Origin of the sequence: Sphingobacterium sp. UBA1897, assembly GCF_002337775.1 — a bacterium.
Taxonomy (GTDB): Bacteria; Bacteroidota; Bacteroidia; order Sphingobacteriales; family Sphingobacteriaceae; genus Sphingobacterium; species Sphingobacterium siyangense.
Map to the genome: position 1 here is coordinate 343,448 of NZ_DDGR01000018.1, position 49,909 is coordinate 393,356.

Sequence of the window (49,909 nt, forward strand, 5' to 3'; positions counted from 1 at the left end):
TCTAGAAATAGCCATGCGTGTAGGGTACAATGAGCTGTCTTCTTTTAGCAATATTTTTACGCGTGTAACGGGTATCCGTCCATCGATATATATGGCGAAGATTAATGAATATAAACAGTAATGTTTTTATTTAGGCCAAAAGTTCCTGCAGATCTTCCTGTGATAGTGACTTGATGAAGCTTTCTTCTGTCGTGATCAGGCTTTGTGCAATCGACTTCTTTTTATTCTGTAAAGCTAATATCTTTTCTTCGACGGTATCTTTACTGATAAATTTATAGATAAACACGTTGCGCGTTTGACCGATGCGGTGTGAACGGTCTACAGCCTGTTGTTCCACAGCTGGATTCCACCACGGATCCAGAATAAAAACATAGTCAGCTTCAATCAGATTGAGTCCCACCCCACCTGCTTTTATCGATATAAGGAATAACTTGGTATCGTTGTTTTTACGAAATTGGCTGACGGCTTCATCCCGATTCTTTGTGCCGCCATCCAGGTAGGCATAATTTGTTCCTTTATGATCGAAATACTGACGGAAAATATTGAGCTGTTTTACGAATTGGGAGAAAATCAGCACTTTGTTGCCTCTTCGCATGACCATCTCAAGCGTTTCAATGACAGCTTCAAACTTGCCGGAATCACCCGAGAATTTCTCATCCACCATTCTGGGATGATTGGCTAATTGTCGGAGCTTTGTCAGGCCTTGCAACAACGCAATTTGCGTAGATTTAGGCTTGCTGTCCAATTGTCCGTCAAGAATTGCATTGCGATATTCAGATTTGACTTTTTCGTACAACTCGGATTGTTTTTCAGTCATTTCACAATAAAGGATCTGTTCAGTTTTTGGCGGTAATTCTGTTGCCACCTGATCTTTTGTACGTCTTAATATAAATGGTTTGACAATCGCTTGAAGACGCTGTGCTTTTTCTTCATCTTTTTTCTTTTCTATGGGCTGTACAAATTCCTTTTGAAAATAAGTATAGCTGCCTAGTAGTCCTGGATTGGTGAAGTGCATCTGTGCCCAAAGATCCGAAACGGAATTTTCTACAGGAGTTCCACTCAAAGCCAATTTGTTTTTGCTTTTTAGGCTTTTGATGGCTTTAAACGATTTGGAAGTTGGGTTTTTGATATTCTGGCTCTCATCGAGGATAATGTAATTAAAATAAAAGCTACTCAAGGTTTCTTCGTCAATACGGGCAATTCCGTAGGTGGTAATTACCAAATCATATTTGTCGAAAAGAGTAGCATCTTTGATGCGATTGTTTCCGGTATGAAGGTGGATATTAAGCTGTGGGGCAAATTGCTGCGCTTCTTTCTGCCAGTTGTATACCAATGATGTTGGCAACACCAAAAGTGAGGTACGGATATCCTGTTCGTCTTGGAGTTGTTCTTTCTGCTGTTGCAATAGGGCTAAAGTCTGTATGGTTTTACCCAAACCCATATCATCTGCAAGACAGCCGCCAAATTTATACTGCTTCAAAAAATTAAACCAATTGTATCCTGCTTTTTGGTATGGGCGAAGATTTCCCTTGAAATGTTTTGGTTCGGGAATATCAGCAATCTCTTCAAAGTTGGCTAAATTCTGTAGTTTTCGTGTAAATACCAGCTGTGTATGCTCACTAATTTCAAAGAGTAGACCAATATGTACCTTATTTAGTTTGAGCTCATGCCGATCTGCAGAAAACTGGAAGAGATGATTGTATTTTGCAAACCATTCATCCGGAATCATGGCAATTTCTCCATTCGGTAAGGTAAATTCCTTAATGTTATTAAGAATATGATTGCGCAGCTGGATAAATGGGATCTCATAGGGACCAAATTTTGCGATAGCGCTGATATCAAACCAATCATTGTCTTCATCAATGGAGATATCTAAGGAGGTGTGCCCTATGAAGAAGCGTTTTTCTTCACTATTTTGTATAATGTGGAATCCTAGAGTCTCAAGTTGTTCTTGATGGTTGTTCATCCAGTCAAATACTGAAAGCCGTTTTCCATTATGGGTAGTTGGCGTTAATAAACCGAGTTGGAGGTCGACATCCTGTAGCCCCAATTTTTTTAAGCTTTCATGTTGTTGTTCTTCCCATTGCAAAGATCGTTTTACACGGTGGAATATATATTGATCATCTTTCTCATTATATTCCATACGAACAGTAACTTTATTCTCGGCTCCTGCGGTAAAGGTGTGCGGCCCGTACTTGAATTGCAGTTGTAATTGCGATGCCCCGTCTTCAATATAAATCAAATGGAGGAGTGGAATTGCTTGGTGTTGGTGGGTTTGAATTTCAAATCCTTCGGCATAGACATGATAACGTTCAATCAGCCCACATACAAAGGTTTCGAAATATTTTTTTTCGGTACTTCTACCGACAGAAATGTAACGTTTATTTAGGAAAGGGCTGAGTTTCTTGCCCTCAAGTGCCTGATCGAAATAATATAGGGTATTGTTTAGAAGTAACCATGCTTGTACATTGGTCAAGACAATGGCATTTTTGAACATAAACTCCAGACGCTGATTTTCGTATTTGATTGTCGGGAAATAACGTGTTTCTTCTTCGTTTCGTCGAAAATGAAATAGAATCGATGCCGCGGAGGTTGCCAATTTAATTTCTTGATCTGCTGGATAACCATCTTTGCTCATCATGAAAAGCGGTTTGTCTCCAACAGCTTCAAAAAATTGGATCATTTTTTCATCAATTTTAGGACGAAGAAGCTCATGTAACTTTTTATCGAAAACTTTGGAAAAGAAATCGACAGGTCTAATTGCTTTTTTGTAGTATTTTTTAATGAGGTGAGTTTGTTCGATTTCATCGAGCAATCGAATTAGTTTGTAATCTAATTCATCCAATTCAGCGGCGTAAGCATCTACAGTATTGCTAAATATACGTTGATAGCGTAGTGAGTAAGTCCCATTGGGATTGAGTTTGACCATGTGTGGCTCAATAAGATAGCCAAGATAGGGGTGCTCACATATAGAATAAACGATTTTATATACTGGAAATGACTTTGACTGTTGCATTAAAAATAGCGGACCTTATAAATAAAGGTTTCTAATATACAATAAAATATACCATTAATCGCAATTTGCGCGTTGAAATTTTTAAAATCGATTTTAAGGGATAGCTAGTGAAGATCTCGTACTAACCTTCATTATGAGGTTGTGTACAGGTGTCGTTAAATATCAAAGGGCGTAGGCCCTATTTCACGGCTTGATTTGCTTGGATTGAAAATTTGGGTTGCAATTAGCCTTGATCGCTATAGGAATAAAAACCTAATAGTTCCCTTCAAAGACAAACTGTGCCGGGCCCTTTAAGAACACCTCTGAGAAATGGGAGCCTTTCTTATGGAAGGAGATATACAGCTGTCCTCCTAATACTCGGATAGGAATATTGATATCACCTTCTAAATTTTGCTGCAAGGCGACAGCCATGGCCGCTGCAGTTGCTCCAGTGCCGCAGGCATAGGTTTCATCTTCAACACCGCGCTCAAATGTGCGGAGGAAATAACCATCTCCTTCAGCTTCAATGAAATTTACATTGATGCCTTCTTTTCCATAAGTAGCGTTATTGCGAATGGCGTAGCCATCTTGGAAGACATTCTTATCCTGCAGATTTTTTACGAACTCAACATAATGTGGAGAACCTGTTTGTAACAGATAGGCTTCTCCATCACGGGTAAAATCCGTTACATCGATCATCTGGAGATTGACAAGGTCTGCTGATAAAGAGGCATGGTGTATGCCATCTACTGCCAAAAAGACAGTTCTGTCAGTAATAATGCCTAAGTCGCGTGCAAAAGCGACGATACAACGCCCCCCATTACCACACATGCTGCCTTCTCTACCGTCGGCATTATAATAAATCATCTCAAAATCGTAATTTTCTGTGGTTTGTAAGAGCATTAGACCATCGGCACCAATGCCAAACCGGCGGTTACAGAGCTTTTCTACCAATGCTTCATCTGCGCGGTCAAATGCTTTGTTGCGATTGTCTACTAAAATGAAGTCATTGCCTGCTCCCTGATATTTTGAAAATCTTACTTTTGATGCCATTACGTTGATTTGTAGTAACAAAAGTACGTTTTTTTGTTACAAAAAAACGGAGAAAAGTTAAGATTTGTTAAAATGATTGCATTTGTCTAGTAATTAACATTTTTTAACGTGCCGGATTTTCCGAAGGCTTCGAAATGGTATTACATTTGAACATATCCGAATAAAATCGGTAATTTTAAGAGCAAAAATTATCAGCTTATATTAAGACATTTTAAAATAAAAATAAGTTTATGAATAAGGTCGGTTTAACGCTATTAACGGCTGTTTTCGGTGGAGCGGTAGCATTAGGTGGTTACAAGCTTATTGAGAATAAGAAGTTTGATGGTAAGTCTTTCGAAGACAAACAAAAAGTTTATTTTGCGAACAACCCAGTAGGAGCCATGTCTTCGACAGGTAATCCTGATTTTACCCAGGCTGCTGCTGCCGTTTCTCCGGGCGTAGTACATATCAAAACAACGTACACGCGTAAGGGATCTCAGGAATCACAGGGTTCTCCATTCGATATGTTTGAGGAGTTTTTTGGCATGCCACAGGGTGGCGGACGTCGTCAGATGCAGTCCCAGCCTATACAAGCATCCGGATCAGGTGTAATTATTTCAGATGATGGTTATATTGTAACCAACAATCACGTGGTGGAAGATGCAGATAAAATTGAAGTGGTACTAACAGACAAGCGTACGTTTGAAGCTAAATTAATTGGCCGGGATCCAAATACAGATATTGCTCTGTTAAAGGTTGCTGGAAAAGGCCTTCCTGTTGTTAAATTAGGTAATTCAGATAATGTTAATGTTGGTGAATGGGTATTGGCTTTTGGTTATCCACTTGGATTGCAATCTACTGTAACAGCAGGTATCGTTAGTGCTACTGGCCGTGATATTGGTATCTTAAGAGAAGGTCAGCAACAACGCGGTAATCCTTTTGGAGGAAATACGAATCAGCCTCTAGCAAGTTCGGCTATTGAATCCTTTATCCAAACTGATGCAGTTATTAATAAGGGGAATAGCGGTGGAGCATTGACAAATGCTGCTGGTGAATTGATTGGTATTAACTCTGCTATTGCTTCTCCAACAGGTGTGTATGCGGGGTATGGTTTTGCAATTCCTGTGAACTTAGTGAAAAAAATTGCTGATGACTTTGTGGAATTTGGGAATGTAAAACGAGGTTATATTGGTATTAATTACCAACCAGTCACGTCTGAGTTAGCTAAAGAAAGAGGTATTACGGACGTGAACGGGCTATTTGTCGAAGATGTTGTAGCTGGTGGTGCAGCAGAAGCTGCCGGTATCAAAAAAGGAGATATCTTGACTAAAATTAATGGCAAAGTAATTACAGGATCGCCAGTTTTAGGAGAGACAATAGGTCGTCTGCGTCCTGGTGATAAAGTGAATATCACCTACAAACGTGATGGTAAGGAAAAACAAGTGTCGTTGACGTTAAAAGGCGAAGAATCCTTAAAGACTGCAAGCGCTAGCGGAAAAGCTTCTAAAAGTGCAACGGAGATTTACAATAAATTAGGAGCAAGCTTTATTCCTGCTTCTGCTCAGAAGAAAAAGGAACTGGGTGTAAACTCTGGAGTTGTTGTAACTCAGGTGAACCGTGGTGGTATCTTTGATTATTTCGGTGTAGAGCGTGGACTGGTCATTACAGAGGTGAATGGAAAAGCGGTCAATACAGTAGATGATGTTGAAGCTGCTCTCGGCGCAACACAACGCAATATTGTACGATTGAAAGGTGTATCTCCGCAAGGTGGTGCTGTTCAATTGAGCTTCCCGGTAGAATATTAAACATTGAATTAAGAATTGGTTGATTAATATAGTTTAGGTGGTTCTAGCCGTAAGGTTAGGCCACCTTTTTTATGCTTTGTGTATTGATCGTGTTTTTCATAAAGGTATCATTCGGCTCGTTATGCTTGGTTTATTGAAAAGTGTTTAGTCTCATTGGCCTCATTTAACTTGGTTATTGGACAGCAAAGGTCTCCAGTCTTTTTTCATTACTGTTGGTAGACACATAATCAGAAGGATTTTATAGGAAAGCTACGGCACTTGGTAAGAAGTAAGTCAATTTTAAGCCGGTTGTTTCCTTAATCATTTTAGTTTAGCTATTTTGCGGAATTAAGTGCCGAAATAGCTCCAGCGCTTTTTATGCTGGGACTTTCTGGCTTTGTGATTTATTTCAATATTGCTATTGACAAGCATGAAAGCCTGATTATGTCGGCTAATGGCGTTCTTTGCGCCGTTTAGTTTGGATCGTAGCGTGGTATGGCTACTCTTTGATAGCTTTTAAAAATTATAGAGATGAAGATTTTAATGGTTTGTTTGGGAAACATCTGTCGTTCTCCCCTTGCACATGGTATATTGAAACAAAAAGCAGCAGATAATCAATTAAACTGGGTCGTTGAATCGGCGGGTACAGGTGACTGGCACATAGGTGAAGCACCCGATCGTAGAGCTATTGCAATTGCAAAGAAGTATGGTGTCGATATTTCCGGTCAGCGGGCACGGCATTTCAAACCGCAATTTTTTTCCGAATACGATCTTATATTTGTAATGGATAGACAAAACTATGCAGATGTATGCGCTCAGGTGATTGATAAGGAAGATCTGCACAAAGTTAAATTGTTTTTGGGAGATGATGTTGTTCCTGATCCGTATTTTGATGATAATTTGTTCGATCCCGTGTTTCAGATGATTGATCAACGTTGTGCAGAGGTTATTGCCAAAGGCGGGAATCCAACAGCATAACTATATTTATCTGTGCGTTAATTTGCTTGCAAATCATCGTAAATTTATCTTAGTTTGTTTAAAACAAAAAAATGAAGGCAGCAGAAGTAAACAAGAAGTGGAACATCCTACAGGATGAAATTGCTTCTCTATTCGATATGGAAAAGCCTGACATCAAGGTTTGTTTATTCCTTATTGGTGTTCAGGAATTGGGCAAAGGTGCCCAAAAATTCTCAAAACGAGAAAAAGAAGAGTTGATGCACATTGCGACGTGTCGTCTTTTCAGTGCTATGGGATTTTATAATCTGAAAGGTCTGGATGAAGAAGGGTGGCCACATTGGGAATTGGTAAAACCTATTCCTAACTATACTCTTTTGGAGCAAGAACTGATTATGAAGTCCTTGATCATAAATTATTTTGAAGAGTTAAACGTTATCTAAAAGATAACACAATTGAAAAAAGAGGAAGTTCTAAATGGGAACATATAATTATTAACAGATGAGATTTTTAAAGGCTAGTTTAATAGCAGTATTCTGCTTTTTGCAGGTTTTGGCATTTGCGGCTAAACCCGAGTTTAAATATGTACAGATCGTTACTGACAAGGGGACCTGTGTGCTGCGGTTGTACAATGAGACACCAAAACATCGGGATAACTTCGTGAAATTAGCAAAAAGTAAATACTACGATGGAACCTTGTTCCATCGCGTCATCCAGAATTTTATGATCCAGGGAGGCGATCCTGACTCAAGAAATGCAGTTGGAGGAGCGCAGCTGGGTAATGGAGGACCAGGGTATACCATTCCTGCAGAGATTCAGGACGGTTTGTTCCATAAAAAAGGGACCATTGGAGCGGCTAGGGATAACAACCCCGCAAAAGCTTCTTCGGGTTCTCAGTTTTATCTTGTTCAGGGAAAGGTATTCACACCTGAAGATCTTAATCGTTTGGAGCAAACACGGATGAATGGTAAGAAATTTTCGGAAGTACAGCGTCAGGCTTACACGACTATTGGTGGTGCACCTCATTTGGATTGGAATTATACTGTATTTGGTGAGTTGGTCAAGGGAGTGGATGTTATCGATCAGATTGCAGCTGTGAAAACAGATAAGCACGATAGACCAGAAGTCGACCAAAAGATGAACATGCATGTGCTAACGAGGCGAGAAGCGTTAAACTTAGAGCGGGAACTAAAAGGTCTAAAACCTCAGACTGGTATCTTTTCTAAAATCGGTGATCTGTTCTCTTCTAAGGATTATTAATGTTTTTATGAAGTCGCAAATCAGGGATTGAAGCGCTTTTTTTCCTATTATTTAGAATCTCAATACTCAAAAAATGAAAATAGTAACCTATAATGTGAATGGTTTACGTGCAGCCTTGAAGAAAGATTGGTTAGGCTGGTTGAAAACTGTAAATGCGGATGTCATATGTCTTCAGGAGATTAAAGCTACACCGGATCAGATTCCCGAAATTGCTTTGTTGGAGCAGATGGGCTATGAGCATTACTGGTATCCAGCTCAAAAGAAGGGCTATAGCGGAGTCGCCTTGTTTACGCGGATCACACCTAAGCATATTGAGTATGGTTGCGGCCATGAAGATTATGATTTTGAAGGACGTATTATCCGTGCTGATTTTGATCAGGTCTCCGTGATGAGTACCTATTTCCCATCAGGTACAACAGGAGATGTGAGACAGGATTTTAAATACCGTTTTTTGGAGGATTTTCAGTCATATAGCGATAAGCTTTTGATCGAAAAACCGAATTTGGTCGTTTGTGGTGATTATAATATTTGTCACCGTGCCATCGATATTCACAATCCAAAATCAAATGCAAATTCTTCGGGATTTCTTCCGGAAGAGCGCGAATGGATGGAGAATTTTATTAATTCGGGTTATATTGACTCTTTCCGCCATTTAAACCCTGATCCACACCACTACAGTTGGTGGAGCTATCGTGCAGGGGCTCGTGCAAAGAATTTGGGCTGGCGTATTGATTATAATATGGTTTCAAAACCTTTGGCGGAACAAATCAAATCTTCCAGTATAATGCCGGATGCAGTCCATTCCGATCATTGCCCGGTATTGCTGGAACTTGCTATCTAATACTTAGATGACATTTCATAAAAAAGGCTTTCATACGTATGAAAGCCTTTTTTATGGTGAAGCGCAAGAGCGCATTATTCACTAACTATCTCCCTTGGCTATGGATAATGGAAAGTTGCTGGGCAACTTTCTCTGCGATCGTTAAAAATGATTTCGTTACAGGATCTTCGTTATCTATGGCAACAGGGAAACCATTATCTCCTGCGTCAGAAATGCCTTTTAACAAAGGGATTTCACCTAGGAAAGGAACTTTATATTCTTCTGCAAGACGTTTTCCGCCATCTTTACCAAAAATATAATATTTGTTCTCTGGCAGTTCAGCTGGTGTAAAATAGGCCATATTTTCCACGACACCCAATAATGGGATATTGATGCTATCCATTAAGAACATTCCGATTCCTTTGACAGCATCAGCCAGGGCAACGTGCTGCGGGGTTGTGACAATCACAGCCCCGGCAATCGGGAATGTCTGTGATACGGTGATATGGATGTCACCAGTACCCGGAGGCATATCAACAACCAAATAATCCAGTTCACCCCAATGTGCATCATTAAAAAGCTGCTTGATGGCCGAGGTCGTCATCGGTCCACGCCATGGAATAGGTTGGTTTGGATCGGTGAAAAATCCTATTGAAAGTAATTTCAGTCCAAATTTTTCAAGCGGTTCAATTTTAACCTGGCCGTTTGGCATTTCTATCGAACCCGGTTTGGCACCTTCTAGGCCAAACATAATTGGAAGCGATGGCCCATAGATGTCGGCGTCTAAAAGACCTGTTTTAGCTCCTTTAGCATGGAGTGCAAGTGCAAGATTTGCAGCGACAGTAGATTTACCAACTCCACCTTTGCCTGAAGATACCAGGATGATGTTTTTAATACCTGATACTTGCGCGCCTTGTTTCCCGATCACATTGGAAGTCATATTGATATGAACTTCGAGGTTTTTGTCGATGAAATGGGCTATGGCGTTTCGGCAGGCATGCTCAATATGGTCCTTAAGCGGGCAAGCTGGTGTAGTTAAAATGACATCGAAAGAAATTTTTTCACCTTCGATCTCGATATTTTGAATCATATTCAATGTTACAAGATCCTTTTTCAAATCAGGCTCTTCAACATAGGATAATGCATTTAATATTTGTTCTTTGGTAACCATCTATTATTCATTTGTAATCATGGATTACAAAACTACTCATTGCGGATCAATTTCATGTCATTTCTTTGTTTTTAATGGGATTAAGATTACTGTATCGTACTCCTAATCTTTAGGAAAGATCCGTTATCCAGTACATTTTCGTTTTCGGGTAACCAACCTGTTTTCTAAATAATTTTGTCGGACTGTAGAAAGGGATAAAGGCCATCCTTGTTTCAGTGAATTATAATTGTATATGCAGCCAAATTTATCTAAGTTTGACTGTTGATATGCACGAATTTGCATTAAGTAATAATTATGTCCAATCGATTTATAACATCTTTTAAGTCCCGCAAATGGCGATGGCTTTATATCGCTTTAGCTGCTATTTTGGTTTTGGCGATCGCAGTAGGCACGTATGCTTATCAGAAAAGAGATGCCATGCTCATGGGAGCAATCAACAAAGCGAAAGCGAAGTTGCTTGAAAAGTATGATATGGAATTGAAGATTCAATATTATGCTTTCCAGGGGATTAATGCCGTACAGTTTAAGAATATACAGCTATTGCCCAAAAATAGAGATCAATTGGCTCAAATCAATGATTTGACAGTGTCTGTAAAATTGTGGCCTTTGTTATTTGGGGATGTGAAGTTAGGACAAGTTCTTTTAGATAATGGGAAGGTTTCTCTTGTTAAAAAGGATTCGATCAGTAACTACGATTTCCTGTTCAAGAAGCAGAAAAAGGATACTGTTGAAAATGATAACCCAAAGCAGAATCTGGCGGCCTTGGCAGATCGATTGTTGAAAAATGTATTTTTTAAGATTCCAAATGACCTCGATCTCAAGAACCTTGAGCTTTCCTATCGTGACGACAGTACTTCACAACGCATTGTAATTCCTTCTGCCGTGATAGACGGCGGAGATATGGAAACCAAGTTTCTGTTAAATGACCATGAGGCGGCCTGGAATCTGACCGGAACGATTGATTCAGATAATCAAGAATGTGACCTTCGTCTTTTTTCCGATAAAAAGGAGGTAAATCTTCCACTATTACAGCGTAAATTTGGTCTCGCGGTAAGTTTTGATGAAATATCCTTCCGATTGGACAAGGCTCATAGAAGAAATAAGGAGTTACTGGAGTTGCATGGGCAATGGGGATTTAAAAATCTGAAAGTAAATCACTGGCGTATTTCTAGTAAAGATGTTATCTTTCCTGAGGCCATCATGCAGGGGGCATTGAATATTGGAGCATCATCGATTGAAGTGAGCAAAGAAAGTACCGTTCAGGTCAAAGATTTCGTGTTTTCTCCTTATATCAAATATGTGCACAAGCCGGAAAAAGAACTCTTCCTTGCCATTCATACTGATAGGATAGAGGCGCAGCACTTTTTTGATGCCATGCCAGTTGGATTATTTCCTGGCTTAGATGGTATTCAGGTGGAGGGGCATATTCAATACGATCTGAACTTTGCTCTCGAAATCAAAAAGCCCGAAAAGCTTCTTTTCTCTTCCAAAATGGATGATAGGGATTTAAAGGTAGTCAAATGGGGGGAGGCCGATATTGCGATGTTAAATACACCATTCACGTATACAGCCTATGAAGATGGTAAGCCGATGCGGGAAATTGTTGTCGGACCTCAAAATCCTAATTTTACACCTATAGATCAAATATCCCGTTATATGCAGATTAGTTTGATCAATACAGAAGATCCATTTTTCTTTAAGCACAAAGGCTTTGAGGAGAAGGCTTTTAAACTCTCTATTGCTACAAACATTAAGGAAAAAGGATTTAAGCGTGGAGCGAGTACGATATCAATGCAACTGGTGAAAAATGTTTTTCTAAATCGCAATAAGACGGTTGTACGGAAGCTGGAGGAAATTTTGCTGGTATGGCTGATGGAACGCTCGCAGCAAGTGAGTAAAAAACGCATGTACGAGGTTTACCTGAATGTCATCGAGTGGGGAAATAATGTATATGGTATTACCGAAGCTGCACGCTATTATTTTGGGAAAACACCAGCGCAATTAGGGCTTGGAGAAAGTATATTTTTGTCGAGCATTGTTCCGCGTCCCAAAAAGGGACTCAACTTTTTTGATTGGACAGGGCACCTGAAAGGGAATATGTTGCGCTATTTTAATACATATGGTCATATTATGACCAAAACAGGGCAGATTAGTGTGGATTCAACAACTTCAAATTATGGTTTTTATGAAGTTGTTCTACAGCCGCATCTGCGGGCAGCAAGACCAGCTGTGGTAGATTCTGTTGATGTATTTGATATGGGAGATGATCCATTGTTGTTCGATCGTCTCGAAAGTAGTTCTCCTGCCGACAATCTTGAGCATGTATCTGTTCCAAAGAAGCTAAAACAAATGGATCTAACAGAAAAGAAAGATGAGGAGGCTAGTGAGCAGGAGAAACCAAAACGGTCGCTATTTGACAAGATATTAGGGCGTAAAAAAGAGGAAAAAGAAAACGACACACACAAATAGTGCCTGTGTTGAAAGAAGAATATTAGCATGAAAAAGATAGAAATTGACGGATTGCTTTTCGAACCTTTATTTGAAGAGGAGCAAATTCAGAAACGAGTGCGCTTGATGGGGATTGATATCAGCCTGCGTTATGAACACAAACAGCCTGTTTTTATAGGCGTCTTGAATGGATGTTTTATGTTTATGGCAGATTTGCTTAAGCAAATTGATGTTCCTTGTGAGATGTCGTTTATTAAGTTGGCTTCTTATATTGGAACCGGGCAATCTGAATTAAACGAGCTTTTAGGGCTTGGTATCGATCTTGAAGGCCGTGATGTGATTATTGTAGAAGATATTGTCGACTCCGGGCATTCCCTGAAGTATACCTTGGATGCCGTAAAAAAATTAAATCCAGCAAGTGTGATTGCCTGTGCACTTTTGGTGAAACCCGAGGCGCTGCAGTATCATTTCGAGGAATTGACCTATGTTGGCTTTGAAATAAGTAAAGAATTTGTAGTTGGGTATGGTATGGATTTTAATGGTCTTTGTCGGAATCTCCCTGATATTTATAAAAACGTAGCAGTCTAATGTACTAACAAGTGATCATTAGATTTTAACTATAGAATTTTGATCTATTCAGGTGTTTGATCGTTGTATAATTCTTTCAGATTTATACGTAAAATTTCTAATTCTGATAACGGTAGTTTGGAGACAGTTTCAAGTATTTTCTTTTCATCAAATTTAATGACTAAAACACCTTTGTAATCTTCCTCATAGCCCGATTTTTGTATTGTAAAGTCTATCTTTTCAAAATCAAATTCTTTTTGACCTCCTTTAAACCATTGGTAGTCGGCGGTGTAGTTGATTTTGTTTTTTTGAAATTCAATAATTTCAGCGCCATAGGTATTCCATAATGAAACACGGAGCATATAGTATGCTATTAATCCAAATAAGCCAAGCATGATAACACTCACAATTGTCAGCCCGCTATTGGATACATTGACAGTGACGCCACCAAGGGGTAGAATTATAGAAAATATGGTAAGTAAATAGATGAATAGTCTGGCAATTAGAGGCCCCCTTTTTTCTTTTAATACCAATTGGTTTTGTTTTAGGTCGATTTGATTCATATGTTGTATTGCTGTTCTTAACGGTCTGTTTTTATGGTGTAGAGAACCGGTTTTGATTCCTATAAATTGGTGTTTGCGAAACCTATGCGCATTTTAATGGTTAACTTATTTAAACGAACAGGTTTCGATATGGTCGTTCACCATTCCAACGGCCTGCATATAAGCATAACAGATGGTAGAACCGAAAAATTTGAATCCCCTTTTCTTCATGTCTTTTGCTATTTTATCAGAAATCGCTGTAGTTGCAGGTACCTGTTGCAGACTGGTCCAGTGGTTGACAATTGGTTTTTTTTCAGGCAAAAAAGTGTATAAATAGTCGTAGAAGCTACCATATTCTGCTTGGATTTTCTTGAAATGCTGCGCATTGGTAATGGTGGATTCAATTTTATTCCTGTGTTTGATAATTCCCGAATCGACCAAAAGTCTAGCAACATGTTCATTGGTATAAGCAGCGACTTGATCAACATCAAAATTGGCAAAAGCTTCTTGGTATGCCTTTCTTCGACGAAGAATCGTGATCCAGCTTAGGCCAGCTTGTGCAGACTCTAATATCAAAAATTCAAATAAAGTTTTGTCATCGCGGACTTGTCGTCCCCATTCTTTATCGTGATAATCGACATATTGCGGATCAGATCCGCACCATTGACAACGTATGATTTCTTTGTACATGTTCTCTGAAGATTTTTTGAATGCAATATAACTTTTTATCCTAACTTTACGACCACAATTAAAGAGTTTCGAATATAGACGGTTCATGAGCATTTCATTACCGTTAAGAGACAATTCATTTTAATGAGCGTAACTATCTTCAAATATCATATTCTATTTGTAGTACTTCTGCTGTTTTCAATTACGGGATTGAATGCGCAGCGGCGGACTTTTCGGACGGTTGTACAGGACAGCAGCACAGTTAGTACTGATAGTCTAAATATCGTAAAGGATTCTGTTGAATCACCAAACCAGAAAGTTTTGGCATCCTTGAACCCTGCGTTACAGAATCAATATCGGATCGTAACAGTGAACGGGGAAGGTTTAAGGATTCATAATATTTATAATTTTGATGTTCAGCAGTATTTTCAGAGTAAATTAAGAAGTAGCAATTTGGATCGGCAATATGGAACGCTCAAGGCTCATCGTGAAAACTGGATTTTATTTACAGTTCTCGCATTAATTTTTGGTGTTGGGTTGATTCGGGTATTTTTCCCTTCTGATATTAAATTGGTTTTTCAGGGGTACTGGGATGATAGGGTCTTATTGTCTGTAAGCAAAGAGGATACGATCCTGACGTCTTGGCCATTTATTTTTCTATTTATATTATTTTCTGGGGCAATAGGCTTATTTGTAAGTCTATTTTATGCATATGAATTAAATAGATTCGATTTTATTACTTTTCCCAATTATATGAAGACTGCGGGAATGGTTGGTGCTTTGTTTGCGTTAAAAATCGGATTTATCCGATTCTTATCCTTTGTTTTTCAAATTAGAAAGTTGGTAAAGGAATATGTGACCGTGCTGTATCTGATTTATTTCAATACACTTTTTTTAATGCTTCCTGTACTATTAATTTTGAGTCTTGTGCCTTTGACATCGGTCGGAGTTGTACTGCATTTGGCTATTGTTGGAGCGGCCTTACTCTTTTTCTATCGATTTCTTAAGACAGCGACTCATATTATGTCTATGTATAAATTTTCAATTTCCTATTTAATTTTGTACCTTTGTTGCCTAGAAATAGCACCAATATTAATACTGTTAAGATTATTGAGCTAAAACTGGTTAATATGCAAACTTCAGACGTAGAAAGAGCAAAGAAGGTAAAAAGTGTACTGGTGACTTTACCAAAACCTGAAAACGATAAGTCCCCTTATTATGATTTAGCAAAGAAATACGGGTTAAAATTAGACTTTCGAGGTTTTATACACGTAGAAGGAGTTCCTGCCAAAGATGTGCGTAGGGATAAGGTTAATTTAGCAGATTATTCTGCCGTAATATTTACGAGCAGAAATGCTGTAGATCATTATTTTAGAATTTGTGAAGAGATGCGATTTGAAGTGTCTGCAGAAATGAAGTATTTCTGTATTTCAGAAACGATTGCCCTCTATCTTCAAAAGTATATCCAATATAGAAAACGGAAGATTTTCTTTGGTAAACAGACCGCGAAAGACCTTGAAGAGGTATTGAAAAAACACAAAGGGGAGAATTTCTTGTTCCCTTGTTCGGATGTGGCCAATGAGGAAACAAGTAATTGGTTACAACAAAACGGCTATAAATTTACACCGGCTGTGCTTTTTAGAACTGTTGTAAGCGATTTGACTGATTTGAAAGATGTTTTCTACGATGTTATCGTGTTCTTTAGTCCTTCAAGTGTACAGTCCTTATATGATAACTTCCCTGACTTTAAGCAGAATAATACAAGGATTGCAGCATTTGGTGCTTCTACTCAACAGGCTCTTTTAGATCACGGATTGATTTTAGATATCCCTGCTCCAACACCAAAAGCGCCTAGTATGACGATGGCTGTTGAAGAATATATCAAAAAGGTAAATAAGTAGTAGCCTAACATAAGGTAAATAACAAAAAAAGGGTTCTTAAGACCCTTTTTTTGTTATTTGTGCAGTTTAAGATCCGCAAGGATCTGTAAAGACTTTTACGGGCGTTGTTGTTGAGTTTTATCATTCCGAATCGGGAATGGTACAATGACAATTTTACGAATTGGCCGGATGATCAATTTGTGAGGTATGTTCATGTTGTATGAAAGATAGATGAATCGTATTTTTATCTGTAGGGGTATAGAAATGGTGGCGAGTCGAATCGATGATGTTAAAATGTAATAAAAGTGACGATGGTCATTGAGATTTTAAGTATATTTCTATTAAATTGCTTGGAGTAATTTATTCCAATTAAAAATAAAGCATAGGCAGTATTTTTAAAATTTGATAGAAATATTTTTTTTATGTTTGTAATTAAGCAAAATTAGTCAGTCGTGAAGTTAAAGCAAGTTGATAAAATTTCGGGCATTCAATCAGAGGACTTTTTAAAGAATTATCTGAAACCAGGTTTTCCTGTAATCATATCAGATTTTATCAGTGCAGAAAGTCCAGCGTGGAAGAAATGGAGTTATGATTACTTTAAGGAAATCGCAGGAGATATAAAGATAGATGTCTATGGAAAAGAGGAAGAATCAATGGACCGTGCTGCCAGTGCTCCTGTTGGCCATATGACATTTGCAGAATATTTGGATCTGATCACAAAAGAACCTACAGAGTTACGGTTGTTTTTGTTCAATCTACTCAAGATACGTCCTGAACTGAAACACGATGTTATTTATAACGATGTTACAGGCGGTAAGGTATTGCAATGGTTACCATTTATGTTCTTTGGTGGAGAGGGGTCAAGTACCCGTAATCATTTCGATATTGATATGTCACACGTGTTTATTTCTCAATTCCAAGGATTAAAACGTATTTGGCTTTTTCCAAATGATCAATCTGATTTGATGTACAAATTGCCATACAATTTTCATAGTATTGCAAACCCCAAATATAGCAGTGAAGAGGAATATCCCGGAATTAAATATCTGGAGGGCTATGAGGCGGTGATCCATCCTGGAGAGACCTTATATATGCCAGCAGGCTGGTGGCACTATATTCAATATGAGACAGAGGGCTATTCGATTTCTGTTAGGGCGTTAGCAAATTCGATCAGTGAGAAATTGCAGGGGGCGCGTAATCTGTTTATCACAAGGCATTTTGACAATACGATGCGAAAGATCTTCAAAGACCATTGGTTCCATTATAAAATTAATACAGCAAAACGTCGAGCCAATAATGCAATTAAAAGAAACAAACGTTAATATAGAAAGGGGACAGTAAAATGTCCCCTTTTGTCTTTAAAATGTATTTGATATGTAGCATTTAGTTTGACCTCTCCTTAAAGTCTTTGCTATATTCATTCTTCTGCATCCCCCCATTTGCTAGCTTCCCGGTAGAATAGTGTATAAGGGTCGCTTGGGTAAATCATTGAGTCCGGGTTATGCCGAAATGGGACATCTGGGTTAAAGATTTCCTGAAGAATATCTCGCATAAATCTGACAAAATTTTCTTTCTGGAAAGCAAGGAATTCATCAGTCAATATTCCCTCTTTACCACTGAATAATGTCCCTTCTTCCCGCATTTTACGGGCGACATAGAGATGGGGTTCGAGTTGTTTTCTTCCTGTTTTCTGTTCAAATACATAGGCATAGAATAGCGTTTGCACCATGGCTTTATTTTCGGTATTTGGCGCAAATACCTGGTCGATTTCTTTGAATATGATCGAGTCTCCACCAGTCTTGTAATCAACAATTCTACTGATAATGCGATCGTCGTGTGTTACGACCTCATCTACACGGTCAATGATGCCGTAAAGTGTGACCTGTTGTTCTTCTCCATTGATCTCAATAGGAAAGGGCAGTACATAATCGTTGTCATTCTCGAGTTCAATAATCCGAAATGCTTTGTAGTTGTTGATGTCATATTCAAGATACATCTTGACATACTCGCAGGCAATCTTCAGCATGATCCGCTGCAGGCTGTTTAAATCATGTGTTGTCTTTAATTCGATCTGATATTGCAGGCCTATTTCACGAATCACCTGTGCTTCTATTTTGTCTATCTCGCGCCGTAAGACAGTTGTCGGTGTAAAGTCCTGTTGCCCCTTGAAAGGTAGGAATATCTTCTCCATGACATTATGGATGACAGTTCCCAGTTTATTCATCTCAAATTCCTGAGAAATTGAAGGCGGTTCTTTGATGCCGGCAATATGTTTTAAAAAAAACTGTAGCGGGGATTGCAGGTAAGTTGTTAGTGCCGTTGCAGATATCCTTTTCTGGTTGACGATAAAGTCCTGATACATCTTTTCCCAGACTTGACCACGTTTCTCTATGACAATCTCTTGCGCTTTATCGGCAAATTGGATGGTCTGTTGTTGAATTTTTCGGTCAAACCGAAATTTACTTTCAAACTCCAGCTGTTTGATAAAACGACTTTCTTCGCCGGTAGAGCTTTCGTCTACTAAGCCATTGTAGAAAATATGTATTCCTTCACTGTATTGAAAATGGCGATAGAATAAATAAGCTGACAGGGCATCCTGATTCTCCAATATGGGAAGGCCATAAGCGCTTCTCAGGCTATTGGGTATAAAGGTCGGTGAATTGGACGTTTTGGGTAGAATGCCTTCATTTGCGCCTAAAATATATACGTTGTCAAAATTTAAACAACGACTCTCCAAGAGTCCCATAATCTGAATTCCTTCTAGCGGATCTCCTTCTATCGCCGAATTTATTGGGGCGATTGCTTTTTTAATCAGGCCAATCTGGAAGCTGATGCTTAAGGGCGCAACTGTTTCAAAGCCCATTAGCAGCTGATTTAACGTTTTCTTTGTTTCGATCAAGAGGTTGTTGTCAATTTGGCGGATGCGCTCCTGAGAAGAGATGCTATGCAACAGGTCATCGACGATCAAAATGAGCGAAGGGATCAAATGTGCAGAATTTTCGATTGGTACAAAAAACTGAGGCAGGGAGCTTTTGAGATGAAGCTCCTCCAATGCGATCTCAAAGAGCTGTTTGTCGGCAATCTCTTTTTGGATCTGAAGTTTATCTGCTAAAGAAACCATGCTGAGCGGATGGTTGATAAAGGTCTCTATGACCTGATAAGGAATCTTCCGCCTCTTGAACTGAGATATCTCCAAATGTACATCCATCCATAGGTCCAGGATGCCGAAAATGGGAGACTGCGTTAGGGGATATCCCGTTGTGATGTTGGGGTTGACATCGGGCAGACTCTGCAGCAAAGGAACCAGTAGGTTTTCATCTGCTAGAAGAATGGCAGAGGTCTGCTCCATGTTATGGTGCTGTTCGAGGATATCATGGAGCAATTTTGTTTGGCTGATTTTTCCGGTGCTGGCATATAGATTTACGGTTGAGGTTCTATTGCCTATAATGTTCGGGCTATCGCCAAGGGCATTGACCAAACCTGTTTGAAAAATATTTCGACGGATAAAAAGTCCCGCCTCCTGCATAGTGTCCTCCAGGTAATAGGCATCGGCATCAAAATAGAATAGTGCGCTGCCTTTGTCCTGCCATTGTCTAAATAATTTTGCCTCAGCTTTATTTAAAGCATTGAAACCGACAAAAAGGATATGCTGAAAGGAGGACGCAAACTGCTGATTTGTAGCCTTGCCTTCAACCAGATCACGGTAGATTGTTGGATAGTTGGTTTGGCCTTCTGTTTTAAGCTTTTCTTTGAATCGATCATATAATACGGGCAGTCTTTTCCAAAGTTGAAGAAAGCGCTCTTGTACGCCACTATGCCCCGCAATAGAAAAGGACTGCCAAAATTGACGGATAAACCCTTGCTGTTCTTGCGTGAGATGTTGGAAAGCAATGTCGATTTTGGTATTGTCATAAAGTTCTAGATAGATCTGCTCGATGGGAACGAGATCATAATCCAGTTGACCGAAGTCACTCAATATAATTTCGGCAATTGGATAGAACTCTTCCAGCGTTTCTGGTTGCTTGCCCTCAGCTATCAATAACTCATTATGAATATTAAACAGATGAAAAAATTGGGTTAAAGGACTGGCTTCGGTATCATCGGTCGAAAGTCTGAAAAATTCTTGAATCGTAAAAAACTGCGGCGACCAGATCGCCTGACCATACACTTCAGAGAGATGTTTTTTGAGGTAGGTAATCGGCCGTTTATTATTAAACACGATGGCAATTTCACTCAGATCGTTTCCAAAACGTTTTTGAATGTCTGCTGCTACTAATTTTAGAAAGGCTGTCTGCATCGTGCTATTATTTTACTTCAGTTAATTGATTTGATTTCGCATAATAGAGATAGGCTTTAACGTTGTTATAGCCAAGGTTCTCCAAATTCTTTTTATAGTTGTCGACTTGGTACTTGTGCCCAATATAGTCTGTCTGTGTGAATTTAAAATCCAGAACGATTGTTTCTTCCGCGGAGGTGAAGACTTTATCGGGACGAATGGTCTCACCCTTGGCGGTAATAATGCTTGCTTCATTCCAGATTTTATAGTTTCCGGTGAGCCATTTATTGATTAAGGGGTGCTTCCAGATCTGATTGATCTCCTGCATGAGAAAAGGTTCTTCCTCTTTGGAAAGGATTCCTTCCTGGATCAGTTGGCGTACCAGTTTATGGATGTCTTCTTCCTTTGAAATTTGAGCCATAATATCGTGGGCCAATATACCGTACTGCGCGGCTTTTTCCAGCATCATAATATCATTGATGTTACGCGTACTCGATTTTTCTAAGGCCATTTCCAATTCTTTGGAAATGGGGTAATGGCGAAGGGAAATAATATTGTCGTTCTGAGCCTGATGTTTTTTTTGTTCGATCGTTTGATCGATGTGTACACCTTTTTCTTCCAGTGCAAACGGAGCTATGGGGCTATCCAAGACTTGATAGAGCACATCGCTGATATATTCGTCTTTAATATCATATCCTGTAATTTCACCTGTTTTTTTGTCAACAGATTCTTTAAAGGAAGGAGCTGTAATATAGAGGTGTTCAACAGCACGTGTTGTTGCTACATAGAATGTGTTGAGGGCGTCCATGTAGTTGAACAGCATCTCTTCAAAATATTGCTTGAAAAATACAGATTTGCCGACTGTAGATGTATATTTTATTGGAATTTTTCCCAATTGGGCAAAAGGAGTATCCGAGGTCTCTATCCAAAAATCGCCATTGATCATGCCGTCGAGATCCCAGGAACAGAATGGAATCATCACAACGTCATAGGCTAGACCTTTTGATTTGTGGATTGTTGTTACCTCGATCGCATTAATTTCTCCGTTGGAAGGGAGCACCGCCCGGTTGCCATCTTCTTCCCAAAACTCCAGGAACTGTATAATGCCACGTTCGCCATTGGTGGAGAAAGCTGAGATCATATCTTTGAACGCCAGGAGGTAAGGGAGGTGGATATTGTCCGTGGTTGTGAAGCCGTAGATTTCAATGAGTTTTTCAATTAAATGGACTAAAGGCTGTTTCTGCGCCATTTCCCAGGAGTCAATCAGCGCCTCAGGGAGATAATCTTTAAGTGCGCGGATGTCGTTGCCGGCAAATTTTAACCATGCATTCTGATCGATTGTCTTATTTTGAATATGCTGGTATAGATAGACCATCTTTGCTTTATGGATGGTATGTTTATCCGAATTGTAGACTAAAGCCTTTAACGTTTCGATCAATAATAGTACAGCATCATTGCTCGCTAAGGATAATGCATCACCGGATATCACTTCAAATGTAAGTTGCTGCTCTTTTTTGAAGTCCATGAGCTTTTGAATGACCAATTTAGCCTGCACATTACTCCGTACCAGGATACCGATCTGCTGCGCCTGGTAGCGGCCGCTACCGAGCCAGTCGCCTATTTTCTGACATAGTTGTAGTAGCGATTCTTCAATAACCTGATTTCTTCTGTAGCGTCCATCAGAGACAGGAATGTAAGAGATTTCGATAGATCCTAATTGGTCAAGTTTCCCTTTTTTATGTTCAGGTACTTCCTGTTGGCTGTTTTCATAAGCTTTGACCAGCATAGTGTCATTGCCAGTAGAAATCCACCACTGTTTACCTTCTTCATCAAGGCTTTCGAATACTTTTTCATTCAGTACCTGTTGCAGATGCTGGGGAATACTGCTAAAGAGGTAATTGTTTAAATGGATGATATTTGGAAGACTTCTAAAATTGGTGTCAAGGCTTCCGTTTTCGATAAAGGTGGTTCTGCTATCCTCGTCTAAGTGAAAAGTATGACCAACCTGTTGTTCTACCTGTTGCAGGAGTATGCGCCAATCCCCATTTCGCCAGCGATAAATACTCTGTTTGACGTCCCCAACGATCAGGTGTTCGCTGATTGTGCCTTTGGCATCTGCCAATGCATTGATCAGTAGTGGACTATAATTTTTCCACTGAATACGCGAGGTATCCTGAAATTCGTCAAACAAAAAGTAGTTAAAACGATTGCCGATCTTCTCCCAGATAAATGTTGGATCGCTATTTTCATCAAGTCCGAGTTTGTTTAATAAAATCTGCGAGTCGGAAATTAATTGAGCACCATTATCCCGCCGCCATTGCGTCAGTAAGTCGCTCATTTCCTTGAGCAGGCGTAGGTAATAGAGATTACTTTGTACCGCTTGATAAGCAATGTAAGCCGATAGATTATCGTGTAGCTTTTGGAACGATGCCAGAATGGGGCTGAGTGCGGCGATAAGATCATGCCGTATATTTTTGTCACTATCTGTAAAAGCATCTTCATTGTCGATCAACTGGAGATACTTTTCCAGTACCTTGGCAATTTCGGAAGCGCTCAGCTTTTCCGTTTTTTTATTGGTTTTGCTAGCGGAGATTATTTTATTGCGCGATTTACCTTTAAGGTCACTTTCGGAGATATTAAAATTCCTGAATGTTTCACTAAAGGCTTCAATTGTCATGGAGAGCGCTTCCGTGAAGGAGTTTATCTTCTGTTCAACTTCCTGATTGAGGAGATTAAAAACCTCCTTTGGATTGGCAGAATTGATGTAGCCATCAAATTCCTGAAAATTTTCAGAGAAAATAAGACTTGCCAAACCCATTAGTTGTTGGCGGTAGTTCCAATTTTCATTTTTTGCTATTTTCTTTTCCGCATAAGCGATAATCCAATCCAGTAGGTCGGGTCGTTCATCCAGCAATTGATTAAGCATGACTGTCAGGTCATTTTTCACTTTATTGACATTCATTTCAATCTTATAAGCAGCATCAAGATTGAGTTCATACGTAAATGCACGAATGACTTTTTGGGAAAATCCATCAATTGTACTTATGGTAAAATGACTGTAGTCATGTAGGATACGTCGATACACCCGAAAAGCTTTCTCTTGTACCAGATGCGGATTCCAGTCTGGCTGCTGCTGGAGTAAAAGCTTTCTGAAATCTTCAATTTTAGGACTCCGATTGCCTGTTGCCAAGCCATGGAGTACCGAGAGGATACGTTCCTTCATCTCGGCGGTTGCTTTATTGGTGAATGTCACCGCCAAAATCTCCTTATAGCTATTCTCGTTGGAGAGTAGGAGTGTGAGATAGTGTAAAGTCAAGCTAAAGGTTTTTCCCGAACCGGCTGAAGCTTTTAGTATTTTTAATGGCGCAACAGATTTCATAGAATGAAGGTAGAAAGTAAAAAGTGAATTGGCAAAAATGTCGATGACTATTTCGAAGGCACTGTACCCAAACGGTTCATCCTGTTTACATTTGGTAAAGATGTCCTTTTGAAGGAAGGAGCTGTTTTTTGTCTTGATTTTTGAAAAGTTTGTTGTAGCTGCTAGTATGGAAGCAAGAAAAGATGAAGGCCTAAGGGGTAGGTATTACGGTTGAAAGAGCTTGTTGATAAGAGCTAACCCTGTCGTTTTCAGTGAAGTTTTATTAAATTATAATGATGATTAGAAAAAAATAACTATCTTTGCATCCCCTCTAGTATGAAGCTCGGGGGATATGTTGAATACATAAAATAAAATTAAAAAATGGCAACTAAAATCAGATTGCAAAGACACGGTAAAAAAGGACGTCCTTTTTACCACGTAGTCGTAGCGGATTCTCGCGCTCCACGTGACGGTAAATTCATCGAACGTATTGGTTCTTACAACCCAAACACAAATCCAGCAACTATCGTTTTGGATTTTGAAAAAGCTTTGGATTGGATGAATAAAGGTGCTCAACCAACTGACACTGCTCGCGCTATCCTTTCTTACAAAGGTGTTCTTTACAAAAAACACTTGCAAGGTGGTGTGAAAAAAGGTGCTTTTGATGAAGCTGCTGCTGAAGCTAAATTTACAGCTTGGACTGAAGCTAATGATGCAAGAATCTCTGGTAAAAAAGATGGTTTAGCACAAACTAAAGCTGAAGCTAAAAAAGCTGCTTTAGTGGCTGAAGCTAAGAAAAAAGAAGAAAAAGCTGCTGCTGTAGCTGCTAAAAATGCTCCTGTAGCGGAAGAAACTGCTGCTGAAGAGACTGAAGCTCCTGCATCAGAAGAAACTGAAGGTTAATTCTTTCATAAAGTATTCGAGAAAGCCGACTCAATCTTGAGCCGGCTTTTTTTGAAACAGCCAATAGGCTAATGGTTTGCCAAATCATGTCTCACAGCTAATCGCTAAATACGAAATATATGACTATTGATCAAAGCTTTTACATCGGTTACATCAGTAAAACAAGAGGTCTTAAAGGAGAAGTACAACTATTTTTTGAATTCGAGGAATACGAGAGTTTGAATATCGATGTTGTCTTTGTGGAAGTGAACAAAAAACTTGTTCCTTATTTTGTTGATACCATTAAATTTCAAAAAAATAGTACAGCGTATGTGACATTTGAGGATGTGGATCATATCGATAAGGCTCAAGTACTTGTACGTAAAAAGCTATATCTTTCCAATGATAAGATGCCCGAGCGCGATCCAGATGATTTTAGATATACTGATTTAATCGGTTTTTTAGTGATTGATGAAAACCATGGTGAATTGGGGCAAATAACAGATGTTCAGGAATTTCCACAGCAATTTGTCGCTTCGGTAAATATGGACGGTAAAGAACTGATGTTCCCATTGTCCGATGATTTAATCTTAGGAATCGATGGCGAAGAGGAGATCATTGAAGTTGAATTGCCAGAGGGCTTGGTGGATCTTTATAAAGAATAAGCATATCCCCAAGCTTATTCAAATAAATAGCGGTATACGAACTATTGCAGTAATTTCTTATCTTGGTCTGTATATTATTACTGGCCATAATTATTGATTTATTTTGAAACCGTTATTACTGCTGCTATTCCTATTCTCGTTGTCTTCTTGTGCTTTCTTTGGGAAGAAAAAGGACTTTCCTGAAGGCAATTACCAAATGATATTGGGCTATTCAAATGAGGAGTATCATAAAGTAAAAAGAGAATCACCCCAAAATGTGGAGGCAGATGTCTATGGTAATGACCCTACGATATACCGGTCCTTTCTCTCCCTCCATGATAAAGATAAATTTGTCATGGCGATCGATGATATCCTACTCTTCGGTAAGTATAGATTCGACGGCGATCGATTAGAATTGACCGATGAGAAAAAGGGTAGTCTCGCTTTGGATATTGTTAAGGTAAAAAACGATTTTGTTCAGCTGAGAGGTGATTTTTCACAGTTTAGCTCAGCACGTGTCCCCACAAGTGAAAAACTTTATATCAACTTTGCGTTAGATAAAACCCCTATCCGGGAGACCCCGAGCAAATTTGATAGCCAAGTGAATCTATGGCGAAATGCCCCTGTAAAATCAGAAAGTGAAATGGAGATAAAAGCCAGGGCATTGAATTTTGTAGATTATTCTATCGCTTATTTCCAGCACATATCAAGTTCAGGTACACATCACGATTATCGAATGGACGGTGTTGAATCACCCATTATTTATGCTGAGAATGGCATTGTGCTCAAGGCATGGGCAGATGTTCCCGATTCTTGGAAAGAGTTATTTTACAACGAAAAAAATGCATTAATCGCCTACAAATATTTATTTGATGGTTTTAAATATGGATCGAAAGAGGAGTACCATGTTACGGGACTCTTACTGATTACATTTTATCTCAAAAATCTACGGAATTCCCTAGCAACGAATCTTTAGCCGATCCTGTTGTGACGTAGTCAGTCTCTTCGTTGTCGATGATCCTCGATCGTTAATTTTATCTGTTTTTTTAAGTCTTTTACTTTTTGGGGAGCGTAAATTCCTATTATTGCCTGGGAATAAACCTGAAGCCGTATTTATTACAGTCTTTTTGTCGCTATTTTTGCCTTTTCGAAAAAATATTTTTGTCGTTTGATTTTTTAAAACGATATTAGCAACGCTTATAGAGAAAGGCCGAGGGACTAGACCCGTTGAAGCCTTAGCAACCTGTATTGTTCAAGGTGCTAAATTCTACCCTACTCCATGTGGGAAAGATAAGTTACATGTAGATAAACGATTCCTCGACGTGTGCGTTTCGATGTAAGCCAACCAAACTAAAAACAGTTTTTTAATGAAGATTATCGATCATATCCAGAATGCCAAAGGAAAAACATTGTTTTCTTTTGAGCTATTGCCACCGGCGAAAGGGCAGGGCATCCAAAGTATTTTTAAAACCATGGATGAACTGATGGAGTTTAAACCTCCGTTTATCGACGTAACCTACCATCGGGAAGATTATATCTATAAAGAGCATGCGAGTGGATTACTGGAACGCGTTTCCTATCGTAAACGTCCTGGAACAGTGGCGATATGTGCTGCAATCATGAATAAATATAAAGTAGATGCGGTGCCCCATTTGATATGTGGTGGTTTTACAAAAGAGGAAACTGAAAATGCATTGATCGATTTGAACTTTCTGGGGATAGATAACGTCTTGGTATTACGGGGCGATGCACGTAAGGGCGATGCCGATTTTATACCGACCGATGGTGGACATGCCTTTGCAACAGACCTACTGGAACAGGTAACTGATATGAATAAAGGAAAGTATCTGCATGAAGACATTATCACATCGGAAAAGACTGATTTTTGCATCGGTGTAGCGGGTTATCCCGAAAAGCATTTTGAATCGCCAAATTTCAATACTGATTTTAAATACCTGAAACAAAAAGTCGATATGGGAGCAGAGTTTATTGTGACTCAGATGTTCTTTAATGTTGAAAAATACAAGGAGTTTGTAACAAAATGTAGGGACAATGGAATCCATGTGCCTATTATTCCAGGATTGAAACCACTGACAACGAAAAAACAGTTGGTTACCCTACCAAGGATATTTCATTTAGATATTCCGGAGGAACTGAGCGATGCTGTTTCAGCATGTAAAACGAATGCCGACGTTAGACAAGTAGGTGAAGAGTGGTTGGTGCAACAATGTCAGGAGCTGATTAAATTTGGCGCTCCGGTATTACATTTCTATACGATGAGTAATCCTGGTCCAACAAAGAAGATTGTTGAAAAACTAGCCTAACTCATAAAAATAATACGAAAAGGGAGCGCATAAGCTCTCTTTTTTTTTGGGGTAGTATTCGTTGTGAAAGCTTATAATAAGTTCAGAATTTCGATCGTGTGGTTTTAGGTCGATCTCTATATTCAGGGTTTAATAGCCTGTTTATAGTCAGATACTTGTGTTAAATAGTGTTAATTAACTTATTGGAGTCAGGATAACTTTTTAACTTAAAGTGCTAAAAAGGATTTTAACAATAGACCAAATTGACCTTATGACGTACACTAGATTAAATTCTCTACTCGGCTTTGCTTGCGGACTAATTGCTACATGTGTATATATCGCCACCGTTGAAAAGACGGTAAGCTGGTGGGATTGTGGTGAATTTATTGCCTGTGCCTACAAGCTGGAAGTGGCACACCAACCGGGAGCACCATTATTTCTTCTTATTCAGAATATATTTTCCAACCTGGCTTTGGGTAATGCAGGTAAAATCGCCTATTGGATGAATATTGGATCCGCAATCTGCAGTGGGCTTACTGTTACATTTTTATTCTGGACAATAACAGCAATTGCCAAAAAGATACTCAACAGGCAAGAGAAAGTTCAATTATCGAATTATTTCCAAATTTTTGCTGCGGGCTTAGTTGGTGCAATGGCTTTCTGCTTCAGTGATTCATTTTGGTATTCGGCTGTTGAATCCGAGGTATATGCGATGTCTTCATTGTGTACTGCGATTGTTTTTTGGGCAATTTTAAAGTGGGAAGTCCGTGCAGATGAGGAAGGTAGCGATCGTTGGCTGGTTTTTATTGCTTTTGTTATGGGCCTTTCGATCGGAGTGCACCTATTAAATCTGTTGGCAATTCCGGCTATAGCGATGGTTGTCTATTTCAGAAGAGCAGGACAGGTTAATGCGAAAGGTACAATAAAAGCTTTCTTGGTAGGAGTGCTGATCTTGGGGGCTGTTTTGTGGGGAATTATTCAATGGTTGGTCGTTCTCGCAGCTAAGGTAGACCTCTTATTTGTAAATTCATTAGGTTTAGCCTTTGGCTCAGGTATCTTCTTCTTTTGTCTGCTGTTGGGGTGCTTCCTCATTTATGGGCTATATTATTCTTATAAAAAGCGGCAATACACACTGCATACCGGGTTACTGGTCTTTTGTTTTATTCTATTTGGTTATAGCTCCTATACTATGGTTTTAATCCGTGGAAAAGCCAATCCGTCGTTAAACAATAATGCGCCGGACAATGTGTTTTCTTTTTTGGGTTATCTGAGCCGGGAGCAATATATCCGGGAACCTTTACTCAAAGGACCCAATTATGATTCACAAGTCGTTGGTGTAGAGAGTAAAACCGGTTATCGCAAAGATGAATCAGGGTATATTCCTTTTAGTCAGGTCGATAAGTATACGTTTGATAAGGAAACTTTCTTTCCCCGCATATATAGTCAAGATGGAGCCCATCAGGCTTATTATAGGAGTTACCTCAATTTGAAGGAGGGGCAGCAGCCACAGTTCTCGGATAATTTTAAGTTCTTTTTTAATTTTCAACTGGGTGATATGTACACCCGATATTTCTTGTGGAATTTTGTCGGTAGACAGAATGACAGGCAGGGGTATGGGACCTATAGTGACGGCAACTGGTTGTCGGGGATTAAACCATTGGATAATTGGCGTTTGGGAGGGCAAGATAAAATATCCCAATCACAGGAGCATGACCCGAGCCGGAATACCTATTTTTTCCTTCCATTGCTACTGGGAATAGCCGGAGCGATCTGGTTGTATCGAAACAATAAACCTTATACCTTGGTCTTGACCTTACTTTTTGTGTTTACGGGAATAGCGATCGTTGTTTATCTCAACCAAACTCCTATGCAACCTCGGGAACGAGATTATGCTTACGTAGGATCTTTTTATGCGTTTGCGATCTGGATCGGACTGGGAGCAATAGCATTTGTTCGGTTTCTCAATCGTTTTGTACAAACACGGTATGCGTTAGCGACAGGTATTTCTTTCGCTTTATTGGGCGGTCCCATTATTTTGGCCCATCAAAATTGGGATGATCATAATCGTTCTGAAAAATCGCTGGCAAGGGATATGGCACGTAATTATTTAGAATCCTGCGCTCCAAATGCTATTCTATTTACCTATGGAGATCATGATACATTTCCTGTATGGTATTTGCAAGAAGTGGAAGGAGTACGCCCGGATGTTCGGGTTGTGGTATTAAGTTATCTGACTGGCGATTGGTATATGCAGCAGGCGAAGCAGCCGACGTATCAAGCGGCAGGTCTTCCCGTGACGATCCCAGCTGAAAAGACAAAAAAAGGCGTTCGTGATTATATCCCTTTTGTGGATAGACAGCTTGATAATGCGGTGGATATACAGCAATTATTGCAGTTTGTCACATCGGATGATCCGGAGTATAAAGTTCAGCTGAATTCAGGTGATATGGAAAACTATTTCCCTTCCAAGAAAGTCCAATTGCGCGTTGATAAAGAGGAGGTGGTTAAGAAAAATGCGGTTCCGGCTTATTTTCAGGATGCTATTGTTTCTGCAATGGAATGGGAAATTCCGAATGATCATCTGACCAGGGCGGATTTAACCCTGTTATCGGTGCTTGAAAATAACCATTGGGACAGACCGATATATTTTTCGAACATGTTGCCAAGTGACATTAAATTGGGCCTGGATAAATACCTGGTCAATGAGGGCTTTACTTCCCGATTGATGCCTGTCGCTGCTACAGATCAGTCGACAGGAAAACGAAATGAGCAGGCCGGGCTAGTTAACATGGAAGCATTATATAACAATATTATGCATACATATCAGTGGGGCAATGTTAAAAATGCACAGTATTTGGATACCGATTCGTTTCGCTTTACAAGTATGTACGCTCGTGATATATTTGGAAAAGCCGCCCGGATGCTCTTGGCCAATGGTCAGGTCAAACAAGCTGGGGAAGTAGCGAAAAAAGCATACGATCAATTACCCGATCGCGTATATGCGATGTCGGATGCCATCAATTATGCCGATATTATCGATAGTCTATATCGTACGGGACAACCTCAGCTAGCCAACAGGATGATGGACCGAAACCTTGATTATGTTGCTGAAAATATGGAGTATCTACATCAGTTGGTGTCGGATAAGAAAAACCTGAGCTTCGAGTGGAATGATATTCAGACCGGTTTGGACTCGGTGGACCGGTACAAGGCTATTTTATTGGAAGCAAAAGATACCAAGCGACTGGCACGTGTTGAGCGCTTGAGACAGCAATATCAAAATTGGTACGGAGTAGAATAATTTTGATGACATACTGAACCAAATTTAGGCAGTCTGCCTAAACGGCAAATTGACTGCTATACTTGAGGTAAAAAAAACAGATGAGGCCTCTTCTAAAATATTGGAAGAGGCCTCGATACATATAGGATAGGGAATGAGCCAAATGATTAGAATTTCATGCCGACGCCAAAGCCGAGCAGGAAGGGATTGATGTCAACTTTTGCCGGTATGGATAAGTTAGGTGCAAGATTTGATGCATCAACATTGACATCTGTTTTTAAAAGAATATACTTCGCATCCAAATTCACGAAATATTTTTCAGATAGCTTAAAATCAATTCCCAGCTGAGTCGCAAAACCGAAAGCATTATCGTATTTTACATTTTTTACCGTTTGTCCCGCGTTGACGCTATAGAATATTGTATAATTTATTCCTGCACCTACATAAGGTTTAATGGCACCATCGGGGAAGAAATGATACTGAGCTGTCAGTGTCGGAGGAAGGAGCCATACACTGCCAAGATCGACATTGCTGGATGAACTGCCACCAATGGCAGTTAAATTTGAGCCGGTTGTATTAACTTTATGTTTTGTAGTCCCAAGAATCAATTCCGCCGCAATGTTTTTTGTGAAGAAATAAGTGAAGTCTAGTTCAGGAATAAATTTTGTATTGATGTCGACGTCTCCGCCTATAGTATTAATATTGGCCGATTCGTTTGGCATGACTGTCACACCTCTGAGTCTCATTTGCCAGCGTTGATTAGGGATTGTTTGTGCCTGTAAACTTAGTGCGCCTAGGGTGAGTGTCAGTGCAATTAAAAGTAGCTTTTTCATATCATTAAGGGTATTTTGTTTGCTGTAAAACTATTGCTAAAATCACGGCAAAAGAGTGACGATAATCAGGTTGAAAAATGAATGATACGATGTTTTTCTTATTGCAGATGATGTACCTTTATAAATTACTGCTGTAAAAAAAAGAGAAGTACTGCTAATCTTCTGCGAAGCTATATGCGATGAGCGCTGATGTTTCAAGAGGTTGACAGAGCTGTAGTTTAGCCAGATTAATGGGGATATAAATCCGGCATGTTGGAGAATTTAGGGGATAAGAATACACGATAAAAAGAAGCGGTTGGAATCACTTCCAACCGCTTCTTTTTATGGGTTACGGTTTTACGCGTTTTTCTTTACTTCCTTACCCCAAGAGTCTTTTAATGTAACCGTACGGTTAAAGACTAAATGAGCTGGAGTTGAATGTGTATCTAAGGTAAAATACCCTAATCGTATAAACTGATATCCTTTACCCGGGGTTACATTTGCAAGATCCGGTTCAATGTAAGCACGTTCAATAATATGTAGGCTTTCCGGATTGATCGATGCTTTAAAATCTTCGGCAGCAGCAGGATTTTCCTCATTGAACAATCTGTCGTACAATCTCACTTCGGCTTCTTTTGCATGTGGAACCGAGATCCAGTGGATCGTTCCTTTTACTTTTAATCCCGAAGTGTCTTCTCCTGATTTTGAGTTTGGAACATACGTACAATGAACTTCCGTTACATGGCCATTTTCATCTTTCACAAAATCATGACAGGTGACGATGTAAGCATGTTTCAAACGTACAGAAAGTCCAGGGCCTAAACGGAAGAATTTTTTTGGTGCATCTTCCATAAAATCATCGCGCTCTATCCAGAGCTCCTTTGAAAATGGAATGGAGCGTGACCCTTCACCACCTTCGACTTCTGGATTGTTCTCGCCAACAAGATCCTCTACCTGACCATCAGGATAGTTTGTGATCACCAATTTGATCGGATCAAGAACAGCCATTCTGCGCCATGCCGTTTTGTTGAGATCCTCACGGATACAAAATTCCAAAAGACTGACATCGATCATGTTTTCACGTTTTTGAACACCGATTTTTTCACAGAAGTTGCGGATACTCGCAGGTGTATACCCTCTTCTGCGCAATCCTGAGATCGTAGGCATACGCGGGTCGTCCCAGCTTTCAACAAACTTCTCATTGACCAACTGCAGCAATTTACGTTTACTCATGACGGTATAAGTCATATTCAAACGTGCAAATTCGTATTGTTTGGAAGGGAAAATCTCCAATTTATCAATACACCAATCATAAAGTGGACGGTGTGGAATAAATTCCAGCGTACAGATCGAATGTGTAATTTTCTCAATGGAATCTGATTGTCCATGCGCAAAATCATACATGGGGTAGATACACCATTGATTCCCTGTTCTGTGGTGATGTGCATGTTTGATGCGGTATAACAAAGGATCACGCAAATGCATATTCGGGCTAGCTAAATCAATCTTTGCGCGTAGCACTTTTTCACCATCTCGGTATTTACCGGCACGCATAGCCGCGAATAAGGTTAGATTTTCCTCAATAGACCTATCGCGATAGGGCGTTGGAACACCCGGTTCTGTTGGGGTACCTTTTGCTGCTGCAATTTCTTCAGCAGTGCTGTCGTCGACATACGCTAGACCTTTTTTAATTAGATCAACGGCATAACTGTATAGTGTCTCGAAATAATCTGAAGTATATAATTCCGCTGCCCACTGGAATCCAAGCCATTGAATATCTTTCTTGATACTTTCAACATACTCAGTGTCCTCAGTGACAGGGTTAGTGTCATCAAAACGTAGATTAGTCTTGCCATTATACTGCTGTGCTAATCCAAAATTCAAGCAGATGGATTTGGCGTGACCAATGTGGAGGTAACCATTTGGCTCAGGAGGAAAACGTGTCAATACACGTCCGCCATGCTTCCCTGTACGAAGATCCTCTTCGACAATTTCCTCGATAAAATTTAATGATTTTTCTTCACTCATAATACAAAGTTAATTATTCGCCGTGAAATATTAGCTAGGCGATCGTAGATATTCGGCTTAGCATGAGTGGTTGAATAGGCCAGCTGTATCTGTTGGAATGGAGAGACTTAATAACGTTGGGATATGAAATAAAAAAGGGACGAAATTTCGTCCCTTTTTACCGATTTTTATTACTACTCTATTTATAAGCGAAGACTTCACCTAGCTCATCATTATTGGTAAAGGTACAGTGTTGATCGATCAATTCTCCCGTGCCGATATTGATAATCATTCCATGTACTGCAAGATCATTACGCTCTTTCCATGCGTTTTGGATAATCGACGTCGCACAAAGATTGAAAACCTGTTCTTGTACGTTGAGCTCGATTAAACGATTTACTTTTTTATCATGTTCCTGGATCGCATCGATCTCTTCGCTGTGTAAACGATAGACATCCTTGATATGGCCCAACCAGTTGTCGATAATACCATACTGCTTGCGGCTTAAAGAAGCCGCAACACCACCGCAGCCATAGTGACCAGCTATAATCACATGTTTTACTTTCAGCACATTCACGGCATAGTCTAATACGGAAAGCATACTCATATCCGAGTGAATGACCATGTTGGCAATATTACGGTGAACGAAAACTTCCCCCGGCTTTGTACCTGTCAATTCATTTGCGGGCACACGGCTATCTGCACAACCGATCCAAAGAATTTCCGGATTTTGACCTTTAGCAAGTTGTTGGAAGCGTCCCGTAGCGTCATTCTTTACGAATTCCATCCACTCTTTATTTCCCTTTATGATATTGTCAAATCCTATTTTTAAATCTTTATTTTCCATATTCTTCTTATTTCACTCTTGCCCAAAGGCATTGTTTCTATTTTATTGTAATAATACAAATGTCTAAATTCATTGTTTACTTCAAACAACTTATTTTTTATTGAAAATCTGTTCTTGATGTTCAATAATCCTTCCTCTTGTTTCAACCAAGGATTGCTGGTAGAACGATGGAAGGTAATGGCTTACGCGATATGTCGAAACCCTTTCCCTTATGAGGAGGGTTTTTTATAGACAACCTGCAAAAGCTCGATGTCTTTTCCCTTACTTCTCGCGTTCTGCTCGAAATCTTTTATGACTTCGATGACATCTTTGTCTATAAATTTACTGAATGTTCCATCGATGCGGATCTTACTGATAGATTTTGGTAAGCTGTATAATTTCTGTTGGATCGGAACCTTGTTCAAAAAGGATACTTCTTCCGCTAATGTAATGACAGCCTTATCTTCTTCATTGTCTTTTTCAATATTATATTTGAAAGCATTTTTCATATTTGCTCTCAAAATATAGAATGTCGCCACGACAATACCTATTCCTACACCCATAAGGAGATCAGTAAACACGATCGCTACAATGGTGACAAAAAATGGGATAAATTGATCCAAGCCTTTTTTGTACATCGAGGTGAATAGACTTGGTTTAGCCAATTTATACCCTGTATGGAGAAGGATAGCCGCCAAACAGGCCAAAGGAATCATATTCAGCATTGTTGGGATAGCGAGCATAGCGACCAATAGCCACATACCATGCATGATAGCAGACTGTCTCGTTTTTCCACCTGCATTGACGTTTGCTGATGAGCGTACGATAACGGATGTTAAGGGTAGACCGCCTAGAAGTCCGCTGGTCATGTTACCGATTCCTTGTGCAACGAGTTCACGGTTGGTTGGCGTATTTCTTTTGTAAGGGTCTATTTTATCAACCGCCTCGATGCTCAATAAGGTTTCTAGACTTGCAATAATTGCAATCGTAAATGCAGCTATCCACACGTCTTTGTTGACAATCTGTGTGAAGTCCGGTAGGGTAAATAATCCGGTGAATTCAGCAAAAGAACCTACAATAGGGACCAAAACAAATTGTTTATCATGCAATTGGAGCGCTGATCCGTTGAAAAAATAAGCTAAGCTTACACCCAGAATCACGACAACCAATGGGGCCGGAACCTTATTAAGCTTTGGAATAGATGGCCAGAAGATGAGGATTGCCAATGATAGTGCACAGATGATCAATGCACCGAAGTTGATCGCAGAGGCGATCGTATCAAAATAGGCGCCAATACCATGTCCATTGTCCATTTCGAAGGCATGTGTTTCCACTAAACCCAATGCCAAAGGAATCTGTTTCATGATAATTGTGATGCCGATCGCGGCAAGCATACCTACAATGACCGCTGAAGGGAAATAATTGCCGATCATCCCGGCTTTTAATATACCAAGAATGACCTGCACCACACCAGCGATCACGACGGCAAGTAGAAAGGTTTCATATGCGCCTAGGCTCTGAATAGCACCTAAGACAATAACGGTAAGACCAGCAGCTGGCCCACTTACACTGAGTGGTGATTTACTGATTGAAGCGACAACGATTCCACCAATTACACCAGTCAATAATCCTGCAAACAATGGCGCACCAGAGGCCATTGCAATTCCCAAACATAATGGAAGTGCCACCAAAAACACCACAACACTAGCAGGGAAGTCATATTTTAAGTCTCTTTTCGATAGTTTCAGAAAAGCCGACGTACGAGTTCCAAACATAAAATTTGTGTTTATCTATAAATAAAGTTTTCATCAGGTAACCTTTAGTGAGCTATAGCTTTGTATCGTTATATCCTATGACCTTCAAGAGCATTGACAAAGTGTCTTGCTGAGAAAGCTCAACGATAAGATTCAACCGAACTAAAGCAGATCGATTACTTCAGAAAAATCAAGGATACCGCACATGCTTTATCTTTTGCATGCGGGTCGATGGAAGTACATCCCCAAGGGATGCCCTTATTAACAGTTAGGAGGCGGTGTTGGAACCGTAGGATGGAAAGCTAAAATGCTTTTCTCATTTTTAAGATAATTCTTCTGTTTTCCTTGGTTCTCAACGATTATAGTTTCAAATACAATAGGTTCTTCTGTTTTTGTATTGAAAAATTTTGAGGCGGTCTCAAGTGTATCGTTACTTGCACCGTTATTGTTTTCGATTTCCAGTTGTAAAACGACCTGTAAGATGGTGCTTTGATCTAAGCTGTTGGAAAAAATAGGCGAAATAGAGATGGCCATCTTTGTGAAAAAGATGATAGCACAAAAGAATGCTGCCACAAATCTAAACCGCTTATTTAACATTTTTTATTACCTTTAATCTTACTGTTTTACATCGTAAAAATAGCAATTCTATGTTAAATTCAAATTAATAGTGCACTAAAAATAAAATTTGGCACGAAATTGTGACGAAGAGATTATTTTTTGAAAAGTTTTCAATTTTTTTTGATTTATAAATATTAAGCCTTTCGTATGGCAAATAAAGAACAATTTATTGAGAAGGTCCAGGCCTCCTATAATCCCAAGGGAGCATTTATCTATCTGGGGGCGGGAATGCTCAATGGTGAAATTTTGGCAGAGGCAAAAGTGAATTTAGCCTTGAAAATGATGAACCGTCACGGACTTATTGCCGGGGCTACCGGAACCGGTAAAACGCGGACGCTACAATTGATCGCCGAACAGTTGTCGGATGCCTCTGTACCTGTATTTATGCTGGATGTCAAGGGCGATTTATCAGGCTTAGCAGAACCAGGTGTCACCAATCAAGCCCTTATTGATCGGGGAAACGCCGTGGGCGTGCCGTTTGAGCCGTCGTCATTTCCGGTTGAACTGTATTCACTTTCTGGCAATAAGGGGATTCCTATGCGGATTACCGTAGAAGATTTCGGACCGGTCTTGTTGGGCCGGATCCTCGAGCTCAATGAAACACAAACAGGGGTATTGGCCGCAATGTTTAAATATGCGCAAGATCATCAAATGCCATTGATCGATTTTTCAGATACCAAAAAACTACTAAGCTACCTTTCAGAAGGACCTGGTAGCGAAGAAATCAAAAGCGATTATGGTAAGATTAGTTCCGCAAGCTCGGGAACTATCCTGCGTAAGATCGTCGCTTTGGAGCAGCAAGGTTTGGCTCATATCTTTGGCGAGAAAGAGTTTGATATCAACGATTTGTTTCAAAAAGTGGATGGGAAAGGCGTGATTAGCCTGTTGAATATTTCCGATGTGCAAGATCAGCCCATACTGTATTCTACATTCTTATTGAGTTTATTGGCACAATTGTTTAAAAATATGCCCGAAGTGGGCGACCTGGATAAACCGAAGCTGGTCTTTTTCTTTGATGAAGCCCATCTGCTGTTCAACGGAGCTCCTAAAGCCTTTTTGACACAGGTGGATCAGATTATTCGTCTTATCCGTTCGAAGGGGATAGGTGTTTTCTTTTGTACACAGTCTCCAACCGATGTGCCGGAGTCTGTATTGGCGCAATTGGGAAATCGGGTGCAGCATGCATTGCGTGCCTTTACACCCAACGATGCTGAAAACTTAAAGAAGACAGTTAAAACCTATCCAAAATCTGATTTTTATGAAATTGATCAGGTTTTGACCGCTTTGGGGACGGGACAGGCATTGATTACCGTATTGAATGACAAAGGTATTCCGACAGAGGTTGTTGCTACGCATTTGGTGCCGGCACGTGCCATTATGGGGCCTGCATCTGATGCAACAATCAGCCAGATTATCAATCAGTCTGATTTGAAAGCTAAGTACCAGGAGCGACAAGAAAATCGTTCTGCGGCTGAAATCATAGATGAAAGAATGCAGGCTGCGGAGCAGGAGCAACAACGTGCGGCGCAGGAAAAAGAAGCAGAGAAGGCAAGTCGGCCTTCTTCCCGGAGACAGACGCCTTTGGAGGCTGCACAACGAACTGCGACAACGACTCTAGCACGGGAAGGAGTTAAGTTTTTGGGCAAATTAGCGACGGGTTTATTAAACGCATTCTTAAAAAAGAAATAATACTAATTTTTTGATTCTTTTCGTTTCAATACTATACCTTTGAAGGTGGAGCTGAACTTAGCTAAATTTGCTTTTAAGGGCAAATTTAGCTAAGTTTGCGGACGAAAAGAAAATTCTATTAACGCAATTTAAATATGAGTAAACCAACCCTTTTGATTTTGGCAGCAGGTATGGCTAGCCGGTATGGTTCTTTAAAACAAGTAGACGGTTTTGGCCCACACGGCGAGACAATTATTGACTATTCAATTTACGATGCCATTCGCGCAGGATTCGGAAAAGTTGTGTTCATTATCCGAGAAGAATTTCTGGAAAAGATGAAATCGGTATTTGATGAAAAATTGAAAGGTAAAATAGAAGTAGATTACGCTTTTCAAGATTTTGACCTAACGAAATTCGGTGTTAACCACGTTATTGAAAGAATTAAACCTTGGGGTACTGCCCATGCGGTGATGAGCGCTAAGGATAAAGTGCATGAACCTTTTTGTGTAATCAATGCAGACGATTTCTATGGTTCGGATTCTTTTCAAAAAATGGCCGAATTCTTAACAACCGAAGTCTCTGATGAGCAAATGTCATTGATGGGCTTCCAGGTTGGAAATACCATGTCTGATTATGGTTATGTTTCACGCGGAGTATGTGAGGTTACCCCTTCTGGACATATGGAAAGTGTAACTGAACGTACAAATATATACTACAAAGGTGAAGGTGACGATCGCAAAATCGTTTATGAAGAAAATGGTGTTGAAACAGACCTAGATCCAAAAACCCGCGTTTCGATGAACTTTTGGGGCTTTACACCAAAGATTTTCGAAGTGGCGCAGGCGATGTTCCCTGCATTTGTTGAAGAAAATAAGGAGAATTTAAAAGCAGAATTTTTCATTCCTTCCGTACCGGATTATATGGTGAAACATAAGTTGGCTGATTTTAAAGTGATCCCAACTTCTTCGAAATGGTTTGGCGTAACTTATAAAGAAGATAAACCTATCGTACAAGAATCGATTTCGAAATTAGTAGCTGATGGAATATATCCTGAAAAGTTATTTTAAGAGCTAAAAGAAATAGCTTATCTTTCACCTGTATTGTCAAGCAATACAGGTTTTTTTTTGACCTGTGCGCTAGATTAATTGAGCGGAAATAGATCTTAGATGAAAAAAATTCTTAAGGTGTTTGGTTATATTATTTTAGGATTGTTGTCTTTTTGTGTACTCTATATTGTTGCTGAATACAGTCTGTCAAGAATTTCGGCTCCAAAGAAGAATATAGACGAAGAGAAGACGATTCAGGTTTTTGTTCAGTCCAATGGTATTCATACCGATATTGTATTGCCTGTCGTTAACGAAGATATGGATTGGTCGCAACTATTTCCTTATGGGAATACGGTTGGGAAACATAGCGGATATCGGTATGTGGGGATCGGTTGGGGTGATAAAGGATTCTATTTGGATACACCAGAATGGAAAGATTTAAAAGCATCGACGGCCTTTGTTGCTGCCTTTGGATTGGGGGAGTCTGCCATTCATGTGACCTATTACAATACGGTTCAGCAGGATGAGTTATGTTTTGCTTATCAGATCAGTAGATCCCAATACCGGGATCTGATAAAATATATAGAAGATTCGTTGGATCGAAATCAAGCGGAAACTATTTTGGTGAAAACAGATGCACAGTATGGTGACTCAGACGCTTTTTATGAAGCAAAGGGAGCCTATAGCATGTTTTATTCTTGCAATACCTGGACAAATAATGCCTTAAAGAAGGCGGCTATGCCAGCAGGTATATGGGCGACATTGGACAAAGGAATATTAAGTCACTATAAGCATAAGAAGTAGCTGGAAATCCATAAGCAGGATCTCGTTGAATGTGAAGTGAGATCGTGAAAATGATAGGCATAAAAAAAGCTCCAGGATTAATCCCGGAGCTTTTTTTATGAGGAGGAGTGATTACTTCACTTCTTCGTAATCTACGTCAGTTACATCATCACCACCTTGGTTTCCACCTTGAGCTTGACCTGCATCACCTTGAGGTTGTTGTGCACCACCTTGAGAAGCAGCATACATTTCTTCAGAGGCAGCATTCCAAGCATTTTGCAATTCTTCAGAAGCAGCGTCGATATCAGCAAAGTTTTTCGCTTCGTAAGCAGCTTTTAATTTTGTTAAGCCAGCTTCAATTGGCGCTTTTTTATCTGCTGAAATTTTATCGCCATATTCTTTCAATTGTTTTTCAGTTGAGAAGATTAAAGCGTCAGCTGCATTTACTTTGTCAGCTTCTTCTTTCATTTTTTTGTCAGCATCAGCATTTGCTTCAGCTTCTTCTTTCATGCGTTTGATTTCGTCGTCAGACAAACCTGAAGATGCTTCGATACGGATATTTTGTTCTTTTCCAGTAGCTTTATCTTTTGCAGATACTTTGATGATACCATTCGCATCAATATCAAAAGTAACTTCGATTTGAGGAACGCCACGAGGAGCTGGTGGAATGTCATTCAAATGGAAACGGCCGATTGTACGGTTTTGGTTTGCCATAGGACGCTCACCTTGTAAGATGTGAATTTCTACAGATGGCTGATTGTCTGAAGCAGTAGAGAACGTTTCCGATTTTTTAGTTGGAATTGTTGTATTTGCTTCGATCAATTTAGTCATCACACCACCCATTGTCTCAATACCTAATGAAAGTGGAGTAACATCCAATAATAAAACGTCTTTTACTTCACCTGTCAATACACCACCTTGGATAGCAGCACCTAAAGCGACAACTTCATCCGGGTTTACACCTTTAGAAGGCTCTTTTCCGAAGAATGCTTTTACAGCATCAACGATTGCAGGGATACGCGTAGAACCACCTACTAAGATAATTTCATCAATATCAGATTTGCTGAAACCAGCATTTTTCAATGCAGACTCACAAGGAGCAATTGTTCTCTTGATCAAGTCAGCAGCCAAAGCTTCAAATTTAGCGCGTGATAATGAACGAACTAAGTGTTTTGGACCAGTTGCATCAGCAGTGATATATGGCAAGTTGATTTCAGTAGAAGTTGCGCTTGATAATTCAATTTTCGCTTTCTCAGCTGCTTCTTTCAAACGTTGCAATGCCATTGGGTCTTTTTTCAAGTCAAAGCCATTGTTTTCACTTTTGAATTCTTCGTTCAACCAGTTGATGATTACGTTATCAAAGTCATCACCACCTAAGTGTGTATCACCGTCAGTAGATTTAACTTCAAATACACCGTCACCTAATTCCAATACCGAAACGTCATGTGTACCACCACCACAGTCAAACACAACAATTTTCATGTCTTTGTGTGCTTTATCCAAACCGTAAGCTAAAGCTGCAGCTGTAGGTTCGTTGATGATACGTTTTACAGATAAACCAGCGATTTCACCAGCTTCTTTTGTTGCTTGACGTTGTGCGTCGTTGAAATATGCAGGAACTGTAATAACAGCTTCAGTTACTTCTTGACCTAAGAAATCCTCAGCTGTTTTCTTCATTTTTTGAAGAATCATTGCAGAGATCTCTTGTGGTGTATATTTGCGGTCATCAATTTCTACACGAGGTGTATTGTTGTCACCTTTAACGATTTTATAAGGTACGTGTTCAGCTTCTTTCACAGCTTCATCGTATGAAAGTCCCATAAAACGTTTGATGGAATAAATAGTTTTATGCGGGTTAGTAATTGCTTGACGCTTTGCTGGGTCCCCAACTTTGCGCTCGCCACCTTCTACGAAAGCTACGATCGAAGGAGTTGTACGTTTACCTTCGTTGTTCGTAATTACTACAGGCTCGTTACCTTCCATTACGGCAACACATGAGTTTGTAGTACCTAAGTCAATTCCTATAATTTTAGACATATCTTGTGTTTTAATTTTTTACTTAAATAAATTCTATCAGTCTATTATCAACCCTTATGCCAATCCAAAAGTTTTGTAAAAAAAACACTATTTGTCATCAATTTGTCTTTAGGTACTGCCAAACTGACATTTTCAATACACCAGTTGCTCTAATATCCTTTTTTTTGCTGACTCGTTTTGGCGATTGCGTGGCATATATCTGCCAAAGATTTCCGAGAATTCAGCAAGTTTCATTTTTTTTGATTTCTTATCCCGCCAATCAGAAGGAACAAGTTTATTGGTATAGGCGATATTTGTAGCCCAATATTGAATGTGCATTTCTGGGATGACGAGCCCCAATATCATTCCTGGAAGGCCGTGGCTCAAGGCTGGTCCTGCCGATACTGGGATTTCTTCGGAATAGTAAGCAATCAGATAGAGTGAGTCTTTGGTGGCACCGTTGACTCGACGGCAGTTTACACCAGCAATATTGCGGAACTCCTCCGTGAAACGCCAAGTGATGCTGTCCAATGTTTCCGAAAGAATGTATTTTTCGTCGATGTCAAGCTGGATGTCTGCTGTACCAGCTTTCAGATCCTGGTAGAGGACTTTGCCGTTCTTGTTGGCCCCACCTCTGAATTGTCCCCTTTGGTATCCTCCGCTTCGGGCCGCGCCCTGAGATCTGCCCCCCCGGCCATTTGCCGAAGTTATTGTAGGTGCTGCCATTTTTACTTCAGCACGTTGTTTTTCGGTACCCAGGCTTTCCTCGGGCATCAACACGGTAGAATTCTCATCAAAGTAAAAGTTTAACTTTTCTGTATGTGAATCCGGTACCTTGTCGAGATATTCCATCATTCCCATACCCCTGTCCATTCCTTTCGAGTTCATGTCGTTGGACATCTGCCGAAGGCGTGCTTTTGTGTAGGTAACTTTGTCAAAACTAATGGTCCCCCTACTTCCGAAATAGGCGTATTGCGCCTGAAGCGATAAACCATACAAGCAGCAGATGATTAGTGTTAAATATATTTTTTTAATCATTTCCTTTCCCTAGATATTTGTTGAAATCCCATTTTATACCGACCAAAAAATACTGCGTCAATACCTGTTGAACAGATTCGGAATAGTTGGTGTCACTCGCATTACGGCGTGTGTTGTTAAAGGTGTTGAAAAGGTCAAAGGCCTTTACGCTGAGTGTCATGCTCTCATCTTTCAGTACTTTTTTCTCCAATTCGATATTGGTATAAAATTGATTGATTGATTTCTTGTAAAGTTTTGTAGGTCCTGTATAGCTATAAAAAACGTTGGCCATGATATTAAACTTCTTTGGTAGAAAGTATTTGACATAGGCCGATGTGCCACCTTGAAAACTTGTTGCGTTGTATTGAGTGTTGATCGAGTTTTGCTGGATATTAAAGCCGGCGTTTGCAGAAAGGTCGAAATCGAAGCCTTCTGAATCTTGCTCATTTAAGCTTGAACCTAGACTAAAGTTGGTATTCTTTGCATTGTTCAGCAAAAACTCGCCGCCGGACTGTCCGCCTTCAAATTTGGTATAGCTATAGCTGTTGTTAAATCTAACATTTGCACTTTTGTTAAAGTTGATACGGCGATTGGCCAAAGGCTGCATATGGTTGATATTCAGACCGCCATTCCAATTGGATTTACCGGATAGATTTTCGTAAGTACTGATCTGGGCAGAGTTGTCCAGTATGGTTGTTTTGTTGACAATCGGATTATTTACGAAAGATAAGTTTCCGTTGATATTGATATTGGTTCCTTTCAATAAACTGAAAGCATTATAATTGGCCGAAATATTATTGTTCACCGCACGTTTCAGGTCAGGATTACCAATTTGTTGAAACAAAGGGTTGGTCTGAGGTTGCAGTGGTTGTAGCTGATCAAAGGATGGGATGATATTCGAACTTTGATAGGCCAAACGTATATTTTTGCTATTTGAAAGGCGATAATTCGCATCCACATTTAAATTGTTGTCCCAAAAATTCCGGGCAAGATCAATTGACCTGTAACTATCATTTAACTTTTGATTCTTGTAGAACGTACGGTTTGAAAAATTGATTTCCAGCTTTTCTTTACGGTAAGAAAAGTTAATATTAACACCTTGATTGGTATTATTGTCAATCTGATTTTGAGAATACAGCGAATCAAACTTTTGCGTGATATTGTTTATTGAATTTTGTGTATTGGTGTTCTTCGAATGATTAAAGCTATACCCCAGCGCCAAATTAATGTAATCGCTGATTCGGTTGTTGAAGTTAATTGACGAGTTGAAGTCATTTCCGCTAGTCCGTCCGTGCCGATCCTGATCAATAATTGTGCTGTCTCCTGTTTTGTAGAAATAGGTTCGCGAATAGACTTTGCTGTCTGAATTTGACTCTTTGTGGTTATTCCCGACCATTAGGTTGACGGAACGACCCGCTTTTAACCGTTTTCTATAATTTAACCGAAAATTATTGTTAGAGCTTGAAGAGTTCGATTGATTGTTCTCTCTAAAGTCGCTGATCGGATTACCTGATCCGTCGCCCGTTTTGCTGTCTGTATAGGTTAGATTAGCGTTGGTGGCCCAATTGGCATTGGATTGCAGGTCCATAGTTTGCGTGGAATCCAGTCGCATGTTAAGGTTTGACCTTAAACCATTGCTTCGACTATGCCTTTCATTATCGTTTTTGCTGTTTTTTTCCTGAATGGACTCGTCTGGCAGTACATTCTTATTGTAAGTCTCCGAGTGATTCCTGTTGCTGTTGTTGTCGTAACCATAGTTGGCATTGACTTTTAGGGCTTTTTTGAAGAACTGATTTTCATAATTGGCACCAAGGTTTGTGTTCAGAGGTTCGCCCGTAATTTGGTTGTTCATGCGTAGAGAGCCTTCACGGCCGCTTGAACTGCCCATATTGTTGTGACTCGCGGTGATGCCAATCCGCTCAGTCTTATTAAATTTCGCCGCAAAGAGATTTCCCGCATACAATTCTTTTGATCCAGCCAATGCTTCCATGTTTCCAAAGACACCCTTTCTTGCTTTCTCTTTGAGTACAACATTAACTGTCTGAATTCTTACGCCATCATCGATGCCTGACAGCTCAGCTTCCTCCGATTTTTTCTCATAGAGCTGCACCTTGTCAACGGCATCTGCCCGTACATTTCGAATGGCTATTTTAGGATCATAGCCAAAAAATTCTTCCCCATCGATAAACACTTTCTGTACAGATTTTCCTTGAGCCGTGATACTTCCATCTCCAGTAACCGTGAAACCGGGTAGACGACGTAGTAAATCCTCTAACTTCGCATTCTTTTCTGTTGCAAAACTCGCCGCATCATATTCGATGGTGTCGCCTTTCAGTGTAATTGGAAGACGTCGGGTGACAATCACCTCCTGCAAAACATTTCTTTGGGAATTTATTTTGATATCATGCAGATCGAGATCTTTGTCTGCAATTTGGATCGTATCACTGTAGAGTTCAAACTTGGGGTACGTGGCCAAAATAATGTAGCTCCCGGGTTTGATATTTTTGACCTGGAATTTTCCCTCTTCATTTGCTCGGTTAAAATAACGGAGGACTGAATCGCGGTTCAGTAAAATAATGGAAGCATTGGTCAGGGGCTTGTCATCTGCCTTATCCAGAATCCTCCCCTTGATGTTTATTTGGGCGTAAGCACTGTTGATGACGATAAATAGTAAAAGTATTAATTGAACTAATCTTTTCATGTACGGGTTGTATCTTTCAAATATAATTTACTTAATCGTTAATAAATGTAAAACATCTCTTCTGAATGTAAAATCTTTGGTATATAAGGTAGAGTAAATCACATTTTTTCTTGCTATACATGTACTTTTTGAGCATCATTTTTTTTATTGCATTCAATACAGATTGTTGGCGGAAGGTTGTTTGAGAAAGTTAGAAGTAAAATTTACCTTTGCAAAAAATTGGTATTATGACGTTTGAAAATTACTTACAACAATTCGAAGATATCTTAAATCATCCTGAGAATCACCCTGCCTATCAAGATGATGAATATTATCAGTACACAAAAATGAACTGGACAAGAATGGGCCGTTGGTTAAAACGCTTTGAACCAACGTCGACTTTTGAACAATTTGTGGAGTCAATTACGGAAAAGCAACAATGGATCATCATTACTGAACCTTGGTGCGGGGATGCAGCGCATTCGGTGCCTATGTTGGCGAACATGGCCTCAAAAAATCCCAATATCACGGTGGATATCCAGCTGCGTGACAGCGCTCCGTTTCTGATCGATTCTTATTTAACCAACGGAGGTAAATCTATTCCAATTCTAGTGATACGTAATGAACAGGGGCAGGATTTGGCTGTCTGGGGTCCAAGACCTCAAGCCTGCCAGGAGCTGTTTTTGAATATGAAAGCGCAAGGGGCAGATTTCTCCGAAATCAAAGAGGAGATTCAAAAGTGGTACAATGCCGATAAAGGAACCGAAATCCAAAAGGAAATCCAGGCCTTGCTAGAAAAATAAGAAAAAATTCATCTTTATAAAAGACAGGCAATTTTTAAGTTTAACCAGATAATCATCTCAGGAGTAGACCTGGTCTTTCCTGAGCATGGTTCGAAAAAGTGGAAGAATTCGCTGTAACAATCCGCTTTTAACTCGGTATATGTAAGCCTATTTCAGTATAATATATTCTGCCTTTTAACGCTGCTTGTTCGGTGCTTCCTCGGTACTTGTTCGGTATTCATTCGGAGCTTCTTCGGTTACAAGCGAAGAAGCTCCGAATGAGTACCGCTTCATATCCGTCGATAATTCCTATAAATACCGAAGTTGTCCTATGCTTTTCATTGTCTAATTCCAGTTTATTCCGCATTTGTTTTTCTCTGTATCCATATCGCTTTATTGCCAATAGGTTTAATATCGTCTTTGCTAAAGATTAAAAGATTTTAAGTAAAACGATCCGCTGTTTTTGTTAGCTTTATATGGATTATTGTCCATTTTATGAAGGGCATTCAGATTAACTTAAAGGATAACTAAAACAAAAAAATATGAACATTGAAGATCTGAGAGAATATTGTTTGTCTATTGGGCCAGTTATGGAGGAGACGCCATTTGGTCCGGATACACTGGTATTTAAGGTTGGTGGCAAGATTTTTTTATTGGTGGGACTGGATCAGATTGATGAGCTTCGGTTTAATGTGAAGTGTAATCCGGAGTGGGCAATTGAACTGCGTGAAAGGCATGAACACACAGTGCTTCCGGGGTATCATATGAATAAAAAGCATTGGAATACCATTATTGCTAATCGGGAACTTGATGATAGAAAGCTTGAAGAGTTAATTTTGCATAGCTATCAACTTATTGTCGAAAGCCTGCCTGTGAAGATTAGACAAGAAATAAGTGGGCGCTAAGTGTGGTTTACGTGTAAAGAATTAGTTGCTTGGTGCATAAAAGGTATTAAAAGGGCTGTTTTTGGAGCGAGGAATGGTAGCTTTGCTAACTCGATGTATCGCTCAATAACATCGATCATTAAATTTACACTAAATATTATTTTTATGAAACGAACACGAAATTACTCGTGGGTAATCTGTTTTATGCTTCTTTTCAGTTTGGGAAGTTGTATAAAGGAAGAAGCGCTAAATATGGAAGCGGATATTGTCGGTGTTCATGCCGATGAAGATGTCTTCTTGCTGAACCCGGTCATCTCAAATACGCAAGTTACACTTTATCTTCAGCCCAATATTCATGATCTTACCAAGTTGAATATGACTTTTGACCTGACTCCTGGTGCCTCGATTGAGCTTTTGAAGGATTCTTTGAAAATGCCGGTCGGAACTCAGGATATGAATAAAGTAATTGTTGATGAATTGCTAAAAAACGGCGTATATTATAAAGTTACGTCCGAAGATCATCAGTTTACAAAGAACTACCTGATTAAAATTGTGAAAACAGATGGTGGATTTGTTCCAACAGAATATGGCTTTGAAGATACGGCGATCGATAAAGATGATAAATACACCATATTTTACAATAAAATTGATGGCCAGGATTTCTATAATTGGGCTTCCGGAAATCCAAGTTTCTCCTTGACATTGAGCTTGGGAGGAGGTACAAAGGAGCCCGAGTCATATCCTACTAAAACGAGTTCGGATGCACATTCAGGATCGAAAGCGGCTTTATTGGAAACGAAGTTGACCGGTGCTTTTGGGGCGATGTTCAAGAAACCTATTGCTGCGGGAAATCTTTTTATAGGAGCGTTTGATACGGGACCTGTATTGACAGATCCACTTTCGGCAACGCAGTTTGGTCTTCCTTTCAATCAGATACCGTTGGTTTTGGAAGGTTACTATAAATATAGTCCTGGCGCGACGGTGACGGACGAAAACATGAAGCCGGTCAATACCAAAGATTCCTGTGATATCTATGCGGTTTTTTATAATCGCAAGCAGCTGATGGATTCGGAGCCTGATCCGAAGAAGAAAGTTTCCTATTTGACTGGACATAATATTTTGAAAGATCCAAGTATAGTGGCTATAGCCAGGCTGGAAAATGGTGGCGCAACAGCGACCAATGGTTTTGTCAAGTTTACATTGCCATTTAAGTACACGGCGAAAGTAAATGATGCTGACGTTGCCAATTTGGATTATAGCATTGCTATTGTGATGTCTTCGAGTAAATATGGTGATAATTTTATTGGTGCTGTCGGTAGTAAGTTAACGGTGGATGATCTCAAAATTGTAACGAAGAAATAATGAAAATGATAAAATATACAATCGCAGTGGCTGCGATGGTTTTGATAGGGTCTGTTGCAAATGCGCAGGAAAATACATCGGGTGAAAGTAAATTAGGTTTTGATGTGATGGTTGGCGGTAAGATCGGCGGAGCCGCACCGCTTTCACTGCCACGTGAAATCCGAAAAATTAAAAGCTATAATCCGAATGTTCCCTTTTTTGTCGGAGCAAGGGCAAACTATCGTATTGATCCCAAATGGGGAGTATCTTTGGGTCTCGTCTTCGAAGGAAAGGGAATGGATACGAAAGCGACTGTTAAAGGATACAAGACGACATTCAATGCTGTGAATGATGCAAAAGAGGAGCTGAGAGGTTATTATACAGGTGATATTACAACCAGAGTGCATAATCTGTATCTGTCTGTGCCGATTCAAGCGACTTATCAGCTTTCAAATCGTTGGAATGTGCAGGCAGGACCTTATATTTCTTTTGCGGTAAAAAAGGAATTCTATGGCGAGGCTTACAATGGCTATCTTAGACATGAAGAACCTACTGGAAATAAGATTGTTGTGGATAATGCTGATTATGATTTCTCGGAAAGTGTTAGGAGTATTGATGTTGGTATGAGTTTGGGAGCCCATTATGCTATCGACAAAAGATTCTTTGCGTTGGCACAGTTGGATTATGGCTTCAATAATATTATGAAAACCGGATTTGAAAGTATTAGTTTTGGATTGCATAATATCTTTATGAATGTCGGTATAGGTTATAAATTGAAATAGCTTTCATAGCATATAAAAAAGAAATGGC

The 49,909-nt window shown here is 39.7% G+C and carries 38 protein-coding genes and 1 riboswitch (1 of these 39 only partly in view); of the genes, 23 read left to right on the plus strand and 15 right to left on the minus strand.

All coding sequences use genetic code 11. From position 1 onward, the window contains the following. Positions 1-121, plus strand: partial view of an AraC family transcriptional regulator gene (locus tag B4N43_RS09735; protein WP_075994467.1) — the 3' portion only. 689 nt of this gene lie to the left of the window's left edge; the window shows 121 of its 810 coding nt (coding positions 690-810); its start codon lies beyond the left edge, outside the window; its stop codon occupies positions 119-121. A 9-nt stretch (positions 122-130) separates the two neighbouring features. Here B4N43_RS09735 and B4N43_RS09740 read toward each other — a convergent pair whose 3' ends face one another. Both B4N43_RS09740 and dapF read right to left on the minus strand, forming a co-directional pair. Beyond that, positions 131-3,016, minus strand: coding sequence for a DEAD/DEAH box helicase (locus B4N43_RS09740; protein ID WP_145329017.1), 2,886 nt, complete (start codon positions 3,014-3,016; stop codon positions 131-133). 252 nt (positions 3,017-3,268) lie between these two features. Then, positions 3,269-4,048, minus strand: coding sequence for a diaminopimelate epimerase (gene dapF / locus B4N43_RS09745; RefSeq protein ID WP_248932669.1), 780 nt, complete (start codon positions 4,046-4,048; stop codon positions 3,269-3,271). A 230-nt stretch (positions 4,049-4,278) separates the two neighbouring features. Here dapF and B4N43_RS09750 point away from each other — a divergent pair, with 230 nt between their 5' ends. The 5 genes from B4N43_RS09750 to B4N43_RS09770 all read left to right on the plus strand — a co-directional run bounded on the left by B4N43_RS09750 (position 4,279) and on the right by B4N43_RS09770 (position 8,866). After that, positions 4,279-5,832: a Do family serine endopeptidase gene (locus B4N43_RS09750; RefSeq protein ID WP_075994464.1), complete on the plus strand. Its 1,554-nt coding sequence runs from the start codon at positions 4,279-4,281 to the stop codon at positions 5,830-5,832. Positions 5,833-6,342: 510 nt separating this feature from the next. Continuing rightward, the gene (locus B4N43_RS09755) at positions 6,343-6,789 is read left to right on the plus strand and encodes a low molecular weight protein-tyrosine-phosphatase (protein ID WP_075994463.1); all 447 of its coding nucleotides are present in this window, start codon (positions 6,343-6,345) and stop codon (positions 6,787-6,789) included. Between the two features lie 71 nt (positions 6,790-6,860). After that, positions 6,861-7,208 carry a hypothetical protein gene (locus B4N43_RS09760; protein ID WP_075994462.1) on the plus strand — a complete coding sequence of 116 codons (348 nt, stop codon included), beginning with the start codon at positions 6,861-6,863 and terminating at the stop codon, positions 7,206-7,208. Positions 7,209-7,266: 58 nt separating this feature from the next. Beyond that, positions 7,267-8,025 (plus strand): peptidylprolyl isomerase, encoded by a 759-nt coding sequence (locus B4N43_RS09765; protein ID WP_286734401.1) that lies wholly within the window; start codon positions 7,267-7,269, stop codon positions 8,023-8,025. A 73-nt stretch (positions 8,026-8,098) separates the two neighbouring features. Beyond that, positions 8,099-8,866, plus strand: coding sequence for an exodeoxyribonuclease III (locus B4N43_RS09770; RefSeq protein WP_075994460.1), 768 nt, complete (start codon positions 8,099-8,101; stop codon positions 8,864-8,866). Positions 8,867-8,951: 85 nt separating this feature from the next. Here the strand turns inward: B4N43_RS09770 and B4N43_RS09775 are convergent, their stop codons facing one another. Continuing rightward, entirely contained in the window at positions 8,952-10,016 is a 1,065-nt protein-coding gene (locus B4N43_RS09775; RefSeq protein WP_088163192.1) for an Mrp/NBP35 family ATP-binding protein, read from the minus strand. 294 nt (positions 10,017-10,310) lie between these two features. Here B4N43_RS09775 and B4N43_RS09780 point away from each other — a divergent pair, with 294 nt between their 5' ends. Both B4N43_RS09780 and hpt read left to right on the plus strand, forming a co-directional pair. Continuing rightward, positions 10,311-12,485: a transglycosylase domain-containing protein gene (locus tag B4N43_RS09780; RefSeq protein ID WP_088163191.1), complete on the plus strand. Its 2,175-nt coding sequence runs from the start codon at positions 10,311-10,313 to the stop codon at positions 12,483-12,485. A 27-nt stretch (positions 12,486-12,512) separates the two neighbouring features. Then, positions 12,513-13,052, plus strand: a complete 540-nt coding sequence (hpt, locus tag B4N43_RS09785; RefSeq protein WP_075994457.1) for a hypoxanthine phosphoribosyltransferase — start codon at positions 12,513-12,515, stop codon at positions 13,050-13,052. A 44-nt stretch (positions 13,053-13,096) separates the two neighbouring features. Here the strand turns inward: hpt and B4N43_RS09790 are convergent, their stop codons facing one another. Beyond that, positions 13,097-13,594, minus strand: a complete 498-nt coding sequence (locus tag B4N43_RS09790; protein WP_286734404.1) for a hypothetical protein — start codon at positions 13,592-13,594, stop codon at positions 13,097-13,099. Between the two features lie 105 nt (positions 13,595-13,699). After that, positions 13,700-14,263: a DNA-3-methyladenine glycosylase I gene (locus tag B4N43_RS09795; protein WP_088163795.1), complete on the minus strand. Its 564-nt coding sequence runs from the start codon at positions 14,261-14,263 to the stop codon at positions 13,700-13,702. 123 nt (positions 14,264-14,386) lie between these two features. On the opposite strand from B4N43_RS09795, the gene B4N43_RS09800 reads away from it, so the two are divergent. The 3 genes from B4N43_RS09800 (at position 14,387) to B4N43_RS09810 (ending at position 17,444) form a co-directional block, all read left to right on the plus strand. Continuing rightward, the gene (locus B4N43_RS09800) at positions 14,387-15,361 is read left to right on the plus strand and encodes a DUF4271 domain-containing protein (RefSeq protein WP_145329025.1); all 975 of its coding nucleotides are present in this window, start codon (positions 14,387-14,389) and stop codon (positions 15,359-15,361) included. Positions 15,362-15,372: 11 nt separating this feature from the next. Further along, complete coding sequence (locus tag B4N43_RS09805) at positions 15,373-16,143, plus strand: uroporphyrinogen-III synthase (protein ID WP_075994453.1); 771 nt, start codon at positions 15,373-15,375, stop codon at positions 16,141-16,143. 431 nt (positions 16,144-16,574) lie between these two features. Continuing rightward, positions 16,575-17,444, plus strand: a complete 870-nt coding sequence (locus B4N43_RS09810; protein WP_286734407.1) for a cupin-like domain-containing protein — start codon at positions 16,575-16,577, stop codon at positions 17,442-17,444. 95 nt (positions 17,445-17,539) lie between these two features. Here B4N43_RS09810 and B4N43_RS09815 read toward each other — a convergent pair whose 3' ends face one another. After that, positions 17,540-20,419 carry a PD-(D/E)XK nuclease family protein gene (locus tag B4N43_RS09815; RefSeq protein ID WP_286734409.1) on the minus strand — a complete coding sequence of 960 codons (2,880 nt, stop codon included), beginning with the start codon at positions 20,417-20,419 and terminating at the stop codon, positions 17,540-17,542. 7 nt (positions 20,420-20,426) lie between these two features. Next, on the minus strand, positions 20,427-23,777 hold the full coding sequence (locus tag B4N43_RS09820) for a UvrD-helicase domain-containing protein (protein ID WP_286734410.1): 3,351 nt from the start codon (positions 23,775-23,777) through the stop codon (positions 20,427-20,429). 360 nt (positions 23,778-24,137) lie between these two features. Here B4N43_RS09820 and B4N43_RS09825 point away from each other — a divergent pair, with 360 nt between their 5' ends. The 5 genes from B4N43_RS09825 to B4N43_RS09845 all read left to right on the plus strand — a co-directional run bounded on the left by B4N43_RS09825 (position 24,138) and on the right by B4N43_RS09845 (position 30,886). Then, positions 24,138-24,659 carry a 30S ribosomal protein S16 gene (locus B4N43_RS09825; RefSeq protein ID WP_075994449.1) on the plus strand — a complete coding sequence of 174 codons (522 nt, stop codon included), beginning with the start codon at positions 24,138-24,140 and terminating at the stop codon, positions 24,657-24,659. A gap of 119 nt (positions 24,660-24,778) precedes the next feature. Beyond that, positions 24,779-25,303: a ribosome maturation factor RimM gene (gene rimM, locus B4N43_RS09830; RefSeq protein WP_075994448.1), complete on the plus strand. Its 525-nt coding sequence runs from the start codon at positions 24,779-24,781 to the stop codon at positions 25,301-25,303. A gap of 103 nt (positions 25,304-25,406) precedes the next feature. Further along, entirely contained in the window at positions 25,407-26,258 is an 852-nt protein-coding gene (locus tag B4N43_RS09835; RefSeq protein WP_157698588.1) for a hypothetical protein, read from the plus strand. A 218-nt stretch (positions 26,259-26,476) separates the two neighbouring features. After that, a riboswitch (SAM riboswitch) is annotated at positions 26,477-26,579 on the plus strand. Positions 26,580-26,649: 70 nt separating this feature from the next. Continuing rightward, positions 26,650-27,606 carry a methylenetetrahydrofolate reductase [NAD(P)H] gene (metF, locus tag B4N43_RS09840; RefSeq protein WP_088163184.1) on the plus strand — a complete coding sequence of 319 codons (957 nt, stop codon included), beginning with the start codon at positions 26,650-26,652 and terminating at the stop codon, positions 27,604-27,606. 250 nt (positions 27,607-27,856) lie between these two features. Next, on the plus strand, positions 27,857-30,886 hold the full coding sequence (locus tag B4N43_RS09845; RefSeq protein WP_286734412.1) for a DUF2723 domain-containing protein: 3,030 nt from the start codon (positions 27,857-27,859) through the stop codon (positions 30,884-30,886). A 146-nt stretch (positions 30,887-31,032) separates the two neighbouring features. On the opposite strand, the gene B4N43_RS09850 is transcribed toward B4N43_RS09845, so the two are convergent. The 5 genes from B4N43_RS09850 to B4N43_RS09870 all read right to left on the minus strand — a co-directional run bounded on the left by B4N43_RS09850 (position 31,033) and on the right by B4N43_RS09870 (position 36,861). Beyond that, positions 31,033-31,698 (minus strand): OmpW/AlkL family protein, encoded by a 666-nt coding sequence (locus B4N43_RS09850; RefSeq protein WP_088163182.1) that lies wholly within the window; start codon positions 31,696-31,698, stop codon positions 31,033-31,035. Between the two features lie 336 nt (positions 31,699-32,034). Continuing rightward, on the minus strand, positions 32,035-33,705 hold the full coding sequence (locus tag B4N43_RS09855; RefSeq protein ID WP_286734413.1) for a glutamine--tRNA ligase/YqeY domain fusion protein: 1,671 nt from the start codon (positions 33,703-33,705) through the stop codon (positions 32,035-32,037). 178 nt (positions 33,706-33,883) lie between these two features. Beyond that, positions 33,884-34,531, minus strand: coding sequence for a carbonic anhydrase (locus B4N43_RS09860; protein WP_286734414.1), 648 nt, complete (start codon positions 34,529-34,531; stop codon positions 33,884-33,886). 209 nt (positions 34,532-34,740) lie between these two features. Beyond that, the gene (locus tag B4N43_RS09865) at positions 34,741-36,285 is read right to left on the minus strand and encodes a SulP family inorganic anion transporter (protein WP_088163179.1); all 1,545 of its coding nucleotides are present in this window, start codon (positions 36,283-36,285) and stop codon (positions 34,741-34,743) included. Positions 36,286-36,525: 240 nt separating this feature from the next. Continuing rightward, positions 36,526-36,861, minus strand: coding sequence for a hypothetical protein (locus tag B4N43_RS09870; RefSeq protein WP_286734417.1), 336 nt, complete (start codon positions 36,859-36,861; stop codon positions 36,526-36,528). A 168-nt stretch (positions 36,862-37,029) separates the two neighbouring features. On the opposite strand from B4N43_RS09870, the gene B4N43_RS09875 reads away from it, so the two are divergent. From B4N43_RS09875 to B4N43_RS09885, 3 genes are all read left to right on the plus strand, one after another. Next, positions 37,030-38,571, plus strand: coding sequence for a helicase HerA-like domain-containing protein (locus B4N43_RS09875; protein WP_286734419.1), 1,542 nt, complete (start codon positions 37,030-37,032; stop codon positions 38,569-38,571). Between the two features lie 134 nt (positions 38,572-38,705). After that, positions 38,706-39,617 carry a sugar phosphate nucleotidyltransferase gene (locus tag B4N43_RS09880; RefSeq protein WP_286734422.1) on the plus strand — a complete coding sequence of 304 codons (912 nt, stop codon included), beginning with the start codon at positions 38,706-38,708 and terminating at the stop codon, positions 39,615-39,617. 99 nt (positions 39,618-39,716) lie between these two features. Next, positions 39,717-40,400, plus strand: coding sequence for a TIGR02117 family protein (locus B4N43_RS09885; protein ID WP_286734423.1), 684 nt, complete (start codon positions 39,717-39,719; stop codon positions 40,398-40,400). A gap of 111 nt (positions 40,401-40,511) precedes the next feature. On the opposite strand, the gene dnaK is transcribed toward B4N43_RS09885, so the two are convergent. The 3 genes from dnaK to B4N43_RS09900 all read right to left on the minus strand — a co-directional run bounded on the left by dnaK (position 40,512) and on the right by B4N43_RS09900 (position 46,113). Continuing rightward, on the minus strand, positions 40,512-42,416 hold the full coding sequence (gene dnaK / locus B4N43_RS09890; protein WP_075994436.1) for a molecular chaperone DnaK: 1,905 nt from the start codon (positions 42,414-42,416) through the stop codon (positions 40,512-40,514). Between the two features lie 132 nt (positions 42,417-42,548). Further along, positions 42,549-43,433 (minus strand): GLPGLI family protein, encoded by an 885-nt coding sequence (locus tag B4N43_RS09895; RefSeq protein WP_286734426.1) that lies wholly within the window; start codon positions 43,431-43,433, stop codon positions 42,549-42,551. Beyond that, positions 43,426-46,113 (minus strand): TonB-dependent receptor, encoded by a 2,688-nt coding sequence (locus B4N43_RS09900; protein WP_286734429.1) that lies wholly within the window; start codon positions 46,111-46,113, stop codon positions 43,426-43,428. Before B4N43_RS09900 ends, B4N43_RS09895 begins: the two co-directional genes overlap by 8 nt. A 227-nt stretch (positions 46,114-46,340) precedes the next feature. On the opposite strand from B4N43_RS09900, the gene B4N43_RS09905 reads away from it, so the two are divergent. The 4 genes from B4N43_RS09905 (at position 46,341) to B4N43_RS09920 (ending at position 49,881) form a co-directional block, all read left to right on the plus strand. After that, positions 46,341-46,895, plus strand: coding sequence for a thioredoxin family protein (locus B4N43_RS09905; protein WP_088163172.1), 555 nt, complete (start codon positions 46,341-46,343; stop codon positions 46,893-46,895). Positions 46,896-47,416: 521 nt separating this feature from the next. Beyond that, positions 47,417-47,779: an MmcQ/YjbR family DNA-binding protein gene (locus B4N43_RS09910; RefSeq protein ID WP_088163171.1), complete on the plus strand. Its 363-nt coding sequence runs from the start codon at positions 47,417-47,419 to the stop codon at positions 47,777-47,779. Between the two features lie 144 nt (positions 47,780-47,923). Next, complete coding sequence (locus B4N43_RS09915) at positions 47,924-49,120, plus strand: PCMD domain-containing protein (protein ID WP_075995003.1); 1,197 nt, start codon at positions 47,924-47,926, stop codon at positions 49,118-49,120. Next, positions 49,120-49,881, plus strand: coding sequence for a porin family protein (locus B4N43_RS09920; RefSeq protein WP_286734437.1), 762 nt, complete (start codon positions 49,120-49,122; stop codon positions 49,879-49,881). The genes B4N43_RS09915 and B4N43_RS09920 overlap by 1 nt, the downstream gene beginning before the upstream one ends. Positions 49,882-49,909 lie beyond the last annotated feature (28 nt).

Excerpts from the sequence above, each read along its gene's own strand:
- hpt (WP_075994457.1), top strand. The coding sequence starts at position 12,513 with ATGAAAAAGATAGAAATTGACGGATTGCTTTTCGAACCTTTATTTGAA.
- B4N43_RS09860 (WP_286734414.1), bottom strand. The coding sequence starts at position 34,531 with ATGGAAAATAAAGATTTAAAAATAGGATTTGACAATATCATAAAGGGA.
- dnaK (WP_075994436.1), bottom strand. The coding sequence starts at position 42,416 with ATGTCTAAAATTATAGGAATTGACTTAGGTACTACAAACTCATGTGTT.
- B4N43_RS09765 (WP_286734401.1), top strand. The coding sequence starts at position 7,267 with ATGAGATTTTTAAAGGCTAGTTTAATAGCAGTATTCTGCTTTTTGCAG.
- B4N43_RS09805 (WP_075994453.1), top strand. The coding sequence starts at position 15,373 with ATGCAAACTTCAGACGTAGAAAGAGCAAAGAAGGTAAAAAGTGTACTG.
- B4N43_RS09795 (WP_088163795.1), bottom strand. The coding sequence starts at position 14,263 with ATGTACAAAGAAATCATACGTTGTCAATGGTGCGGATCTGATCCGCAA.
- B4N43_RS09895 (WP_286734426.1), bottom strand. The coding sequence starts at position 43,433 with ATGATTAAAAAAATATATTTAACACTAATCATCTGCTGCTTGTATGGT.
- B4N43_RS09875 (WP_286734419.1), top strand. The coding sequence starts at position 37,030 with ATGGCAAATAAAGAACAATTTATTGAGAAGGTCCAGGCCTCCTATAAT.
- B4N43_RS09780 (WP_088163191.1), top strand. The coding sequence starts at position 10,311 with ATGTCCAATCGATTTATAACATCTTTTAAGTCCCGCAAATGGCGATGG.
- B4N43_RS09845 (WP_286734412.1), top strand. The coding sequence starts at position 27,857 with ATGACGTACACTAGATTAAATTCTCTACTCGGCTTTGCTTGCGGACTA.
- B4N43_RS09870 (WP_286734417.1), bottom strand. The coding sequence starts at position 36,861 with ATGTTAAATAAGCGGTTTAGATTTGTGGCAGCATTCTTTTGTGCTATC.
- B4N43_RS09770 (WP_075994460.1), top strand. The coding sequence starts at position 8,099 with ATGAAAATAGTAACCTATAATGTGAATGGTTTACGTGCAGCCTTGAAG.
- B4N43_RS09905 (WP_088163172.1), top strand. The coding sequence starts at position 46,341 with ATGACGTTTGAAAATTACTTACAACAATTCGAAGATATCTTAAATCAT.
- dapF (WP_248932669.1), bottom strand. The coding sequence starts at position 4,048 with ATGGCATCAAAAGTAAGATTTTCAAAATATCAGGGAGCAGGCAATGAC.
- B4N43_RS09915 (WP_075995003.1), top strand. The coding sequence starts at position 47,924 with ATGAAACGAACACGAAATTACTCGTGGGTAATCTGTTTTATGCTTCTT.
- metF (WP_088163184.1), top strand. The coding sequence starts at position 26,650 with ATGAAGATTATCGATCATATCCAGAATGCCAAAGGAAAAACATTGTTT.
- rimM (WP_075994448.1), top strand. The coding sequence starts at position 24,779 with ATGACTATTGATCAAAGCTTTTACATCGGTTACATCAGTAAAACAAGA.
- B4N43_RS09815 (WP_286734409.1), bottom strand. The coding sequence starts at position 20,419 with ATGCAGACAGCCTTTCTAAAATTAGTAGCAGCAGACATTCAAAAACGT.
- B4N43_RS09790 (WP_286734404.1), bottom strand. The coding sequence starts at position 13,594 with ATGAATCAAATCGACCTAAAACAAAACCAATTGGTATTAAAAGAAAAA.
- B4N43_RS09750 (WP_075994464.1), top strand. The coding sequence starts at position 4,279 with ATGAATAAGGTCGGTTTAACGCTATTAACGGCTGTTTTCGGTGGAGCG.
- B4N43_RS09920 (WP_286734437.1), top strand. The coding sequence starts at position 49,120 with ATGAAAATGATAAAATATACAATCGCAGTGGCTGCGATGGTTTTGATA.
- B4N43_RS09880 (WP_286734422.1), top strand. The coding sequence starts at position 38,706 with ATGAGTAAACCAACCCTTTTGATTTTGGCAGCAGGTATGGCTAGCCGG.
- B4N43_RS09850 (WP_088163182.1), bottom strand. The coding sequence starts at position 31,698 with ATGAAAAAGCTACTTTTAATTGCACTGACACTCACCCTAGGCGCACTA.
- B4N43_RS09900 (WP_286734429.1), bottom strand. The coding sequence starts at position 46,113 with ATGAAAAGATTAGTTCAATTAATACTTTTACTATTTATCGTCATCAAC.
- B4N43_RS09820 (WP_286734410.1), bottom strand. The coding sequence starts at position 23,777 with ATGAAATCTGTTGCGCCATTAAAAATACTAAAAGCTTCAGCCGGTTCG.
- B4N43_RS09825 (WP_075994449.1), top strand. The coding sequence starts at position 24,138 with ATGGCAACTAAAATCAGATTGCAAAGACACGGTAAAAAAGGACGTCCT.
- B4N43_RS09740 (WP_145329017.1), bottom strand. The coding sequence starts at position 3,016 with ATGCAACAGTCAAAGTCATTTCCAGTATATAAAATCGTTTATTCTATA.
- B4N43_RS09775 (WP_088163192.1), bottom strand. The coding sequence starts at position 10,016 with ATGGTTACCAAAGAACAAATATTAAATGCATTATCCTATGTTGAAGAG.
- B4N43_RS09855 (WP_286734413.1), bottom strand. The coding sequence starts at position 33,705 with ATGAGTGAAGAAAAATCATTAAATTTTATCGAGGAAATTGTCGAAGAG.
- B4N43_RS09885 (WP_286734423.1), top strand. The coding sequence starts at position 39,717 with ATGAAAAAAATTCTTAAGGTGTTTGGTTATATTATTTTAGGATTGTTG.
- B4N43_RS09910 (WP_088163171.1), top strand. The coding sequence starts at position 47,417 with ATGAACATTGAAGATCTGAGAGAATATTGTTTGTCTATTGGGCCAGTT.
- B4N43_RS09800 (WP_145329025.1), top strand. The coding sequence starts at position 14,387 with ATGAGCGTAACTATCTTCAAATATCATATTCTATTTGTAGTACTTCTG.
- B4N43_RS09755 (WP_075994463.1), top strand. The coding sequence starts at position 6,343 with ATGAAGATTTTAATGGTTTGTTTGGGAAACATCTGTCGTTCTCCCCTT.
- B4N43_RS09865 (WP_088163179.1), bottom strand. The coding sequence starts at position 36,285 with ATGTTTGGAACTCGTACGTCGGCTTTTCTGAAACTATCGAAAAGAGAC.
- B4N43_RS09760 (WP_075994462.1), top strand. The coding sequence starts at position 6,861 with ATGAAGGCAGCAGAAGTAAACAAGAAGTGGAACATCCTACAGGATGAA.